We start from the raw sequence: 57671 nt of genomic DNA, 5'->3' as shown, positions 1-57671 counted from the left end.
GCTGCTCGCCGGCCGGATCGCCGCCCGCGTCCGCGACGCCCTCGGCGACGACGCCATCGGCCTCGCCGACGTCTTCCGCAACCGCACCCCCGCCGCCCTCGCCGCCCTCGTCCGCGACCGGGACACCGACCTCGACCGGCCCGTGCTCGTGCCCGTACCGCGCACCGACCGGATGCCGCTCTCCCCGGCCCAGAAGCGGCTGTGGTTCATGTACCGCCTCGAAGGCCCCAGCCCCACCTACAACATCCCGCTGCTGCTCACCCTCACCGGCCCCGTCGACCAGGACGCGCTGCGCCTCGCCCTCGCCGACCTCGCCGAGCGCCACGAGACGCTGCGCACGGTCTACCCGGCTCTCGACAACGAGCCCCACCAGCTGATCCTCACCCCCGAACAGGCCCGCCCCGAGCTGCGCGTCGCCCCGCTCGACGCCGACCTCACCGAGGCCGTGCGCCACTCCTTCGACCTGGCCACGGAACTCCCGCTGCGCGTCACGCTCTTCCCGGACGGCGGCGACCGGCACACCCTCCTGCTCCTGCTCCACCACATCGCCGGCGACGGCGCCTCCACCACGCCCCTCGCCCGCGACCTCGCCGCCGCCTACACCGCCCGCGCCGCCGGCCGGGCACCCGGCGCGGCCCCCCTGACCGTCCAGTACACCGACCACACGGCCTGGCAGGAGCGCCTCCTCGGCACCGCCGACGCGCCCACCCCGGCCGCCGTCCGCATGCTCGACCACTGGAAGGCGGCCCTCGCCGGCCTGCCCGACCAGCTCGAACTCCCCACCGACAGACCGCGCCCCGCCATCGCCTCCACCGCGGGCGACACCGTCCCCTTCGAGCTCGGCCCCGACGCCCACGCCGCCCTCGCGGCGCTCACCCGCGCGAGTGGCACGAGCGTCTTCATGGCCGTCCAGGCAGCCCTCGCCACCCTCCTCACCCGTTACGGCTGCGGCACCGACATCCCGCTGGGCACCCCCGTCGCGGGGCGTGACGACGACACCACCGCCGACCTCGTCGGCTTCTTCGTCAACACCCTCGTCCTGCGGACCGACACTTCCGGCGACCCCACCTTCCGCACCCTCCTGGAGCGCGTCCGCACCACGACCCTGGCCGCGTACGAGCACGCCGACGTGCCCTTCGACCGGCTCGTCGAGGAGCTCAACCCGCCCCGCTCGCTGGCCCGGCACCCCCTCTTCCAGGTGATGCTCGCCTGGCAGTCGATGCCCGACGCCGCGTTCGCCATGGGACCGGACCTCGCCGCGCGGATGACCGCCATGCCCACCGGCACCGCGAAGTTCGACCTCACCCTCAACGCCGGCGAGCGACCCGGCGGCGGCATATCCGGCTTCCTGGAGTTCCGCACCGACCTCTTCGACACCACCACCGCCGAACGCCTCTCCGCCCACCTCACCCGGCTGCTCACCGTCGTCGCGACCGACCCCGACACCCCCGTCGGCCGGCTCCCGCTCCTCGACGAGGCGGAGCTGCGCCGCTCCCTCGTCGAGTGGAACGCCGCCCCGGACGCGCCCACCGCCCCCGCGCGTCGGACCCTCGTCGAGCTGTACGAGGACGCCGCCCGCCGCCACCCCGGCCGCACCGCCGTCACCTGCGACGACGCGTCCCTCACCTACGCCGAACTGTCCGCCCGCGCCAACCGCCTGGCCCGGCTGCTCGCCGGGCGCGGCATCGGCCCCGGCGCCATCGTCGCCCTCGCCCTGCCGCGCTCGCTCGAACTCGTCACCGGCCTGCTGGCCGTCGCCAAGTGCGGCGCCGCCTACCTCCCCATGGACCCGGACTACCCGGCCGACCGGCTCGCCTACATGCTCGCCGACGCCGCCCCGGCCGCCGTCGTCACCGACACCGCGACCGCCACCCGGATCCCGGCGCACGACCTGCCGGTCGTCCTCGTCGACGGCACCGACGCCGACGCGTACGCGCCCACCGACCTCACCGACGCCGACCGCACCCGGGCCCAGCGCCCCGGCGACGTCGCCTACGTCATCTACACCTCGGGTTCCACCGGCCGCCCCAAGGGCGTTCCCGTCACCCACCACAACGTCACCCGGCTGTTCTCCGCCACCGACCACTGGTTCGGCTTCGACGAGAACGACGTGTGGACCCTCTTCCACTCCTACGCCTTCGACTTCTCGGTGTGGGAGATGTGGGGCGCGCTGCTGCACGGCGGCCGGCTCGTCGTCGTCCCCCACCTCGTCAGCCGCGACCCGGCCGCCTTCCTCGGCCTGCTGGACGACGAGGGCGTGACCGTCCTCAACCAGACGCCGTCCGCCTTCTACCAGCTCATGGCCGCCGACAAGGAGAACCCGGGCCGCGAACTCGCCCTGCGCTACGTCGTCTTCGGCGGCGAGGCCCTGGAGCTGGGTCGCCTCGACGACTGGTACCAGCGCCATGCCGATGACGCGCCGACGCTGGTCAACATGTACGGCATCACCGAGACCACGGTTCATGTCTCGTACATCGCCCTCGACCGGGCGGGCGCCGCCGCCGGCACCTCCAGCACCATCGGCGTCAACATCCCCGACCTGCGCGTCTACGTCCTCGACCGGTACCTCCAGCCCGTGCCGCCCGGCGTCACCGGCGAGATGTACGTCGCGGGCGAGGGCCTGGCCCGTGGCTACCTCGGCCGGCACGCCCTCACGGCGGAACGATTCGTCGCCGACCCCTTCGCCCATCTCTTCGGCGAGTCCGGCAGCCGGATGTACCGCTCCGGCGACCTCGCCCGCCGCCGCCCCGACGGCACCCTCGAGTACTTCGGGCGCGCCGACCACCAGGTGAAGATCCGCGGCTTCCGCATCGAGCTCGGCGAGATCGAGGCCGTCCTCGCCGACCACCCCGACGTCGCCGACGCGGCCGTCGTCGTCCGCGAGGACACCCCCGGCGACAAGCGCCTCGTCGCCTACGCCGTCCCCGCCGGCGACACCACCCCGGCCCTGCTGCGCGAGCACACCCGGGGCGAACTCCCCGGCCACATGGTCCCCTCGGCCGTCGTCCTGCTGGACCGGCTGCCGCTCACCGCCAACGGCAAGCTCGACCGCAAGGCCCTCCCCGCCCCCGACCTCGCCGCCGCCGTCACCGAGGGACGCGCCCCGCGCGGCCCCCGCGAGGAACAGCTCTGCGCGATCTTCGCCGACGTCCTGGGCCTGCCCCGGGTCGGCGTGGACGACAACTTCTTCGACCTGGGCGGCCATTCACTGCTCGCCGTGCGCCTCGCCGGACGGGTCAAGGAGGCCCTCGGCACGGACACCGGCATCGGCACCGTCTTCCAGGCCCCCACCCCGGCCGCGCTGGCCGCCGCCCTGGACGCCGAGGCCACCGACGCCCTGGACGTCCTGCTGCCCCTGCGCCCCGCGAAGGACGGGGACAAGGCGCCGCTCTATTGCGTCCACCCCGCCGGCGGACTGAGCTGGTGCTACGCCGGACTCATCCGCCACCTGCCCGCCGACGTGCCGATCTACGGCCTCCAGGCCCAGGGCGTCGGCCCGGCCACGGCCGCCCTGCCGCTGCCCGCCACCCTGGAGGAGCTCGCCGCCCACTACGTCGACCGGCTCCGCGAGGTCCGGCCCGACGGCCCGTACCGCCTGATGGGCTGGTCCACCGGCGGCATCATCGCCCAGGCCATGGCCACCCGGCTCCAGGACCTCGGCGCGGAGGTCGAGCTCCTCGCCATCCTCGACGCCTACCCCGCCGAGGGCTTCCGCGAGCTGCCCGTGCCCGACCAGGCCGAGGCCCTGGAGGCGCTGCTGACCATGGGCGGCCACGGCCCGGACAGCCTGGAGGGCAAGCCGCTGGAACTGGAGAACGTCATCGAGGTGCTGCGCCGCGAGGGCTCCCCGCTGGCCGGCCTCGACGACACCACCTTCGACGCCCTCAACCGCACCTACCTCAACACCAACCACCTGGTGCGCGCCTTCGACCACCGCGTCTTCAAGGGCGACGTGCTCTTCTTCCGGGCCACCGTCGACACCATCGACGACACCCTCACCCCCGACACCTGGACCCCCTATGCGACCGGGCGGATCGACAACACGAACGTCGCCTGCTCGCACAAGGACATGACCCTGCCCGAACCGATCGCGCACATCGCGAGCGTCATCGCCGACCGACTGCGGAAACTGGAGAACTGACCCCATGAGCGACGCACCCGCCAACCCCTTCGACGGCGACGGGGAGTTTCTCGTCCTCGTCAACGCCGAGGGGCAGCACAGCCTCTGGCCGGGCTTCGCCGCAGTGCCCGAGGGCTGGACGACCGTCCACGGGCCCTGCGCCCGGCAGTCGGCCACCGACTGGATCACCGAGCACTGGACCGACCTGACCCCGGTCTCCGCCCGGTGAGGGGGCTCCCTCCGCGCATCGCCGTCGTGGTCGTCTACACGGCGGCGATGTGCATGAACGGGCTCGACTCCACCATCGTCAACCCGGCGCTGCTCACCATCGCCCGGGACTTCGGCGAACCGGTGTCGGCCGCCAACACCGTCGAGGTGGCCTTCCTCGTCGCGCTCGCCGTCGCCCTGCCCGTCGCGGGCTGGCTCGGCGACCGCCTCGGCACCAAGAGGGTCTTCCTCGGCGCGCTGGCCGTCTTCACGGCGGCCTCCGCCGTCTGCGGCCTGGCCCAGGACCTCCCGACCCTGGTCCTGGCGCGCGTGGTCCAGGGCATCGCGGGCGGGCTGCTGACGCCCGTCGGCATGACCCTGCTCTTCCGGGCCTTCCCGCCGCACGAGCGGATGAAGCTGTCCAAGGTGCTCATCGTGCCGACCGCGCTGATGCCGGCGCTCGGCCCGCCGCTGGGCGGCTTCCTGACCGAGCACCTGTCCTGGCACTGGCTGTTCTTCGTGAACGTGCCGATCGGCGCGGCCGCCGTGATCGTCGGCGTGCTGGGACTGTCGGAGCACACGGAGGGCACCGAGGGCTTCGACCTGACGGGCTTCCTGCTGGCGACCCCCGCGCTGGGCCTGCTCACCTACGCGCTGGGCTTCGGCCCCACGCACGGCTGGACCACGCCCCCCGTCCTGGTCTCCGGCGTGCTCGGGCTCGTGCTGCTGGCAGCGGGGTGCGTCCATCTGCTGAGGGCGCGCACGCCCCTGCTGGAACTGCGGCTGCTCGCCGACAAGGTGTTCGCGTCCGCCACGGTCCTCGCACTGGTCACCTCGGCCGGGCTGATGGGCGTGCTCTTCGCGTTCCCGCTGCTCTACCAGGCGGCGCTGGGCGCCTCGGCCCTGGACGCCGGGCTGAGCGTCTTCCCGGAGGCGCTCGGGCTGATGCTGGCCTCCCAGGTGGCCGACCGGCTGATGCCCCGGCTCGGGCCCCGGTGGCTCGCCGTGCCCGCCCTGGTGCTGGCGACGGCGGTCTTCGGCGCGCTGGCCGTGCCGGGCGTGGCCGAGAACACGTGGGCCGTGCGGGCGCTGATGTTCTGCGTGGGCCTGGTGCTCGGGACGGCCGTGCTCACCGTGCAGATCGCCGGGTTCGCGGACGTACCGCCCCCGGCCATGGGCCAGGCCATGGGCCTGTTCACCATCGTGCGCACGCTCGGCGGCGCGCTCGGCATCGCGGCCGTCGCCGCGGTGATCTCCGCCTGGGGCGGCTCCGGTACGCACGACACGGACCCGGCCCCGTACCGGGCCGCGATCGCGGTCACCGCGGGCCTCGTCGCCCTCGGCACGCTGTGCGCGTTCCGGATGCCCAGGGAGGCGCCGGCGCCGCCGTCCTTCGACGACGAGCCGCAGGCGGCGGCTGCCTGACCCCGACACCGAGGAAAGCCCCCACACGCCAAGCGTGTGGGGGCTTTCTCGCGCTTCCTTCACCGTCCCAGCAGTCCCACGAGCCCGTCGGCGAGACCGCCGCGCCAGCAGGCGTAGTCGTGGCCGCCGTTGAACTCGCGGTAGGCCACGTCGTAGCCGCGTGCTTCGAGCACGTTGCGCAGGTGGCGGTTCTGCGGCAGGAGCATCCACTCCTGGAGGCCCACCTCCAGATGGAAGCGGACGGGCAGCTTCTCGTGCGTCGCGAACTGCCGGGTCAGCCACTCGCTGCCGCCGTCGAACTCGGTCCCGTCCGGCCACCAGAAGGAGCCCGACTGGGACAGCGCGTTCCCGAACCGCTCCGGCCTGTGGAATGCGGCGAACGCTGCCGTAAGGCCGCCCGCGCTCTGCCCCGCCACGACCGTACGGGCCGGGTCGCCCGTCAACCCGTACTCCCGCGCCGCCCAAGGCAGCAGCACGTCCGCCAGCCAGTCGACGAACTCCTCGCTACAGCTGAGATCGGCCATCCGCCGGTCGCGGCCCATGGTCTCCACCATCAGGGTCACGGTCGGCGGGATCCGGCCCTCGTGGTGGAGGTTGTCGAGCGTCGCCCCGAAGTCCAGCACCGGGCCCCACATCTCGCCGTCCAGCAGCACGGCGACGGAGTACGGGCCGTCGTCCGCCGTGTGCCCGGCGGGGAGGTGCACGCCGACGCGCCGCCCGTCGGTCTCGGCGTCGATTCGCTTGCCGCGCGGTATGGACTCCCGTGCGGCCGCCCAGTCCTGGGCCGGCGCGTCGGGGAGCGCCAGCACGGAGGACGGGTTGCGGCCGTCGCGGGCCGCGAGCGGGACCCCCGCGGCGAGCGGATCGGGCAGCGCCTCGTCCAGCACGCGCAGCCAGCTGCGGCGGTCGGTGCGCAGGGCGTCCTCGCGGGTGCCGCGGTGCACGGAGAACTGGTACGAGGCCCGGTGATCGGCCCGCAGCCGGTGGCTGATCGCCCACACGTCGGTGCCGGGCACCTTCGCCATGAGATGGGGGGCCAGGTCGTGGGCGTGGCGGTCCTTGTCCGTGACGGTGTGGAGCAGGGCGAGGACGTGGGAGGCGGGGCTGGTGGGGTCGTCGCGCCAGAGGAAGGTGACGAGGCGCCAGGCGTCGTGGCCTTCGGGGTCGGGTTCGACGAGGGGGGTGCCGTGCGTTGCGGCTTGCGCCCAGAAGGCGTCGACGGCGCCGGGTTCGTCGGCCAGCTCGCGCAGGGTGGGGCTCTGGAGTTCCATGTGACTCTTCCTTTCACCGTTTTCTGGGGCTCCGCCCCAGACCCCGCGCCTCAAACGCCGGCGGGGCTGGATTTACCGCCTGGACGGGCTGAATTCAGCCCGTCCGGCGTTTGAGGACCAGGGGTCCGGGGGCGGAGCCCCCGGAGTCCTACACCCGCGCCGCGGCCGACCGCCCCAGGAGCACCCACAACAGGAACGGTCCGCCAAGAACCGTCGTGACGATGCCGACGGGAATCTCGACCCCGTCGAAGAGCACGCGCCCCACCGTGTCGGCGACAACGATGAGCACGGCCCCCGTGAGCATCGACCCCACCACCGGCACCCGCAGCGGCCCCGCCAGCCGCCCAGCGATCACCGGCGAGGCGAGGGCCACAAAGCCGACCGGCCCGCAGATGCCCACCGCCAGCCCCGCCAGGGCCACCGCGAGCAGCAGGCAGAACATCCGCACCCGGGCCGGGGCGACGCCCAGGGACGACGCCGTGGAGTCGTCGAAGCGCAGCACGTTGAGCTGCCGGGCGACGACGAGGGCGAGCGGTACGAGGACGGCCAGGCCGATGAGGACGGGGGTGGCCACCGAGTAGCCGCGCCCGTTGAGGCTGCCGGAGGTCCAGACGTACAGCGAGCTCGCCGAGTTCAGCGAGCGGCGGGTGAGGACGACCTGGGTGACGGCGGAGGCGAGGGCGGACATGGCCAGGCCCACGACCAGGACGCGGTAGCCGCGCTGCCCGAGTCCGCCGGAGACGGTGGTGACGACGAGGACGGCCACCAGCGCTCCGAGGGGGCCGGCCCACCAGGCGCCGAAGGTGCCGGTGAGGGTCGTGGAGATGAGGACGGCCGCCGTCGCGCCGTCGTTGACGCCCAGGAGTTCGGGGGTGGCGAGGCGGTTGCGGGCGAGGGTCTGGGTGAGGCAGCCGGCCAGGCCCAGGGCGGCTCCGGCGGTGAGCCCGGCGACGATCCGGCCGAGCCGGAACTTCTGGACCAGGAGCACGTCGAAGCGGTCGCCCGAGCCGAGGACGGCATTGAACGTCCGGGTCAGGCCCATCTCGCTCTGGCCCGCGTACGCGGACAGGACGACGGCGGCGACGAGGAACGCCGCCAGGGCGAGCGCCGCGAGCGCGGCCCGGCGCGGCAGCAGCATGGACAGTGCGCCGCTCCGCAGGACGAGGCTTTCCCTCCGCTCCTCCTTCCGCTGTCGCAGGGCGAATCGCCGCTTGGGCGGCGCGGCCTCCTCCGTGGCGGGGTCGGTCATGCCCATCGTCCCCATGCGCCGGGAACGGACGATGCCGATGAGGACGGGGGCGCCGATGAGGGCGACGATGACGGACACGGGTGCCTCGAAGGGCCGGGAGACCACCCGGGCCAGGACGTCGGCGCCGGTGAGGACGCCCGCGCCGATGAGCCCGGCGAAGGCGATCTGGGCGGTGAGCCGGGGACCGGCGAGCGTGCGGGCGAGGAAGCCGGCCAGCAGGCCGAGGAAGGAGATGGGGCCGACGAGCGCCACGGCGGAGGCGGTGAGCAGGGTGACGGCGACCGCGACGACCACCCGGATGGTGGAGGGCCGGTGGCCCAGTCCCTTGGCGAGGTCGTCGCCGAGTGCCAGCGCGGACAGCGGGCGGGCGACGAGCAGGGCGATCACGAAGCCGACGGCGAGGACCGGCAGCAGTCCGGTGAGCTTGCCGAAGCCCTCGACCCCCGCGAGCGAGCCGAGGACCCAGAAGCGGAAACGGTCGTAGGTCTCGGCCGAGTTGACGACGATGACGCTGGTGAGCCCGCCGAAGGTGGCGCCCAGCGCGGAGCCGGCCAGGACCAGTCGCATCGGTGAACCGCCGCCGCGCCGCCCCGCGATGAGCAGGACCAGTGCGCTGGCGACGATGGCGCCGCCGAACGCCCACAGCAGATGGCCGAGGCCGCTCTGCACCCCGAGGAAGGCGATGCCGGCCACGACGCCGAGCGAGGCACCGGCGTTCACGCCGAGCAGGCCCGTCTCGGCGAGGGGGTTGCGGGTGACGGCCTGGAGCAGGCTGCCGGAGGTGCCGAGGGCGGCGCCCACGAGGAGCGCGGTGAGGGTGCGGGGGATCCGCAGATCGCCCACGACCAGGGACAGCCGCGAGTTGTCGCGCGCGCCGTGCCGGCCGAGGAGGTAGTCCAGGACGGCGCCCGGGCCGACCTCGCCCGCGCCGACGGACAGGGAGAGGGCGGCGAGCACGAGGACGGCGAACAACAGTCCGGCGGCTATGACCGGCAGCTTCCGACGGCCGTGGGACGGTCTGGGAACTGCCTGGTCAGCGGCGGGTTTCGCCTCGGTGTCCACGTGCGACAAAGTCATAAGGTAAGGCTAGCCTAATGCCCTCCGGTGCCCGGAAGCTCCGGGGTCGTACCGCTCGGACACCGGCATGCGATCGACGTGCGACCGGCATGCGAAGGGGTATGTACCGCCATAAAGTGGTCATGCTTTGCCGTCAGCCCCCTCCGAGGAGAGACGCATGCCCAGTCGTACGCTCAAGGACAAGGTCGTCGTCATCGGGGGAGCGTCGAAGAACCTCGGCGGTCTCATCGCCAGGGAGGTCGGCAAGGACGGAGCCAAGGTCGTCGTCCACTACAACAGCCCGTCCTCCAAGGAAGGGGCCCAGCAGACCGCCGACGCGGTCAGGGCCGCGGGCGGCGACGCGGTCGTGCACGAGGCCGACCTGTCCCAGGTCTCCGAGGTCGAGGGGCTGTTCGAGGTGGCCGTCGGCGCCTTCGACAGGGTCGACTGCGTGGTGAACACCGCCGGCATGGTCCTCAAGAAGCCGCTGACCGAGGTCACCGAGGCCGAGTACGACAAGATGTTCGCGGTGAACTCCAAGGCGGCGTTCTTCATGATGCAGGAGGCCGCGAAACGGGTCGAGGACGGCGGGAAGATCGTCACCATCGTGACCTCGCTGCTCGCCGCCTACACCGGCCTCTACTCCGTCTACGCGGGCAGCAAGGCCCCCGTCGAGCACTTCACCCGCGCCCTGTCCAAGGAACTGTTCGGCCGGAACGTCTCGGTCAACAACATCGCCCCCGGGCCCATGGACACCGGGTTCTTCTACCCCGCCGAGACCGACGACTCCATCGCGTACCACAAGTCCTCCGCGATGAACGGCGAGCTGACGAAGATCGAGGACATCGTGCCGTATGTGAAGTTCCTGCTCACCGACGGCTGGTGGCTCAACGGGCAGACCCTCTTCATCAACGGCGGCTACACCACCCGCTGACCCGCTGACCCATCCCGGAACGGCTACGGCCGTGACGGCTACGACCGCACCGGCCCGCTCCGGGCGAGCGGCCCCGGGCCCGTGGCGGCCGCCTCCGCCCCCTCCAGCGCGAACAGCCGTATCACCGGCGGGACGACATAGGACGGCTCCGCCGCCCGGCGCCCGTCGAGGGCCTCCAGCAGATGGCCGTCCAGCAGGTCGCCGAGGATCCGGTGGGTCCGCGCGGTCCCGCACCCGAGCAGCGCCGCCGCGCCCCGCAGGCCGAACCCCTGCGCCCGGGTCGTCGCCAGCCGGCGCAGGGCCCACCGCGTCTGCTCGTCCAGCACGCCGAACGCCGCCGCCACGGCGGCGCGCACCGTGAGGTCGCCCGAGCTCAGCTCCCGCAGCCGGGTGCGCGGATCGTGGAGGACCTCGTCGACGAGCGTCCGCATCGTCCAGTGCGGCCGCGCCAGCAGCCGGCAGCCCACCACGCGCAGGGCGAGCGGGATCCGGCCGCACAACTCGGCCACCAGCGCCGCCTCCGCGCGCTCGCGGCGCACCCGCTCCTCGCCGGCCATCCGCGCCAGGAAGGCCAGCGACTCCTCCGGGCCGAACGCCCCGACGTCGACGCGCCCCGCGCCCGGCAGTGCGGAGAGCCGGCGGCGGCACGTCGCGAGCACCGCCGACCCACCCACCCCCGGGCAGGCGCAGCGCACCTGCCCCTCCGAGACCGCGTCGTCGAGGACGATCAGCACCCGCCTGCGGGCCAGCACGGCGCGCAGCCGCGCGCCCGCCTCCTCTGCCGGGCCCGCCCCGGCCGCCGGGTCGCCCAGGGAGCGCAGGAGGTGGCGGACCACGTCGTCCGGGCCGAGGGCCGGGTGCCCGGCGGGGGACAGCTGGACGAAGAGCTGGCCGTCCGGGAACCGGGAGCGGAGCCGGTGCGCGGCGCGCACCGCCAGCGCCGTCTTGCCCGCCCCCGGATGCCCCGCGATCAGCGTCAGCCGCTGCCCGCACCGGACCCCCTCGGGCGCCAGCGCTCCCTCGGTCTCCAGCAGTTCGCGCTGACGGCCCGTGAAATCGGCGATGTCCGGCGGAAGTTCGCATACCGACGCGCAGGGGAGGCGTATGCCCAGGGTCCGTCCGCCGTCCACCGGCATGGCGTGCGCCGCCGTGTCGTCTCCGGGTCGCTCCTCCGGCGCGCCGTCGTGCTCCGGCGCGAGCCGCGCGGCCCTCGCCGCCTCGACGAGCCTCCGCACGGCCTCGTCCCCCTGGGCCAGTGCCCCCGCCAGGAGCTCCACGGACTTCCGCTGGGGGCGGCCCGTCCTGCCGCGCTCCAGATCGCCGATGGCGCGCACGCTCAGCGTGGAGGCCCCGGCCAGCTCCTGCTGGGTCATGCCCGCCGAGAGCCGGTAGCGGCGCAGCAGCGGGCCGAACGCGAGCCCCTGGGCACCGTCCGTCAACGTCATTCCCCCTCGGGCCCTTTCCCCGCCGGCGCACGGCCGGCCGCGACCGGCCTGTGGGCCTCCTCGTCACCGGCCCACCCCAGCGTAGGACGCTTGACTCAGCGGTCAAGATGCCCCCTTCGCTCGCCGACGTCCGCTATGGCCGGGCCGTCGGCGTACGACCCCCACCCGTCCCGCGCGGTCCGGCGGCGGTCCACCGGCAGTCGCCCGGCAGTCCGCCGGAGAAGCCCGGGGAAGGCATTGCGGGCGGTGCCGCCGCTGCCGCACGATGCCGCAGTCAGGGTCCGGTGGGCCCGAACCTCCCCCGGAAGGTGGTCGATGGCTGCGCACCGGCCCGTCGTCGAGCCCGGGCCCCGCTATGTGAAGGGCCACTGCGGCGGCGACGGCTTCCTGCTCCTCCTCGACCCCGGCAACCAGGTCGCGCTGTCCGAGGGCGCGGTCCGGGGGCTGTGCCATCCGCGCACGGGGCTCGGCGGGGACGGTCTGCTGCGCCTGACGGCCGCGGGGCCCGGCAAAGGGTCCGGCCGTACGCGCGGCGAGTGGTTCGTGGACTGCCGGGACGCCGACGGCTCGCATTCCATGGCCTGCGGCCCAGGCGCCGGGTTCGCCGCCCGCTATCTGACGGTGGCCGGGCTCGCCGGGCCCGGGGCGCTGTGGGTCGGCACCCGGCTGGGGGACCAGCGCGTCACCGTCGACGCCAAGGGCCGTACGACCGTGGAGATGCCCACCCCGCGCGTCCTCGGCACGGCGGGCGTGACGGCGGACGGGGAGTCCTTCCCCGGCATGCTCGTGTCGCTGGGCGCCCTCCACCTGGTCTGCGTCATCGACCACCCCGTGTCCTACCTGGACTTCACCAAGGAGCCGCAGCCGGACACCGCGGCATTCCCGAAGACCGTCGGCGTGCTCGTGCCGGCCGCCGACATGGTCTTCGTCAACGTGCTGCCGCGCGGCAGCCTGCGTGTGCGCGCCTACCGGCCCGGGGCCGGGGAGGTCCGCCCGGGCGGCGCCGCCGCGTGCGCGGCGGCCGCGGCCGTCCAGCACGCCGCGGGCCGCCGGGAGACCACGGTCGTCGAGAACGTCATGGGAGCGCTGACGGTGGCGCTCGACGCGTCGTCCGCCACGCTCCTCACCGGCCCGGCGGGCGTCGTGGCGGAGGGCGTCCTGGACGCCCGGTGGCTGGCGGCGTTGTGAGCCCCGGGACATCGATTGCGTCTGACGCAATGCTAGGTTGACAAGCTTGCACTGGAGTCACGGGCCGGTCCGGGGTGAGGATCGAGGCATGAACTCCCCTCAGCGAAACACCGCTTCCGGCATCTCCTTCGCCTTCCGTGACCAGCTGGCCGTCGTCAGCCAGACCGGACCCACCGTCACCTTCTTCGACGCCGTCACCCATGAGCGGCTGGATGTCGTCGAGGTGCCGGCCGAACCGCACGAGCTGTGCTTCGACCCGGACCACCGGGTGCTGTACTGCGCGACCTCCTACACCGGCGGCTACTACGGCATGCACGAGAGCCGGGCCCGGCAGGTCACCGTCATCGACGTCGACACCCACGCCGTCGTCGACGTCCTCGACACCACCCCGGACCACGCGCCCCACGGTCTGGCCCTCGACCGGGCGCGCGGGCTGCTCTACGTCAGCGTCGAGGCCAACGGCACCGAACCGGGCGGTGTCGTCGTCTACGACACGGCGACCCGGGAGCGGCGCGGCAGGATCCCGGTCATGGCCGGCGGCCCCCACTGGGTCGAGATCACCCCGGACGGCCGCCGGGGCTACACGACCAACAAGGAGGCGCCCTTCGTCTCCGTGCTCGACCTGGAGCGCGGCGAGTTCGCCGGGCGGATCGAGGTGCCCGGCAGCGAGGGCCTGGCCGTCTCGCCCGACGGCGCGTACGTCTATGTGGCCGCCCCCAAGGGCGACTTCAAGGCCGAGCCCGCCGCCCGACCGGGCGTCCGCGTGATCGAGACCGCCACGGGCGCGATCGTACGGACCCTGCCCACCGAAGGGGTCGTCTTCCCGGTGCACACGACGGCCACCGGAGCCGTGCTCGCCGGCGAGCTGCGGATGGCCCCGGGTGAGGGAGGCGCGCTCGGCGCGCAGGCCAACGGTGTGCTGACCGTCTTCGCGCCGGGGTCGCTGGAGGTCGTGGGGCAGGTGGAGACCGGGGTGTTCCCGCTGACCGTCACCTCTTCGCCGGACGGCAGGACGGGCTATGTCTCCGGTGTCCTGTCCAGCACGGTGACCGTGGTCGACCTGACGTCCCCGAAGGTGCTCACGACCCTTGAGGTGGGCCGTGCGGGCGAGGCCGGGGCCCATGGCCTGGCCTATATCACCGCCGCCCGGGGCTGACGCCCGGGCTCGGCGCGGCCGCCCGGGCCACCACCCGGGCGGCCCAACCGTCCCGGTCGCCGCGGTTGCGGGAGTGCCCGTCCGGCCCGAGGGTTGGTGTCAAGATCATCGAACCGGTGTCGATGCCGGGGTAGATGACGGGTCGTGCGTGCCGGCGGACCGTCATCCGTGAGGAGTCAGCATGTCCGGATACGGTCAGGTGTTCCGGCGTGGTCGTGGGCGCCACCGGCGGCGCCGGCGGGCTCCGCTGAAGACGGCCGCCGCGGTCTCCGCGCTGGTGACGTGCTCGGCCTTCGCGGTGCACGCCGTGGACGACGACCAGGAGGACTGCGTACCGCTGCCGGCGGGCGCCAAGAGCGGCCGCCGCGACCTGCCGGCCTGGTGCCACGGCCACCACGCGGCGGGCGCCCCGGCGGGCAAGGGCGGCCCCGGCGACACCGGTGACGGCGTGGCCCGCGACGGCGACAGCGGCCACCGGGACCGGCCCGCCGCCCCGCCCGCCCCCGAGGGCGTCTACGACCGCGAGCGCTGCGGCAACACCTCCGGGCGGATCCTGCTGACGCTGGACGACTGGCCCTACAACGACCCGGAGCGGTCGGTGCGCATCGGCGCCCAGCTGAAGGCGCAGGGCATCCGCGCGGCATTCTTCCTGATCGGCAAGTTCGCCGCGCAGTACCCGCAGATCACCCAGCAACTGCGGCAGCAGGGCCACTGGGTGGGCAACCACTCCTACACCCACCGCCATCTGCCCAGCCTGGACGACGACGAGCTGCACGACGAGATCCACAACGGCGTGGGCGGCAATCTGCTGCGGCCGCCGTACGGCGACGCGGGCGAGCGCGAGCGGGAGATGGCGGCCGAGCTCGGCTTCCGGATCTGCAACTGGACCATCGACACCCACGACTGGGAGAAGACCCAGGGGCACGCGCGGAGCGTGGACGACATCCGCGCGAGCATCCGCGACGCCACACCGGACGAGAAGCGCAACGGCGTCATCCTCGGCCACCTGTTCAGCAACTTCCCCGACGCCCTGCCCGACATCGTGAGCGATCTCCAGGCCCAGGGCTATCGGATCTGCCGCAACAACGGCCCGGTCACCGAGAAGGTCTCCTACCCCCTGGACTGCTGACGGGCGCCCGGGCTCAGTAGCGCACCGGCAGTGCGGCCAGACCGCGCAGGGCCAGGCTCGGCCGCCAGAGCAGCGTCTCCGGGCGCTCGGTGTCGAAGGCCAGGCGGGGGTGGCGCTCCAGGAGGCTCCGGAGGGCGACGGACGCCTCCAGCCGGGCGAGCGGGGCGCCCAGGCAGTGGTGGAGACCGTGGCCGAAGGCCATGTGGCCGCGCGCGTCACGGTGGATGTCGAAGCGGTCGGGGTCGGGGAAGCGGCTAGCGTCCCGGCCGGCCGAGGAGAGGATCACGATGACGGGCTCCCGGGCGGGGAGGGTGATGCCGCCGATCTCCACGGGCTCGGTGGTGAAGCGGTAGGAGGCCCGCTCCACGGGCGACCGGTGACGCAGCGTCTCCTCGATCGCACCCTCCAGCAGCGACCAGTCGGCCCGCAGCTCGGCGAGCTGCCCCGGATGGTTCAGCAGGCTGTAGACGGCGCTCGATATGAGGTTGACGGTGGTCTCGTGTCCCGCGACCAGCAGGACGAAGGCCATGCCCAGCAGTTCGGCGGGGGAGAGGCGGTCGCCGTCGTCGGCGGCCGCCGCCAAGGCGCTGAGCAGGTCGTCCTCGGGGGACCGGCGCTTGCGTCCGATGAGGCCGTGGAGGTACTCCGTCATGGCCTGCGCCGCGGCGGCCGCGGCCGCCATGTCCGTGAGCATGACCATCTCGTTGGACCAGGCGCGGAAGTCCGCGCGGTCGGCCACCGGGACGCCGAGCAGTTCGCAGATGACGGTCAGGGGCAGCGGCAGCGCGAAGGACTCGACGAGGTCGGCGCGGCCGGTGGCGGGCAGGGCGTCGAGCAGCCCGTCGGTGATCTCCTGGATCCGGGGCCGCAGGGCCTCGATGCGGTGGGCGGTGAACTCCCTGGCGACCAGTTTGCGCAGCCGGGTGTGGTCCGGCGGGTCGGTCTGGAGCATGTTCGTCCCGATCGGGACACCGCCGTCGCCCGTCCAGTCGGGGGAGTTGCGCAGATCGTTGCTCATCCGCGGATCGGCCAGGGCGGCCCGGGCCTCGTCGTACCCGACGATCAGCCAGGACTCCTTGCCGTCGGGGGTGCGCATCCGGTGGACCGGGCCCAGCTCGCGCAGCCGCGCGTAGAGGGCGTTGCGGTCGGCGGAGAGGTCCGCGCCGGGGTCGGAGTAATCCATGAGAACGGGTGTGGACATGGCTGGTCCCTTCTGCGTCCGGAGACGACCGGAAAGCAAGTGGGGTGTGTTCCCCGTTTACGGTCGCCGACTGTAGCAGTAACTGGGGAGTGCTCCCCGGGTAGGGGGAGGGGCGCCTTGCCGGGCGCCCCTCCCGCGCACGGTTCAGTGCCGGGCCCGCCGCGCGGTGCCGTCCGGGTCCCGGGAGCCGGGCACCGCCGGGCCGTCCCCGGCGAACTGCCCGCGCTGGAGCTCGTACAGATCACGGAAGACCCCCGCCGAGGACGGGCTCATCAGCTCCTCGAAGGTGCCGCTCTCCCGCAGCCGGCCGCGCTCCAGGACGTGGATGACGTCGGCGTGCCGGACCGAGGCCAGCCGGTGGGTGATCAGCAGCACCGTCTGCCCGCCGTCCGCGAGCCGCCGGATCTGCTCGAAGACCTGGATCTCCGCCCGGGCGTCCAGGGCCGAGGTGGGCTCGTCGACGATGAGGATCCGCCCCTCCCGGTAGCGGGCCCGGGCGATCCCCAGCCGCTGCCACTGCCCGCCGGAGAGCTGGTGCCCGCCCTCGTAGCCCCGCGCGAGCAGGGTGTCCCAGCCGCGCGGCAACTGCGCGACCACGTCGTCGGCACCCGCGTACCGGGCCGCCGTATCCAGCTGCTCCTGGGACACGGGGTGGTCGGTGCGCCCGATCGCGACGTTCATCCGGCAGGTGAACGGCCACCGGTGGAAGTCCTGGCTGACCATCGCGAAGCGCGCGAACACCCCGGCCCGGTCGAGGCCCGCCATGTCCTGGCCGTCCCAGAGGATCCGCCCCGAGTCCGGGCGGTAGAGCCCGGCCAGCAGCTTCACCAGGGTGCTCTTGCCCGATCCGTTCTCCCCGACCAGCGCCACGATCTTTCCCTGGGGGATCGTGAGGCTGACGTCCTCCAGCGCGGGCCGCCGCGGGGCGGTGCCCGGATAGCCGAACGAGACGTTTTCGAAGCGGATCTCCTTGGGGTTGTCCGGCACGGGCTCCCCGCCCTCCGGGATGGCCCGCTCGGCCGCCTCCCGGCACAGCCGCTCCAGGTCCTGCACATAACAGGCCTCCTCGTAGAGGCTGTTGACCTGGAGGATCAAGGAGGCCAGGCTCGCCGACCCGCTGCGCGTGGCCAGCACGGCGGTGCCCGCGACGGACAGCTGCATCACCCCGGTCATCAGCAGCCCGCCCAGCGCGGCATAGGTGACGAGGACGGCCGCCCCCGTCAGCGCCGAGGCGATCAGCCGGACGCGCGCGGCGTCACGTGCGAGCCGGGTCTGCTCGGCCTCCGAACTCTCCGACATATTGCGGAAGTGCCGCAGGAGGAACGGGCCGACGTCGTGCACCCGCACCTCCGGCGCGGGCTCCGTCTGGATCAGCAGCCCGCTCAGCAGCCGCCCCGCCCGTGCGTGCTGCACCCAGTGGTGGAACGAGGCGTAGCGGGCCCGGGCGATGCGCAGCGAGGCCCACGCGCGGGGCACGGTCGTCAGGGCCAGCAGCGGCAGGAGCACCGGGTGCAGTACGGTCAGCACCCCCGCGGCCGCGACGAACGCGACCAGCGCCCCGACGACCCCCGAGCAGTACCTGATCATGCGGCGGGCCGACGACGCCCCGTACTGCGCCGAGTCCAGCAGGCGGTGGAACTCCTCGTCCTCGATCGCCGCCAGCTCGACGTGGATCACCCGCTCCAGGTACATCTCCGTGGCGACGCGCTCGACCTTGGGTTCCAGCCGGCCCGTACCCGAGGTGGACGCCGCCGTCGCCAGCGCGCCCACCACGCCCGTGACCGCGACGACCAGCAGGGCGGGCAGGGCGGCGGTCAGCCGCTGCCCGGTCGGGCCGGCGGCCAGCACGGCGGCCAGGACGTGGTTGACCGCGATCAGGCCGACGGCCTGGCCGGCCCCCTGGCCGAGCTCCGCCACCGCCACCGTGCGCAGCGCGCCGGGGTCCGCCCGCCACGCCAGCCGGACCGCGGCGGCGACGAGGCGCGGCAGCCGCAGCGCCATCGCCCACAGGGACATCTCCAGTTGGGCGTTCTCGTGCTTGTTCCAGCCCTGGTCGTGCCGGAGCGGTCCGCCGAACAGCAACCGCTCGGACGGCGAGGCCTCTTGGGGACGGGGCTGGCGGGGCGGGCTATGACGCACAGAGCCTCCTCGTTGACGCAGGATCGGACGAGTGCTCGGAAAACGACGCCCGGGAGAGGGGCGTCACGGCCCCCCAAGGGCGCTTTCTCGTCCGGAAGTTCGAGGATGCGTCAATCCGCGGTAGGGATGCGGCGGTCCCGCCGGTGATTCACTCCGCCGTGGCGGGTCACCCGATCCGGGGGTTGCGCCGCCACGGCCGGACCGGCAGCGCCGGCCGTTCCAGGGCGCGGCCCAGCACCGGCAGTGCCAGTGCCAGCCAGCCCGTGGCCAGCAGCCAGCCGCCCACGAGGTCGGAGGCCCAGTGGACGCCCAGCACGACCCGGGTGAGCGCGACGCCCACCGCCCACAGCAGCGCGCAGCCCGCCGCCGCCCGGCCGGGCCCGCCCGGATACCGGCGCAGCAGCGCCCAGGCGAGCAGCCCGCCCGCCAGCGCGCTGGTCGTGGCGTGGCCCGAGGGGAAGGACGCGGCGTGGGCCGCGCTCAGCCAGCCGTCGGCCGGCGGCCGGGGCCGGTCCACGGCGACGCGCAGCCCGATCCGTACCAACTGGCCCGCGCCCAGCACCGCCTCCGCCGCCACGACACCCAGCGCCCGCGCGGACGTGACGCCCAGCGCCCGCGCGGACGCGAGCCAGCCCGCCGCGGCGGCCAGCAGGTACGGGACCGCGCCCGTACCCGTCGTGGTCAGGGCCTTCGCCGCCGGGCCCAGGCCCGCGCGATGCTCCAGGACCGCGTCCCGCACCGCCGTGTCCACCGCGAACGGCGCGCTGCCCACGGCCACCACCAGGGCCGTCAGGACGGCCAGCGCGGCCAGGGCCAGGGCTGCGACCACCGGCGCCGCCGGACGGCGGCTCACGCGGCCGTCACCAGCAGCGGCCGCAGCCGGCCCTTGCGGGCCCGCGCCACCCAGGGCGCCCCCCGGGTCGCCAGGACGGTCAGGGGCGCCGCGAGCGCCACCCCCGTCAGCGCGCCGGCGGCCACGTCGTGCGGGTAGTGGGCGCCGATCCACACCTGCGAGGCGCCCATGGCCGCCGCCGCCAGCGCCGCGACCGCCCCGAGCCGGCGCTCGACCAGCCACAGCGCGGCGGCCGTCGCGAAGGCGATCACCGCGTGGCCGCTGGGAAAGGACCAGTCCCCCGGGGCCGGGCACGACTCCAGGGTGAAACTCCGCGGTATCGAACGGCAGGGCCGGTCCTCCCGCACCGCAACCCTCACGACCATGTCCACTCCGTACACCATCGCCACCACCAGGGGAGTGGCCAGCGCCCGGGCCATCATCGGGGAGTCCGAGCGCCGGGCGAGCCACCAGGCGGTCAGCATCAGCGCGGCGAACAGCGCCAGCCCGAAGGCCGACCACGTGGAGACCGTATCGTTCAGCAGCCACGGCGCGTGCCGCGCGTCCCGGGTGATCTCCGTGTAGAGACCGCCGTCGATGCCGGAACCGTCGAAGCCGGGGGCGCCGGGCAGGAGCGCCGGGGATATTGCGGTCACGAGTGCGGACCCTCCCATGATCGAGGGCCGGCCGGGCGGCCGGCCCCGCGTGCGGTGCCGTATTCCTCGATTCCCGGATCACACCGGGCAGTTCGCTTCTCCGTACATCCGGACATACAAGAATCCCCCCGCCCCGGGGCCCGTACACCCGGAGCGGAGGGAATTCCGTGGAATCGCGAGATCGTCAGTGGCCTTCGTCGCCGTTGCCGGAGCCGTTGCCCGAGAGCACGGGGATCTCGTCGACGAGGTGCGACAGCGGGTCGTCGCCGTCGTTGATCGTGGAGTTGTCCGTGCACTGCTGCTGTTGCTGCGAGGTGAGGACCGGGATGTCCTGGACGTCGATGGGAACCGCCCCGAGGATGCCCTGGAGGTTGACCTTCCCGATGCCCAGGCAGAGCTTGTTGAGCGAGCCCTGGACCAGGCTCATCTGTGGGCTTTCCACGCCCCCGGTCGCGGTGTTGCCGTAGCCGGTCTTCGCACCGTTGGCGTTCGCGACGTCCTGGTCGTTGCCGATGGCCATCGCGGGGGTCGCGACGGCGCCGACGGCCGAGGCGGTCAAGGCCGCCGTGGCGAGAACCTTCTTGAGCACGTCAATGCCTTTCGATCGATCGATGTTTCCCTCCGGGAAGCGAACTGAGTAACTGCAAGTGAATGGGGAAGTTCCGGAGTTTCACTCATTCGCCCCAGCGAGTCATTTACCTTCCGGGGTATCCAACTCCTTTTGGGACGAGCCTTCCGGGGAAGTGGCGCCGGCCGCGTCACGGCTTCCGAAGTTCGCGCCGTTCCGGCTGGTAGCGTGCGCGACGCGGCGGGAACTCCGGCCGTCGGCCCGCTCGGACAGCGCCCCCACACGCCCGCGTCCGGGCGGGCTTGCCGGACGCCGGGGCGATTCCGCCGGCGCCGAGGCAGGAGGGTCCGTATGACCGTCGAATACGTCCGCTACCGCATCACCGAGCCCGACCGCCGCAGCGCCTTCGAGAAGGCGTACGCCGCGGCCGCCGAGCACCTCTACGCCGCACCCCAGTGCCTGGCGTACGAGCTGTCGCGCGGCGTGGAGGACCCGGAGCGCTACGTCCTGCGGATCGAGTGGACCTCGGTGAAGGACCACGAGGAGGGGTTCCGGCGCGGCGCGCACTTCCCGCCCTTCCTCGACGCGGTCCGGCCCTATACCGGGGACATCGAGGAGATGCGGCACTACGAGCGGACCCTGGTCGTCGACAAGCGCCGCGGCTGAACCGGCGCCCGCCCCACCCGGAGCGGCAGGTGCCGATTGTTAACGGCATGTGACGCGCGCCACCCCCGTACGGCGGCGTGATCACCCCCGGGGGCGTATACCCTTCGGGGTGTGAACCCGCTCGTCAAACGCCGCCACGTGGACTTCGTCCGTGTCACGAGCATGTCCTGTCGCCGGTCCGGCTGACCTTCACACCTTCGCGGCGCCCGCTTCCCGGGCGGCCGCCCCACGCGACTTCTCCGCGTTTCTCGTTTTCTTTGCTTTCTTCGCTTTTCCCTTATTCCTAGCCGCTCCCCGGTCCCGTCGCCGCCGCACACCCTGCGCCGGTCGCACGGGTCGTCCGGCCATCCCTGGACGCTCGCCGGGCCCTCACGCTGTGGACTTCTTATGAACAACGAGCTTCCGGTCATCGACCTCTCCGCCGCCTCCGCCGGACCCGAGGCGCGCGCCCGCCTCCACGAGGCCCTCCACGCCGCCGCCCGCGACGTCGGCTTCTTCCACCTGACCGGCCACGGCGTCACCGCCGAGGAGACCGCCGGCCTGATGCGCGCGATGCGCGCCTTCTTCGCCCTCCCCGAGGCCGACCGGCTCGCCATCAGCAACCTCAACTCCCCCCATTTCCGCGGCTACACCCGCACGGGCGACGAGCGCACCGGCGGCAGCCAGGACTGGCGCGACCAGCTGGACATAGGTGCCGAGCGCGCCGCCCGCGTCCTCGGCCCGGAGGACCCCGGCTACTGGTGGCTGGAGGGCCCCAACCAGTGGCCCGCCGGCCTGCCGGAGCTGCGCACCGCCGCCCTGGGCTGGGTCGAGCGGCTGAGCTCGGTCGCCGAGCGGCTGCTGCACGAGCTGCTGGCCGCCATCGGCGCCCCCGAGGACTTCTACGACGAGGCCTTCGCCGACCGCCCCCACCTCCACCTCAAGCTCGTCCGCTACCCCGGCAGCGCCCCCGACGGCGCGGGCCAGGGCGTGGGCGCCCACAAGGACTACGGCTTCCTGACCCTGCTCCTCCAGGACGAGGTCGGCGGCCTCCAGGTCGAGGGCCCCGACGGGGAGTTCATGGACGTGCCGCCGCTGCCGGGCGCCTTCGTGATCAACCTCGGCGAGCTGCTGGAGGTCGCCACCGACGGCTACCTCAAGGCCACCAACCACCGCGTGGTCAGCCCGCCCGGGAACCGGGAGCGCTTCTCCGTCCCGTTCTTCTACAACCCGCGGCTGGACGCCCGCATCGAGCCTGTGTCCTTCCCCCACGCGGACCGGGCGCCCGGCGTCACCCAGGACGCGGCCAACCCGCTCTTCGCCGAGTACGGCCGCAACGAGATCAAGGGCTGGCTGCGCGCCCACCCGGGCGTGGCCCGCAAGCACCACCCCGGCCTGCTGGAGGACGCCGGGACCCCCGTCGCCTGACCCCCGGAGGAACCCTCCCCCCCGGATCACTTCAAGGATTACCCTCTCCTTGATCAAGGATTGATCAAGTCGGGACGGGGAATCACCTCCGCAGTGGGCGCGGCGCGCCCCGGGGGAGCCACGGGGGGTAGGGGATGAGTACGGTGCTGGGCACCGGCGTCGGCTGGCGGCCGGAGATCGCCGGGGACATCGACCGGCTGCCGGGGGTCGACTGGGTGGAGGTCGTGGCGGAGAACGTCTGCCCCGGCCACCTCCCCGCCGCGCTCCGGCGGCTGCGCGCCCGGGGGACGACCGTCGTCCCGCACGGCGTCTCCCTGGGCCTGGGCGGCGCCGACCGGCCCGACCTGGCCCGGCTCGTCGCGCTCGCCGAGCTGGCCGAGGCCCTCGACGCCCCGCTGGTCAGCGAGCACATCGCCTTCGTCCGCGCCGGAGCCGCCCCGGGCGGGCCCGGCGCCGCCCCCCGGATCGAGGCCGGGCACCTGCTGCCCGTGCCCCGCACCCGCGACGCGCTGGACGTGCTCTGCGAGAACGTCCGCATCGCCCAGTCGGTGCTGCCCGTCCCGCTCGCGCTGGAGAACATCGCGGCCCTCCTCACCTGGCCCGGCGAGGAGCTCAGTGAGGGACGGTTCCTCGCCGAGCTGGTCGAGCGCACCGGCGTACGGCTCCTCGTCGACGTCGCCAACCTCCACACCAACCACGTCAACCGCGGCGAGGACCCCGCCACGGCCCTCGACGAACTCCCCCTCGACGCCCTCGCCTACGTGCATGTGGCGGGCGGCGTCGAACGCGACGGACTGTGGCACGACAGCCACGCCCACCCCGTCACCCGGCCCGTGCTGGACGTGCTCGCCGAGCTCTGCGACCGCGTCACCCCGCCCGGCGTCCTGCTGGAGCGCGACGACGACTTCCCCGAGGCCGGCGAACTGGCCGCCGAGCTCGACGCGATACGCGCCGTCGCCGCGGGGGCCCGCTGCCGTGGCTGACCCGACCACCGGCGGAGCGGCCCCCGGCGTGCGGGCCCCCGGCCGGGACACCGACGCCGCCCGGCAGCGGCTCGCCGAGGCCCAGTTCGCCCTGCTCTCCGTGCTCGTCGCGGACGCCCCGCCCCCGCCCGGCTTCGACCCGGAACGCCTGGACGTCCAGCGCCGCGCGCTGCTCGTCAAGCGCCTCGGCGTCGTCCGCAAGATCGCCCCGGACCTGGTGGAGATCCTCGCCGACGACTTCCGCGACCTCTTCCTCGGCTACGCCCGGGGCCGCCCCATGACGGACGGATACCGCCGGGACGCCCTGGACTTCACCCGCCACCTGCTGCGCACGGACGCCGTGACCGACCCGGACCGGGTCCGGCGGCTGACCGCGTGGTCGGCCGAACGGACCGGCCCCGCCGTACCGCCCCCGGGGCGCGTACGCCGCCGGGTGGCCGCCGTCCTGCGCCGTCTGCGCCCCGCGCGCTGACCGAAAGGCAACCACCTCATGATCTACGCCATTCTGGTGACGCTGTGCTGCGCGGCGCTGATCGTCGTGCCCTCCGTCACGCTGTCGCGCGTCCGGCGGCAGGCCCGCGGCCGGAACGTCCCGCCCCGGGCCGAGGACGTCCCGGACGTCCTGGGCGTGGCCCATCTGCTCGGCGGCGCCGAACGCGTCGCCGACACCGTCATCACCGCCATGCACGCCGACCAGCGCGTCACCGTGCGCGACGGCAAGGTGGGGGTGGTGGAGCCCACCGCGCGCAACGCCGTGGAACGCGCCCTGCTCGGGCGGTGCGGCGCCGACTGGAGCACGTCCCTGCGCACCATGCGCCGGGAGCTCCATCGCGATGTCACCGTCGACGCCATCAGCCGGTCCCTGGAGAAGCTGGACATGCTGCTGCCGCGGGGCTTCCAGTACCGCTGGCGGCGCGTGGCCCGCGCGCAGACGGCGGGGGTGGCCGTCGGGGCCGTCGCGGGTGTCGTCCTGCTCTTCCCGGCCGCCTTCCGGGTCATGGGCGTCGTCCTGCTGGTGCTCGCCCTGGCCGGGGCCCTGGTCCGGGTGGCGTGCGGCCCCCACGAGTCGTCCGATCCCCGAACCGACTTCGGGGAGCACCTCGCCCGAATGATCACCGCTGACACGTCCTGGAGCAGGACCTCCGCCGGGGCGCACCCCGGCGGGGCGGCGGGCGTCGTCGCCGTGCACGGCCGGCTCCGCGTGCCGGACAAGAAGCTCAGGGCCCAGCTGTCGGAGGCGGCCAGGGTACCGACGAGACGCCGCCGGGCCGCCTCCACGGGCCGCCGCGCCGGCAGGTTCTCGTCCACGTCATCGTCCTCCTCCTGGACGTCCACGACCGCCGCGACGTCCTCGTACTCCTGCGGAGGAACCGTCCTCGACACCGGCGGCGACAGCGGATCGAGCGATTCCGGCCACTCGGGGCACTCCGGGCACTCGGGCGGTCACAGCTGTTCGAGCGGCCACAGCTGCTCGTCCAGCAGCTGCTCCAGCTCCAGCTGCTCGTCCAGTAGCTGCTCCTGAGCGGCCCGCGTCGCGCCGGGCCCGCCCACTCCCGCCCGAGGACCCACATCAACGCTTTGACCTGCTTATTGATGTCTTGTCAATTGCCCGTCGACCACTCCAGGACTAGCGTCCGTCTCAATGAGTGGATACGGGGGGAACATGACAGGAATGGACGGTGGCGAACTTCGGTTCGCCGTGCTGGGCAGAATGCGCGCGTGGCGCGGCGATACGGCGCTGGAGCTCGGCTCCCCACAGCAACAGACATTTCTCGCCGAACTGTTGCTGCGCGAGGGACGGACGGCCTCGGCCGCCGAGATCGTGGATGCCTTGTGGGGTGAGGAAGTGCCGCCGCGCGCCGTGGGGACCGTCCGCACCTACGCCTCCCGGCTGCGCAGGCTGCTGGAGCCGGGGCGCGCCCCGGGCGCGGCGTCACGCGTCCTGGTGTCCGTCTCCGGCGGCTACGCCCTGCGGGTGCCCCGGGAGGCGCTGGACGCGGCCCGCTTCCAGGACCGGCTCGCCGCGGCCGCCCGCGCCCGGGCCACCGGGCTGCCCCACGAGGCCCGGGAGCTGCTGCGTTCCGCCCTGGCGCTGTGGAGCGACGAGCCGTTGCTCGGCCTCTCCGGGCCCTGCGTCCCCTCGCGCCGGGCGCACCTCTCCGACCAGCGGCTGATGGCCTTCGAGGCACGCCTCGAACTCGACCTGGAGCTCGGCGACCCGGACGCCGCCCTCCGCGAACTGGCGGACCTCGCCGCCCGGCATCCGTTGCACGAACGGCTCAGCGCGCTCCGCATCCTGGCCCTGCACCAGGGCGGCAGGCGCGCCGACGCGCTCGCCGTGTACGAGGAGACGCGCCGCGTCCTCGCCGAACGGATGGGCCTCGAACCAGGCCGGGAGCTCACCGAGGCCCGCCGGCGGCTACTGGTCGCCGATACCGACGCCGGTGACGACACCTGCCCCCACCACGCGCACGAGCCGGTCCGCCCCGCCCAGCTGCCCGGCGACCTCGCCGACTTCACCGGGCGGGCCGCCGCCGTCGAGGAGGTGTGCGCGGCGCTGGTCCCGGACGGGCCCCGGGGCGAGGTGACCGTGGTGGTCTCCGGCCCCGGCGGCGTGGGCAAGAGCGTCCTCGCCGTGCACGCCGCCCACCGGGTGCGCGAGCACTTCCCCGACGGCCAGCTCTACGCCGACCTGCGCGGCCCCGACGGGCGGCCAGCCCATCCCGCGACCGTGCTCGGCACCTTCCTGCGGGCGCTCGGCGTGGCCACGGCGGCCGTGCCCGACGGCGAGGCCGAACGCGCCGCACTGCTGCGCCGCCTGCTGGCCGACCGGCGGGTGCTGATGGTCCTGGACAACGCGGAGGACACCGGTCAGGCCCGCCCGTTCCTGCCCGCCGCGCCGGCCTGCGCCGTCCTCGTCACCAGCCGGGCCAAGCCCGCCGGGCTGCCCCACGCCCGGCTCACCGACCTCGGCGCGCTGACACCGGAGGAGGCCCGCGCCCTGCTGGCCCGCGTCGCGGGCGAGGACCGCGTGGCCGCCGAGCCACGGGCCGCCGCGGAGCTGGTCGAGGCCTGCGGGCTGTTGCCGGTCGCGGTCCGGATCGCGGCCGCCCGGCTCGCCGCCCGCCCGTCCTGGACGCTCGACGCCCTCCTGGAGCGGCTGGCCGACGACGCGCGGCGCCTCGCCGAGCTGAGGACCGCCGGGATGTCCGCCGAGGCGGCGCTCGCCCCGGCGTACGACCGGCTCGACGCCGGCCGGCGCCGGTCGCTGGCGCTGCTGGCCCTCGCCGAGGGGACCGGCTTCTCCTCGCACACGGCCGCGGCGCTCCTCGGCGTCCCGGAGGACGAGGCCGAGACGCTGTGCGAATCCCTCGTGGACGCCAGCCTCCTTCAGTCCCCGGCTCCCGGCCGCTACGGCTTCCACTGCCTGTTCCGGCTGCTCGTCCGGGAGCGCGCCGGGACGGCGCTGCCCCCGGCGGAGCGGGCGGCCGCCCTGCGGCGGCTCCTGGAGTCCGCCGTCGCCAGGGCCCGGGAGGTGACGGCACCCGGCGCTTCCGGCGACCGGTTCCTCGCCGAGGCCCCCGCCCTCCTCGCGGTGACGGAAGCCGCGGCGGACGCCGACACCGACACCGACGGTGTCGCCCTCGCCGTGGACCTGCTGCGCGCGCTGGAGGGCCTCCTCGTGTACGGGGTGCACGAGCGGGAGCTGGAGCGGGCGGCGCTGGAGGTGGCAGGGGCCGCGCTCGGGCTGGCCGACGGCCGGGGCGCCGGACGCGCGTACGCCGTCCTGGCCCGGGTCCACGCGAACGCGGACCGGTTCGAGGCGCTCGCCGAGGCCTGCCGCGAGGCGCTCGCCCTCAGCCGGGCGGCGGAGGACGCGCCGACCACGGCGGACTGCCTGGTGCTGCTGTCGCGCTACGCCCTGCGCAACGGCTGTCCGGGGGAGGCGTACGAGGCGCTGGCCGAGGCGCGGGCGGTCTACCGGGCCTGCGGCGACCGGTCCGGCGAGGCGGACGTGGCGGGGGCGCTGGCCGAGGCGCACCTCGCCCTCGGCCGGACGGACCACGCCCTCGCGGCGGCCGAGCTGTGCGTGGCCGTCCACCGCCGACGGGGCACCGGCCATCCGGTGGCGGCCGGGCTGTACCGCCTGGGCCGGGTGCTGGCGAGCGCCGGGCGGGCGGAGGAGGCCGCCGGGCGCTACGTCGAGGCCCTGGACCTCTTCCGGGGCCACGGCAACCGGCTGTGGGAGGGCCGTGCCCTGCTCCGGCTGGCGGAGGTCCTGCCGGACACCGGGCGCGACGCGGTGGCCGTCATCCACGCGGAACTGGCCGTGGCGGCGCTGGAGGAGGCGGGGGACGCCGACGGACGGTCCGCGGCACAGACGGCGCTCGACCGCGTCCTGGAGGGGTTCCGCGACGCGGGGCGCGCGGAGGCGCTGATCCCCTGAGCCACAAGGGGGCGTGGCCCCCGGGTGGGGGGGCGCGGGCGGGCGCCGCCCTCCGCGCCCCCGGGACCCCCGGGTGGCTGGAGTATCTCTTTCTTTCCCTTAAATGATACCCCTCCCCCTCCCCCGGGCCCCCCCCGGCGCGGGGGCCCCCCCCCCCGCACCCCCGGGTCCTCCAACGCCGGACCGGCTGTTTTCAGCCGGTCCGGCGTTCGAGGACACCGCGCGTCAGCGCGGAACGGGCTTCCTACTTCTTCAGCGCCTTGGTGATGTCGTCGATGACGACATCACTGGCGAGCGGGCCGCCACGCGTGGACCAGACCGAACCGTTCACGGTCACGGCGTGGTTCTTCTTCACCGCGTTCAGGTCCTTGTACGCGGGCTTCTCCTGGACGTCCTTGAGGGCCTTCTCGCCGTCCGAGGTCAGCGTGGAGAGGAACAGCCAGTCGCCGTCGATCTCGCTGATCTTCTCAAGGCTGAGCGCCGGGGTGTGGGCGTTGCCGTCCTTGTCCTGCGTCTTGGGGCGCTTGAGGCCCATGTCCAGGGCGACGCCGCTGGCGAACTGCTTCTTCTCCATCCAGCTGGGGCCGTCCGGGTTCCAGCGGACGATGGAGACCTCGGCGCCCTTGTTCTCGCCGAGCTCCTCGCCGGCCTTCTTGGCCTTGGCCTCGTAGTCGGCGATGACCTTGTTGGCCTTGTCCAGGCCGTTGACGGCGTTGGCGACGCCCCGGAAGGACAGCTTCCAGTCGTCGGCCGGGGCCATGGTGACCAGGGTGGCCGGGGTGATCTCGCGGAGCTGCTTGAGGACGTTCTGGTCCTGCATGTCACCAGCGAGGATCAGGTCGGGCTTGGCCGCGAGGACCTTGTCCATCACCGGCTGGAGCAGGTTGCCGACGACGTTGATGCCCTTGACCTTGTCCTCCAGGTAGGCCGGGGGCTTGTTCAGGCCCTGGCCGTTGGTGATGCCCACCGGCTTGATGCCGAGCGCCAGCACCGCGTCCAGGTCCTCCTGGGTGAGGGTCACGACACGCTTGGGGTGGGTGGGCACCTTGACGGCCGTGCCGGTCGCGTCCTTGATCATGCGCGTCTCGCCACCCGACGCCGCCGCCTCGTCCTTCGTCTTGTCCGAGCCCGAGTCCGAGTCGGAGCCACAGCCGGTGAGCAGCAGCGCGGCCGCACCCACAGCGGCGAGAGCCTGCGCCGCGCGGCGCGGGGCGGACTGGAGGAGGCGGTTGGGCGAGGTCATCAGATGCTCCGGACGTTGGAATACGAGAAGAAGGCGCCGTACGGGATCACTCCCGCCGGACAAGCTGGATATTAGGTTAGCCTTACCTTAAAGTCACCTCGCCGGGTGGGTCCCCTTCCGGGCAGCGGCCGGCACAGCGAAGCGGCCCGCCGGGACGGCGGGCCGCGGAATCCGTTCGCTGCCGGGAGGCCTCCGCTATTCCTGACGGAGGAACAGCAGCCTGGCGAGCACCCCCGCCCGGCGCGACTCCGACGGGATCCCGTCCTCCGCGCCCGGGGAAGCGTCCGAACGCTCCTCGACGACGACGGGGGCGGGCTCCGGCTCGGGAGCGGGACGGTGGGCGCGATAGGCCTCGGCGCGCACATAGGCGCCGAGAGCGCGCGCGGAATCGATGCGCATGGCGTCACTCCTGGGTCTGAACTGCCGGCCTGCCGGGACGAGCCCGGGTGTCAGCGACGCCCCGCCCGCTCGCGCGCAGGCGGCGAGGGCGGGGCGTGGCCGTGCTCAGCAGCGCAGAACGGAATGCTGCGCGTGACCCGCGGCGACGGTGTCGCCGGGCCGCGACGGAACTCCGCCGCCGGGGAGCCCCCCGGTCCCCCCGGCGGACGACGTGAAGGCCGGCGGGTAGACGAGCCTGCCCGCCGGCCGCCCGACCCTCCCCGGACGTGGCACACGCTGCTCGGGCGCGCAGGCGACGCACTCATCGGACGAGTCGTCGGACAGCGAGGCGGAGGCGAGGGTCTCCTCACGGACGGAGACGCGCTCCATCCCGGCGGACGCCGACCCGGTCAGCACCAGCAGCAGGGAGGCCAGCACGGCGACCGCAGCCCGCAGCACGGGCTGCGGTACCGCTGTGCGACCCCACATCGACATACACCAAGCGTAGATTCCAGGTCACCCCGGGTGCATTCCGTCGATCGGGTGAGATTGCGAAGTCGAGTGTGAAATTCCTGGACATCTCCGGCCCGACCATACGACTGAATGCCCGGACGCGACCTGGCCGAAATCCCTCCCTTCCCCTCACGTCATCTCAACTGCCGCTCAACTCACAGGACATCGCGGCAGTCCTGGGGAGTGTCCGCATTCGCGTACGAGAGGCACAGAAGATGACCGCACGGTCCATACGCAGAGCACTTACCGGGTTCGTGGTGGCCGCGACGGCCGCCGGCGCCCTCACCGCCACGGCCCCGGCGGCCTCCGCCGCGCCCGGCCCGGAGCGCGGCCACCGCGCGACCCAGGAGCTGATGGACGCCGAAGTCAAGGCGGGCGTACCCGGCGTCCTCGGACAGGCCCGGGAGAGACTTCAGGACAAGATCCTCACCTGGAACGGGTCCTCCGGCGTCGCCGACCTGAACAGCCACCGGCCCCGGCTCCCCGAGGACCGGTTCCGCGTCGGCAGCATCAGCAAGGTCTTCGCCTCGGTCGTCCTCCTCCAGCTGGAGGCCGAGGGCAGGCTGAGCCTCGACGACACCGTGGAGAGCAGGCTGCCGGGCGTCCTGCGCGGCCACGACGGCCACGACGGCCGCGACGTCACCATCCGTCAGCTGCTCAACCACAGCAGCGGGATCTACAACTACACCGAGGACCCCGGCTTCAAGGAGTACATCTCCACGGAGTTCATGGAGCGCCGCTTCGAGACGCGCACCCCGCGCGAACTCGTGGACGTGGCCCTGCGGCACGACCCCTACTTCGCGCCGGGCAAGGGCTTCCACTACTCCAACACCAACTACATCCTCGCCGGGATGATCGTCGAGAAGGTCACCGGGCGCTCCTACGCCACCGAGATCACCCAGCGCGTCATCCACCGCGCCGGTCTGCGCTCCACCACGTACCCCGGCACCTCCTCCGCGATGCCCAACCCGCACGGACGCGCCTACAGCAAGCTCTTCAAGGAGGAACCGGACGCGAAGACCTACGACGTCACCGAGCTCAACCCCTCCTGGGGCGGGGCGGCCGGCGCGATCATCTCCACCACCGGCGACCTCAACCGCCTCTACAGCGCGCTGCTGGGCGGCAAGCTCCTGCCCCAGAAGCAGCAGCGCGAACTGCTGACCACCGTCCCCATGGGCGAGGGCTCGCAGGGCCGCTACGGGCTCGGCATCCTCACGGCCACCCTGTCCTGCGGCGTGACCGTCTGGACCCACAGCGGCGGCATCCACGGCTCCACCTCCCTGGTCGTCTCCGACGAGAAGGGCACCCATACCGCCGCGTTCAACTACAACGGCGACTGGCGCGCCGACCTGCCCGGCCTGGTCCAGGCCGAGTACTGCGGCCCGGCCAAGCCCACCGGTGCCGCGCGCGACACCCTGAACAAGCTCACCTCGCTGCGCTGACGCGTGCTCCGGATCTCCGGCGCGGGCCGGGGCCGGTGAGGTGTAATACGAGCGGACCGTGCCCGGTTCCCCGGACACGGTCCGCCTTCTCGACTTTCTCGATCACCCGACAGGCTTTCTCGACAGGTTTCTCTCGACGGAAGGAGCGGCCGTGGAACGACCCGACCGGGAGCGGGAGGAGTCGGCGGCCCGGCAGGCGGCCGCGCAGCTCACCGCGCAGGGCGTCCACGGCGTCGCCCTCGCCTGGGTGGACAACGCGGGGATCTCCCGCGTCAAGACCGTCCCCACGAACCGGCTCGCGCACGCCGCCCGCTGGGGCGTGGGCATGTCGCCCTGCTTCGACGTCTTCCTCGTCGACGACTCCAGCGTCACCAGCCCGCACATCGGCGGCCCCGACGGGGACCTGCGGCTCTTCCCCGACCTGGACCGGCTGATCGTGCTGGCCGCCCGGCCCGGCTGGGCCTGGGCGCCCGCCGACCGCTACGAGCAGCACGGCGGCCCGTACGCCGCCTGCCAGCGGCTGTTCGCGCGCCGGGCGACCGAGGCGGCGGCCGCCCGGGGGCTGCGGCTGCGCATGGGGTTCGAGACCGAGTGGGTCGTGGCGCGGGCGGGCGCGGAGGGCCCCGGGCCGGCCTACGCCTGTTCCGGGCCGGCCTACGGGATGGCGCGGGTGACCGAGCTGTCCGGCTATCTCGGCGACATCCTCGACGCCCTGGCCGCCCAGCGCGTCGACGTCCTCCAGCTCCACCCCGAGTACTCGCCGGGACAGTTCGAGGTGTCGGTCGCCGCGGCGGACCCCGTGGGCGCCGCCGATCTCGCCATGCTCGTCCGGGAGACGATCCGGGCCGTGTCCCTGACCCATGGCCTCGACGCACTCTTCGGGCCCGTCGTCGAGCCGGACGGCGTGGGCAACGGCGCCCATCTCCACCTCAGCCTCTGGGAGGACGACCGCTCTCTCTGCTCGGGCGGGGACGGCCCGTACGGCATGACGCGGGAGTGCGAGGCGTTCCTCGCCGGGATCCTCGCGGAGCTCCCCGCGCTGCTGGCCCTGGGCGCGCCGTCGCCCGCGAGCTATCTGCGGCTCGCGCCCTCGCGGTGGGCGGGCGCGTTCCAGTGCTGGGGCCTGGAGAACCGGGAGGCCGCGCTGCGCTTCATCACCGGTTCCCCGGACGCCCCCGGGGCGGCCAACGCCGAGGTCAAGTGCTTCGACCCGGCGGCCAACCCCTATCTGGCCGTCGGCGCGGTCGTCACCGCCGGGCTGGCCGGCCTGGACACCGGGCTCACCCTGCCCCCGCCGGTGAACGGCGATCCGGCGGCCACGGGCGTCGCGCCGCGCCTGCCCGCGTCGCTGGGCGAGGCGGTGGAGCACTTCGAGCGCTCGGGGCTGCTGCGCGACGCACTCGGCGACGCGCTGTTCGAGGCCGTCGTGGCCGTCCGCAAGGGGGAGGTGAAGCTGTTCGACGGCGTCCCGCCGGAGGAGATCGCGGCGGCCACCCGGGGACGGTACTGAGATGTCCGCCCTGTGGCTGCCCCCGCTGGTGGACCAGCACTGCCACGGCGTGGCGCGCGGCGACCTCACGGACGCCGGCTTCGAGGCGTGGCTCACCGAGTCGGACGCGGCCGCCGCGCCCGGCACCAGTTTCTTCGACTCCCAGCTCGGCTTCGCCGTGCGCCGCTGGTGCCCCGCCCTGCTGGACCTGGAGCCGCACGCCCCGCCCCGGCGCTATCTCGACCGCCGCCGCGAGCTGGGCGCGGCCGAGGCCACCCGGCGGCTGCTGGGCGCGACCGGCATCGGCGCCTATGTGGTGGACACCGGGATACCGGGCGACCTGACGACGCCTCAGGAGCTGGCGGCGGCCGGCGGGGGCGTCCCGTGCCATGAGGTCGTCCGCCTGGAGTCGCTGGCGGAGGGGCTCGCCGACCGCGCCGACGGCACGGCCGCCTTCCTGGACACCCTGGACCGGTCGGTGACGGACGCGGCCCGTACGGTCGTGGGCTTCAAGTCGCTGGCCGCCTACCGGCACGGGCTGGACCTGCCTCCCGAGCGGCCCCGGCCGGCCGAGGTGCGCACGGCCGCGGACCGGTGGCTGGTCACCCGTGCCCCCGGCGACCGGCTGACCGACCCCGTGCTGCTGCGCCATCTGCTGTGGTCGGCCGCCGGCACCGGGCTGCCGCTCCAGATCCACACCGGCCTCGGCGATCCCGACCTGCGGCTGCACCGCAGCGACCCGCTGCTGCTCACCGACTTCATCCGGGCGGTGCGCCCCACCGGCTGCACCGTGGTCCTGCTGCACTGCTATCCGTACCACCGCGGCGCCGCCTATCTCGCGGCCGTCTTCCCGCACGTCTACGCCGACGTGGGGCTGACCCTCTCGCACATCGGCGCGCGGGCCGAGGCCGTGCTGGCGGAGATGCTGGAGCTGACGCCGTTCGGCAAGCTGCTCTTCTCGACCGACGCCTACGGGCTCGCGGAGCTCTATGTCGTGGGCGCGGAGCTCTTCCGGCGGGCGCTCGTCCGGCTGGTGACGGGGTGGGTGCGGGAGGGCGCCTGGCCGGCCGCGGACGCGGAACGGGTCGCGGCCCTGGTCTCGGCGGACAACGCCCGGCGCGTGTACGGCCTGAAGGCCCCCGGGGTGACGGAATCGGCCGGCTAGGCAGTGCCCCGAAGAGGCGCGGGGAACCGCGCGACCAGCCACGACGCACCCGCAGACGGCTCACCGGACTTCCAGCGGAGCGCCTAGGCGCGGAGGTCACCGGGAACGAGACGGACCACCCCGTATGTCTGTACGACACGCCCGGTCGCCGACGCGCCGCGGCGTATGTCCCGTCCGGTGTCCACCCGCCGGAGTCGTTCCGGCGCGTGGTCCTCCTGCGGTAGGCGGCCGTCGGTCCGCGGCCGCATCGGGTTCCCGCCATACGGAGAGGACAATTTCGCTACTCTGGGCGGTCGAGCCGCCGACGCGGGGAGGACCCATGACCACCGGACCGTGGAGCATCGAGCGCATCCGCGACGCTCTCGGCAGCCCCGACCTCTCCCGACGCTTCACCGCCGAGATCGGCCGGGCCCCGGCGCACGAGATGCTGACCGTCTTCGCGAAGTGGCAGGGCATCGCCGAGCGCACGCTCGCCGCCGTCGAGCGTGGCCGACAGGCGGCGGCCGCCGAGGCGGCGGGCGGCGAGGTCCCGGGCGAGTGGATCGACATCACCCAGAAGGTCCAGGAGGACGCCGCCCTCGTTCGCGCCCACGGGACCCCCTGCGGCTGAGAACCTGGAGCGGTGTACGCGCTCAAGTACGACGCCACGATAGCCGCCGTCTGGGACTCCCTCCCGCCGTCGGTGAGCGCACGGCTCAGCGACGTCCTCGCCTCGGCCTGCACGGACCCCTTCACGGTGACCGTCCCGTACGGCGAGGACGACGGGATCATGCGGATGCTCGTGCTGGACGAGGTCCTCGTCGTCATCTACCTGGGGCACCAGACGAAGACCCTGCACATCTATCAGATCGACTATCTCGGCTGACCCGGCCGCGCCAGGCCGGCCAGCACCCCGGCGGCCCGGTCGAGTTCGTCCTCGGTGTTGTAGTAGTGCGGGGAGAGCCGTACCAGCGGGTGGACGTCCCGTCCCTCGGTCCGCGCCTGGTCGGGCGAGGTCAGGCTCACATTGATCCCGTGCCGGGTCAGCGTGTCCTTGACCTCGTCCGAGGGCACGCCGTCCACCCGGGCGGTGACGATGGCGCACCGCTCGCGGCCCTGGTCGTACGTGGTGACGCCCGGCAGCGCGTCGAGCCGCTCCCGCAGCGCCGCGCCCAGGGCGAGGGTCCGTTCGCCGGTCACGGCCGGGCCGAGCTCCAGGGCCTGGCGGACCGCGCTGCCCAGGCCGAGGACGGCGGCGTAGTTCATCTCGAACGTCGTGAACCGCCGCGTCCCCTCCCGCCAGGTGAAGCCGCCCTTGTCGTCCCAGGCGGCCGCGGTGGACTCGTTGACGTGGGGTTCGAGGTGCTCCAGCGTCTCGGGGCGCACCCACAGGAATCCGGTGCCGCGCGGTCCGCGCAGGAATTTACGGCCGGTCGCGACGAGCATGTCGCAGCCGATCCTGCGGACGTCGACGGGGAACTGGCCGACCGACTGGGTGGCGTCCAGCAGGAACGGCACCCCGGCCCGGCGGGTGATCCGGCCGATGTCCGCGACCGGGTTGACCAGGCCGCCGCCGGTGGGGACGTGGGTGACGCCGACCAGCCGGACGCGCTCGTCGATGAGCTTCTCCAGGGCGGCGGTGTCCAGTTGCCCGTGCTCGTCGTCCGGGACCACGACGACCTCGGCGCCGGTGCGCCGGGCGATCTGGAGATAGGCCAGCATGTTGCTGCCGTACTCGGCGTGCCCGGTCAGGATCCGGTCGCCGGGCCGGAAGGAGAGCGCGTAGAACGCGGCATGCCAGGCGTGGGTCGCGTTGTCGAACAGCGCCACCTCCCCGGGGCGTCCGCCGATGAGTCCGGCGACGGCGGCGGGGACCGCCTCGATGGCGTCGAGCCGCTCGGTCGCGGCCTCGTAGCCGCCGATACGGGCCTCCAGTTCGAGGTGGGCGGTCACGGTCTCCAGGGTCCGGCGGGAGAGCAGGGCGGCGCCGGCGTTGTTCAGATGGGCCCGGTGGGCGCAGCCGGGGGTGCCGGCGCGCAGTGCGGTGATGTCCATGACGTGCGGTCCTCCTGAGGGAGAGGGTTCGTCCGGCCGGTCGGCTCAGGCCCCACTTTTCCTTGGGGGGTGGCACTGGTACCACCCCCGGAACGGATAGCAGCGGGATCGATCATGTACCTGGCGAACGCGAATATCGATGGTGTCACCGCAATCGCGCAGGAGGATCCGATGTCCGCAACCGCTACGTCCCGTCGTCGTAAGGCGTCCGCCGTCTCGGCCGCCGTGGTGGCGGCCCTCGCCGTCTCCGTCCTTCCGGCGGCCGCCGCCCAGGCCCACCCCCACCCGGCCGCCATGGCCGCGCCGTCCGTGCCGTCCCGCTACGCCGGCCAGAAGCTCGACTGGCGGCCGTGCCAGGGGGACCCGTCGCTGGAGTGCGCGACGATGGCCGTCCCGCGCGACTGGCACCACCCGGACGCCGGCCCGGACCTCACCATCGCGGTCTCGCGTCACAAGGCGGCCGACCCGGCCAAGCGGCGCGGGGTGCTGATGATGGCCGCGGGCGGCCCGGGCGGCCAGGGGCTGCTGAGGCCGGGGAACTTCGCCAAGGCATCGCCCTCGGTGGCCGCCTCGTACGACGTGGTGAGCTTCGACCAGCGCGGCGTCGGACGCAGCACCCACGCGGTGTGCCAGACCGACGCGGAGTTCCCGGCCCTCATGTCCGGCGACTCCCGGGACCGCTCCCCCGCCGCGGTCCAGGGCGTGCTGGAGCGCTCGCGCACGTTCGTGAACGACTGCCGGGAGCGCAGCGGCGGTCTGCTGCCCTACCTGACCACCGAGCAGACGGTCCGTGACATGGACCTCTACCGCACGCTGCTCGGGGCGCCGAAGATCTCGTACTACGGGGCCTCGTACGCCACGACGGTCGGCGCCTACTACGCCACCCTCTTCCCCCAGCGCGTCGAGCGCGCCGTCCTCGACAGCAACATCGGCTTCGACAGCACGATGGAGCGGTGGATGACGGGTCAGCCGAAGAGCTTCCAGCGCCGCTTCGAGCAGGACTTCCTGCCGTGGCTGGCCAAGTACGACAGCGTCTACCACTACGGGCGCACGGTCGCCGAGGCGAAGGCGAACTGGGAGCGCCGGCGCGCGGCCCTCCACGACCACCCGCTGGACCTCGGCTCGGCGGTCCTCGACCCCAACCTGTTCGACGCCGGCACCAGCTCGGCGATCTACAAGGCGACCCAGGGCTTCCCCGCGCTGGCGGGGGCGCTCGCGGCGCTCGACCACTGGGACACCGCGACGCAGCAGGAGAAGGGGCTCGTCGGGCAGCTCTTCGGCCACTACCCCGATCCGGGCTTCTTCGCCGAGTACTTCTCGGTGACCTGCAACGACACCGCGTGGGACCGTGACATCGACCACTGGATCGCGCGGAGCGGCAAGGACACCGTGAACCTGCCGCTGCTGGGCGCCCGCGAGCTCACGTTCGCCTCCGTGTGCGCGTACTGGCCGAAGTCGGGGGCGCCCGAGGTGAAGGTGACCGGCGCGGGGCTGCCGGCCACCCTGATGGTCAACTCCACGCACGACCCGGCCACGTACTACGAGGGCGCGCTCAAGGCCCACCGCGCGCTGCGCGGCTCGCGCCTGGTCACCGTCACCGGCGACGGCGACCACGGCCAGTACCAGAACGGCAACGCCTGCGTGGACGGCGCCGTCGACGCCTACCTCCTCGACGGCGTGGTGCCGAAGCGGGATCTGACGTGCCCGGCCAAGCCGCTCCCCGTCCCCGCCGGGGCGGCCGGATAGCGCCGTGCCGTATCCGGTGCGGGGGGCCTGTCGTTGAGTCGGCAGGGCGGCGGCAGGAAGGCCGGGAGATGCGCATCCAGATCATCACAGCGGGCACGATGGGCTCGGTCGCCCCCTACACCGGTCTCGGTCACCGGCTGTTCGCCGAGGGCCATGACGTGGAGATCGTCACCCACGCGAAGTTCGCGGACGTGGTGGCCTGCTGCGGGCTGCGGATGCGTGCGCTGGCGGCGGACCCGTTCGAGGAGCTGCTGGACGCGCACGCCCGGCTGCGGGGCGGCCTCCGGGCGCCGCTGGCGGGGGTGCGGTTCGTCCGGGCCACCGAGCGGGCCGCGGTCTCCCTCGTCGACGGGATCCTCGCCGGTGTCGACCTCAAGGCCGACCTGGTCCTGCTCTCGGCCATCACGGCGCCGCTGGGCCGGGTGGTGGCGGACTACCACGCCCTGCCGAGCATGGGCGTCTTCCTCCAGCCCGACACCCCCACCTCCGCGTTCTCCCCGTGCACGACGGCCTGGCGCCCCCCGGGGCACGCCAACCGGCTGCGCGGCCATGTGGCGAACGCGCTGCTGGACGCGGTCTACGCCACCGCCAACCGGGAGCTGCACACCCGGCTCGGGCTGGCCCACCGGGGCACCCACCGGCTGCGCGTGGCGCGGGAGCGCGCCGGATGGCCCATCTGGCACGGCTTCAGCCCCTCGGTGGTGCCCCGCCCGGCCGACTGGCGGCCCGGGCTGGGCGTGGCGGGCTACTGGTGGCCGCACGAGTGCGCGGACTGGCAGCCCCCGGCGCTGGTCACGGACTTCCTCGCGGCCGGCCCGCCGCCGGTGTTCGTGGGCTTCGGCAGCATGATGCCCGGCGACCCCGGGCGGCTGGCCGGGCTGACGGCCGAGGCGCTGCGCCGGGCGGGGCTGCGGGGGGTGGTGCAGTCCGGCTGGGCCGGGCTGTCCGTGCTGAACGACGACGTCATCACCGTCGGCCCGATCCCGCACGGCTGGCTGATGCCGCGCATGGCGGCCGTGGTGCACCACGCGGGCGCCGGGACGTCGGCGGCCGGGCTGCGCGCCGGGGTGCCGGCGGTGCCGGTGCCGGTCCTCACCGACCAGCCGTGGTGGGCCGAGCGGCTGACGCGGCTGGGCGTGAGCCCGGGCGTGCTGCCGTTCGCCCGGCTGACCGCCGACCGGCTGGCCGCCGCCCTGCGCCGGGCCACGGGCGAGCCCCGCTTCGCCCGGCGCGCCACCGAACTGGCGGCCAGGCTGGGGCTGGAGGACGGGGCGGGGGCCGTGGCCCGCGCGGTCGCGGAGCGCGGCCGGTGAGCGGCCGGCTCCCTCGGGGGGACAACGCGCGCCGACGGCCGCCGGGCCGGGCCGCCTTCGGACGAGGAGACCTGTGACACCGCACCCCCATCCCACCGGCCTCGCCCTCGGCGCGCCGGCCGCCGGGCACCCGTCCGGCAGCGCCATGCCGCCGTTGGACGCCTGGATGCACCGGGACCAGAGCAGCGGGACGATCTGCCTGACCTGGTGCCTCGTCGCCTGGTTCCAGGGCTCGCCGCCGTCCCTCGCGGACCTGCGTGACCGGGTCCGGCGGCGGTGGGGGCGCTACGAGCGGCTGCGCCTGACGCCCGGTACGCCGGGCGACGCGCCGGACGCGTGGCCGCGGTGGACGCCGGGGCCGGACTTCTCCCCCGAGCACCACGTCGTGGCGTCCCCCGCGCCGGACGGGCTGGAGGTCCGGGCCGCCCAGCTGCTCGCCCAGCCCCTCGGCCCGGCCCGGCCGCCGTGGCAGCTCCATCTGCTGCCGACGGACGAGGGGTTCGCCCTGCTGCTGCGCACTCACCACGCCCTGCTGGACGGGGTGTCCGCCATCACGCTGCTGCGCGCCCTGCTCGACGCGCCGACGGCCGTGCCCGGGCCCCGCGCCCGGCCCACAGCCGGCCGGGCGGACGCGGGCGCCCCGCCCCGCTTCGCGCTGACCCGCGCCTTGGCGGACGTACTGCCCCGGGCCCGGCCACTGCCGTTCCACGGGCCGGTGGACTCCCGGCGGGCGGTGGGCTGGAGCCGGGTGCCGATGGCCGAGGTGACCACGGCCCGGGACGCCCTTCCCTCGGGACGAGCGTCCGCCAACGCGGTCTTCCTCGCCGCGACGGCCGGCGCGCTGCGCGCGGCGGGCGCCACCGGGCGGCTGCCGTGGCTGCCGGGGGTGTGCGCCATGGTCCCCGTCGACGTACGGGACGGCGACGGCCCGGAGGTCCTCGGCAACCACTACGCCACGGTCCGCGTGCCGCTCCCGGCGCACGACGACCCCCGGCGGCGGCTGGCGGCCGTCGACCGCTTCACCCGGCGGGCGGAGTTCAAGCGCCGGGCACGGGCCCAGGCGCTCCTGGTGTCGTCGCGGCCCCGGAAGCACGGGCCGCTGGGCGACGCCCTCGGCCGTTACGCGAACTCGCCCCTGTACTCCTCGTTGCTGTGCAGCAGCGTGGCGACCCACGCGAGCGGTCTGGGCATCGGCCCGGCCCGGCTCGTCGGTATCGGCGGGCTGCCGCCGCTGGGACCGGAGCGCGCGCTGGCGGTGACCATGTTCCTCCACGACACGCAGGCGGTGGTGGCCGCGGTCACCGATCACGGCCACCAGCGGTTGGCGGAACGGCTGCCGTCCCTCATCCGGGCGGAGATCCACGCGATGCGGCCATGAAGGCGGGTCATGACCCGTACGGCCGACCGTCCGTTACAGCGCCCCGCACGGCATATGGGCAGTAACGTCCCCCCATTGGCCGTCGTTCCTCTGATGAAGGCCCCCCACGAACGGAGACCGGCCGTGCCGACGCGTACCGCCCTCTTGGAAGAGGTCATCCCGCTCACCCTCGACGGTTACGCGTACAGCGGCCGGGTCGTCCACCAGCCGGACGCCAGAATCGCGCCCATCGTCTTCGTGGGCGGGGCGTTCCAGTACCAGAACGCCTGGGGGCGGCTGGAGCAGGGATGTCTGGAGGCGGCCAGCGTCATCACGGTGGACCTCCCCGGCTGGGGCGGCGCGGACCGGCTGCCCGCCCGCTTCGGTTTCGACTTCCTCGCGGAGGCACTGGACCAGTTGCTGTCCAAGGTCGCGCCGTACCCCGTGAACGTCTTCGGGGCCTCCTACGGAAGCGCGGTCGCCTACCAGTGGGCCAGGGAGCACCCCGAGCGGGCAGGGCGGATCGCCCTGTTCGGCACGATGTCGCATCTGACGCCCGCCGCGCGCGCCCGGGTGCGGAGAACGCTCGAACTGGCGGACCAGGACCGGCACGAGGAGTTCGTGCAGTGCGTCCTGGAGGGCATGATGTGCACCTCGCCTCGGATCACCGTCTCCCGCCGGGCCACCGTCGCCCGCTGTCTCACCCGGGCCCTGCGGGACATGTCGGCGGACGACCTGACCAAGTACCGCGACAACTCCCTGCGTCTGCTGGCGAACGCGGCACTGCCCGCCGGCCCCCCGGTGCGGGTGCCGGTGCTGGTGGCGACGGGCGAGCACGATCCGCTGAGCACCCCGGTGCTGAGCCGGGCGGCGGCCGCGCGCTGCGCGGACGCCCGGTTCACCACGTTCAAGGAGGCCGACCACCTGCTGCACCTGGAGTGCCCGACGGCGGTGGTCGACCTGCTGACCCGCTTCTTCTCCGGTGACTCCCTGGACGGGCTGGACTACTGCCATCCGGTGGAGTATCTGCGGCACCGGCCGCGGGCCGTTCCGGCGCCGCGCCCGCCGAAGGAGCGCTGAGCCGGTCCGGCCCCCGAGAACGATCGCGGGCCGGACCTCCGACGCTCCCGGAATCAGTCCTCGTGAGCGCCCTTGGGCAGCTTGCGCAGCGTCATCCTCGTGTTGGCGTGGAACGCGTAGTCCAGCATTTTCGCGGCGTCCGGATAACGGCCCACGGCGTCGTTGAGAATGACGCCGACGACCGTGCGGCCCTTTTGCGTGGCGGCGAATACGAGGCAGGGCCCGGCCGCCTGGGTCGACCCGGTCTTCACACCGACGACGCCCCGGTAGGAACCGAGGAGTTTATTGGTGTTGTACCAGGTGTAGAGGCGATTCACATTCGTCGCCTTCTGCTGGGCGTTCAGCGACCGGACCACCGAACCGAGCGTCGCGTTGCGCAGCGCGTGCCCGGCGAGCAGGGCGAGGTCGTGCGGGGTGCCGTAGTTCTCGCCGGTGCCGGAGATCCCGTCGAACGAGTCGTAATGGGTGTTGCGCATTCCCAGTTCGCGGGCCTTGGCGTTCATGGCGGCGACGAAGGACCCGGTGCGCTCCTCCTCCGTGTCCCCGCTGCCGAAGGTGTCGGCGAGGGCGTAGGCGGCGTCGCAGCCGGAGGGCAGCATCAGCGCGTAGAGCAGCTGGCGTACGGTCAGTTTGTCGCCGGTGCGCAGGTCGGCGGTGCTGGCGCCGGTCCGGGCCACGTAGTCGCGGTAGGACTGCTTGACGGGGACCTCCCGGCTCAGCTCGCCGGCGTGCTCGTCGAGGACGACCACGGCTGTCATGATCTTGGTGGTGCTGGCCATCTGCCGCCGGGTGTCGGCCTCCTTGCTCCACAGCGGGCGGCCCGTGCCGCCGTCGAGCAGATAGGCGCCCTTGGCGCCGATTCCCGCCGGTCCGCCCGCCGCCTCGGCGGTGGCCGACGGGAGGGCGAGCGCCACGGCCGCGACCGACGCGGTCAGCGCCGCTCCCCAGCGGCGCGGCCGTGCGTCGCGTCCCCCATATCGCTGCATAGAGTCTCCAGATTTCCTCAACAGATCGGATCGGGGCGTGCGCATGGTCGCACCCGGCACCGCGCCGGAGGAAATCCATTCACTCTTCAGTGAATACAGTCGGATGATCACCCGAGAGTCGAACGTATTTATTTACGGAAAGAGGGGGAGGGCCCATGGCCCGCGCCATGGACACTCCCCCTCTTCAGGGCCTGGAAAACCCGCTCGGACAGAGCCGCTCAGATAGAGCAGACGCCCTTCGCGTGGTCGACCGTCGCGGTCGCCTGCGAGTACGTCCACTCGGGGTCGAGCAGCTGCGTCTCCAGCTGCTTCGCCGCCTCCGGGTTCTCGACGATGTAGCCGAAGTCCTGGAGCCAGGAGGGATAGAGGTTCTTCGAGCCGATGTAGAAGGCGGAGCTGTCCACGGACACCAGCTTGTGGTGGAGGGCGTAGGGGTGGCCCTCGGCCCACTTGGCGCTGTCCGAGCTGCGGAAGGTGGCCAGCTGGAGGTTGGCGCACATCGCGGCCTTCGCCTTCTGCTGATCACCCGTCACCAGAGCGAGGCGGCCGCGGAGCGTGTCGCTGATCTCGGCGAGGGACTTGATCTGCGAGTAGCCGCCGCTGCCGACCGCGCCGCGGTTGGCCGGGTCGCTGACGACGATGCGGACCTTCACGCCGGCCGCGAGCTTGGCGGCGAGCTGGTCGTAGAGCCGGATGTCGTAGCGGGCGATGGGCGGGCAGGTGGCGTTGAGGTCCTGCTGGGAGATGACGACGCTGCGCTCGGCGCTGGCCACCAGGGCGCGCAGGGCGCTCTCCTCGGGGTTGACCGTGTCGTAGTCACGGTCGGCGTTGGTCTTGTCCGGCAGGCCGACGACGCACTTGGTGTCGGGGGCGGTCGGCAGCTGGGGCCGGAACGCGGAGGACGGGTCGGAGTCCTTGATGCCGACACCCAGGCCGCCGACCGCGATCACGGGGACGTTCCCGGTGCGCGGGGCGGAGGCCGGGTTGGCGTCCTTCTCCATCGTGGGCATGCAGTCGCCGCCCGACGAGGTGAACCAGACGCTGGCGACGTTGCTCTTGTTCCGGCACGTCCACGTCCACAGCGTGTCCAGATAGCGGCCGGCGGAGGTGGCGGCGGGTCCGGTGAGGGCCATGTCCACGTCGGTCACCGGGTGTTCGGTGCCGACGTAGTCGCCCTGCCAGCTGTTGATGCCACCGGCGATGGCCGAAGCGCCGTCCACGACGAGCAGCTTGGAGTGGTTCCACGAGAAGCTGGTCTTGGAGGTGGTCATCGAGGCGACGTTCAGCGTGATGCTGTCGGCCGCCTTGCCGAGCCGGGCCTTGAGGTCGTCCCGGTACTTCGACGGCAGGACGTTGAGGTGGTAGACCGGCGCGGCCCCGACCAGCACCCGGACCTTCAGCTTGTTCCCGGAGGCGACGGCGGCCTTGAGGCCGGCGGCTATCGCGTCCTGGAACGCGCCGTCGGGGAAGGGCGCGAGGGTGGAGATGTCCACCGTGCGCTTCGCCTGGGAGATGTTCTCCGTCATCTTCGCCAGCAGCCGCTTGGTTCCGGGGCGGTCGGCGCACTTGTCGTCGCCCCAGCAGCCGGGGGTCTGGAGCAGCCAGCCCGCCGGGTCATCGGCGGAGGCGTCCAGCCTGTTGCCCTCGGTGCGCTGCCAGACGTCGCCCTCGAGGCCGGGCGAGACCTCGCGCAGTGCCTTCTCCACGGCGTCGAGGTGCGGGGTCGCGGAGGAGGCCGCGAAGGCGGGGGTCGCCGGCAGGGCGGCGAGGGCGACGGCCGAGACCGCCGCGCAGGAGGCAAGACGGTGTAAACGGCGGAGCCGGTGGCGAAGCATTGGTGCGCCCTTCAACAAGTAATGATTCCGTGAACGGAAGGTCAACGGATGATCAACGCGCAGAAACTATCAGCTCTTCGGACGCGTACATCTCACGTATGACATGCCCTTCGGCCACCAGCCCTCAGAGGTACGCCGGACCGGCTCGCGGATGGATTCGCCCGGGCGTCCCTTGGCCATAGCTTCGTGATCACTGGTGGGGCCGGGCGACCGTGCCCTCCCCGCCCGTGGCGTCACGAAGAAAGGCAGACATGTACGGGAAGGCATTCGCTCCCGAGTACCGGGGCGCGCTCGGCGAGCTTTCGGTCAACTCCTCCCTCGAGGAGGTGCTGACCAAGGCGATGGAGCAGCGACGGCGCGCCGAACTGGCCGGATCCGCGCTGGAATCGGCGCACGCGGGGCTGGCCGTCGCCGAGGCCAGCCGACGGCTGGGCCGGGTGGCCGAGGCCGAGGAGGCCTGGAAGGCGAGTTACCGGGCGGCGCGGGGGGCCGGCGACGAGGGCGCCATGGCGTGGGCGGTCTGGAGCGGCGGCACCCTGGCCCGGCAGCGCGGCGAACTCCGCCTCGCCCGGCGCCGGCTGGCCATGGCCGCCGGACTCGCCGAGCGCGGCGGGGACATCGTGGCCCGTGGCTACTCGCTCGCCGGACTGGCCGAGACCGGCCGTATCCAGGGCGACTACCGGGCCGTCGCCGAGCTGCACGAGAAGCTGCTGGCGGAGGCCCGGAAGCGGGGCGAGGCCCGGCACACGGTGTGGGCACTGGAGGGCATCGCGCAGATGCACCGCAACACCGGCGCGTACGGCAAGGCCCTGGAGATGTTCGAGGAGGCGGCCCTGATAGCGGAGGGCGCCGACGACGCGCGGGGGCACTCCTGGGCGTTGCGCGGCATCGCCGACGTGCTGTCCTTGCGGGGCGAGACGGACCGGGCCCTGGCGCTGCTGTCCCGGGCGGAGACCACCTGCCGGGAGATGAACCTGGTCGGCGCGCTGGCCTACAACCACAAGATGCGCGGCAACGTGCTCTTCCGGGCGGGGCGTCACGAGGAGGCGCGGGACGTCTACACCGGTGCCCTGGAGGAGTTCCGGGCCATGTCCGAGCCGCGGGGCGCGGCGCTGGCGACGCTCGGCCTGGTCAAGGCCCGGGCCCGGCTCGGGCACGATCCGGCGGAGACGGCGGCCGACCTCGAGGAGTTGCGCGGCACGCTGGGCGGGCTGGGGCTGCTGCACGCCCGGGACATGGTCGACAAGGCGTGCGCGGAGCTCGGGATCGTCCACGGCCGGGCCGGATCGGAGGGCTGACGTGACATCGGTCCACACGTCCCCGCCCCCGGTATCGCCGGCGGGGGTGCTCGGCCGCTGCCGGGAGCTCGTCGACCCGGCCCTGCGGAAGGCGGTGGGCACCCTCCACCCGTGGCCGCGCCGGATGGCCTCGTTCGCGCTCGGCTGGTGCGAGGCCGACGGCACCCCGAGCGCGGTCGGCGGCGGCAAGGGCGTCCGTCAGGCGCTCGCGGTGCTGGGCGCCGAGGCCATGGGCGCGGCCGGGGACGAGGGCGTCACGGCGGCGGTGGCGGTCGAGCTGGTGCACACCTTCTCGCTGATGCACGACGACGTCATGGACGGCGACGAACGGCGGCGCCACCGGGAGAGCGCCTGGCGGGCGTACGGCACCGGGCCCGCGGTGCTGGCCGGGGACGCCCTGTTCGCGCTCGCGGTCGAGACGCTCGCCCGGCACGGTGGCTCGTACACCGGGGCGGCGGTGGCGCGGCTGGCCGGGGCGCTGCGCGAGCTGGTGCGGGGGCAGGCCGACGACCTGCTGTTCGAGGCCCGGCCCTGGACGGGTCCGAGGGCCGTGCGCCCGGCGGAGTACGAGGCGATGGCGGCGGGCAAGACCGGCTCCCTGCTGGCCTGTGCCCTGACGCTGGGTCCGGTGCTGGCGGGCTCCCCTCCCCTGGTGGTGGAGGCGCTCGGGGAGGCGGGCCGGCAACTGGGCCCGGCCTTCCAGGCCGTGGACGACCTGCTGGGCATCTGGGGCGATCCGGGCACCACGGGCAAGCCGGTCCACAGCGATCTGACGCGGGGGAAGAAGACCCTTCCGGTGCTGGCCGCGCTGGCGTCGGACGGCCCCGCCGCCCGCGAGCTCGCCGCGCTCCTCGCCCCGGGCGTCCCGCTGGACGCCGACGAAGCCCGTCGCGCGGCGGGGCTGGTCGAGGAGGCCGGGGGCCGGGACGCCGCGCTCGCGGAGGCCCGGCGCCGGGTGGCGGCGGCCCGGGAATACCTGTACGGGGTGCCACTGGCACCCCGTACAGTGGACGAACTCGTCGCGCTCACCGGGTTCCTGGTGGACCGGCGGCTGTGACGGGGCGCGGGCCGCGTCCGCGGCCCGCGCTCAGGCGCTGCGCAGGACGACGACGCTGCTGGCGGCCTTGTCGTGGAGGCACTGGCGGTAGGGGCTGTCCCAGAGGCACCACAGGATGTTCAGCAGGCCCAGGAACGGCACGAAGGCCATCAGGTAGCTGCTGAACATGCGCCACAGCGCGCCGCCGTAGGAGAGGTTCTGACCGTCGGAGAGCCGGGCGACACGGATGCCGCAGATGCGCTTGCCGAAGGTGGAACCCGACTTCGAGAGCATCAGCGGCTCGTAGAGGAAGAACACCGCGATCATGCCGACGATCGTCACGAGGGCCGATAGGGGGGTCGCGCCGTCGGCGGCCGCCCTGATCCCGGCACTGATCATCGCCACGACGATCATGGGAATGATCATGAAGATGCCGTCGAGGATGCGCGCGCCGAGGCGCGCGCCCTGGCCGGCGAGGGCCTGCGGCGGCGGACCGCCCGCGCCCATCGGGGGCATCGGCGGCGGGTAGTAAGGAGATTGCGGCTGGCCGTAGCCGTAGGGGGGCTGCTGGCCGTACGGGTTCTGGCCGTACGGGTTCTGCCCGGCGGCCGGAGGCTGCTGGTAATGACTCACACAACTGATCCAATAGGAGAGCCCACCGATCACACAAATCGGTTTCGGGGGACCACGGAGATCGATGACAAACGGTTATCCGGAGAACGGGCGCGGATCGAACGAGCGCGGATCATCGAATCACCGGACATTGCCATGATTTTCGATTGCCACCCTTGGCCGCTGTGTCACGGCTGTTACACAACGGCGGGAAAACCGGCGGACGCGGATCATACGATCAGTCCCTTCTTTTCGCGGGTGTTCCCCGCGCTCCGTCGTTTCCGCACGCCCCCACACCGTCACACCCCCACACCGTCGCCGAGGGGAGATCCGTCGTGTCAGGTCGAATAGCGCGTCGCCGGCTCCTCCGGGTCGCCGGGTGCGGCCTGGTCGCCGGAGCGGGCGCGGCGGGCGCGCTCCAGTGGTCGGCGCCGGGGGCGCAACAGGGCGCGGAGCGGGGGCGGTTCACCGCCGCGCGTCCCGCGAGCGAAGCCCCGGCGGAGGCGTTCGTCCACATCATGGCGCACGCCGACGACTCGCTGTATTTCATGAACCCGGAGCTGGAACAATGCCTGCGTGGCGGGGCTCCGGTGGTGACGGTCTGCATGACCGGCGGCGAGTCCGACGGCCGCAACGCGCTGAGTACCGGCCCCGGCTACGCCGGACTGCCGGAGCGGCGGCCCGACTTCGCCCGTGCGAGGATCAACGGGCTCCGGGAGGCGACCGCTTACATGGTCACCGGCGACTGGCTCAGCCCCTGGCACGTCGAACCGCTGACGCTCCTGCCGGGCCTCCGGGTCGAGTCGCAGACGCTCGTCGCCGCGCCCCGGGTCCAGCTGATCTTCATGGAGCTGGTCGAGGCCCGGGCCCTGCGTGCGCCGCGCCGGGACAGCCTGCGGGGCCTGTGGCTGGGCGCGACGCGGGACCTCCCCACGCTCGTCCCCACCGCGAGCCCGGTCGGCCGCGTCTTCCGCTACACCCGGGAGCAGGTGATCGACTCGCTCGCCGCCGTGCTGGAGCGCCACCGGCCCACGGTCGTCCGGACCCTCGACCCCACCCCCACCCGCCTGCCACGCCAGCCGCACTACGCCGGCGTTCCGTCCGTGCTCCAGGGCATCGCCACCTACGACCACCAGGACCACACGGCCTCCGCCCACTTCGCGCAGGCGGCCCTGGCCCGGTACTGGGGGCGGGGGCCCGCCCGGCTCACGGCCGTGGACAGCTACCTCGGCTACGAGGCGGCCCTCCTGCCGAACAGCCTCGACGACGCCGCCACCGCCCACAAGACCACCGTCCTCGACATCTACGGCTGGGTCGGGGGCCGGGACTGCGGCGATCCGGCCGGGTGCGGCGACCGCAAGGTCGGCGCGCGCTCGAAGGACTCCCGCTGGACGAACAACCTCCGCCACCGAGCCCCCGGCACGCAGGCCTGGGTGCGACCGCTGCCGGACGGACGGCTCGCGGCCTTCGCGGTCCTCGGCGGACAGGCCCGCTGCTGGACGGAGACCGGGGCGGGCAGCGGCGTCTGGTCCGGGCCGGTGCCCCTCGGCGGCTCCCTGCTGGAGGGCCAAGTACAGGCGCTGCGGCACGCGGACGGCACGCTGGGGCTGTTCTCCGTGCGCACCGTGCTGCCCGCGCCCGGTGTCCCCCACCGGCGCGAGGTGGTGACGACGGCCCAGACCGGCACGGTGTCCGCCGGAGCCCCGGCCTTCGGCCCGTGGCTCTCCCTCGGCGCGCCGGAGAAGGACCCCTCGGGGTCGCTGGAGATGGGCTGTCCGGTGGCGGTGACCGGCCGGGACGGCAGGGTGTTCGTCTTCGTACGGAACCGGTCGGGCGGGGTGAGCTTCCGCTCCACCGACGGCGCCGGGGAGTGGGAGGCGTGGCGGTCACTGCCCCCGGGCCCCGGGCGGCCCGTGGTCGTCCAGGACGGCCTGGACGCCGCCGTCGACGACGCGGGCCGCGTCCACGTCGTCGCGGCCGGCCCCCGCACCGTCCACCACTGGCGGTCCCGGGATCCGGGCGGACCGCCGCGCGCGGCCGGGCCCACCCTGCTCCCGGCCGCGACCGGCCCGCTGAGCCTGGCCGCGCTCCCCGGCGGGGGCATGCGCCTGGCCCTGCGCGAACCGGTCACCTCCCGTGTGGTCGTGGCCGATCTGCGGCCGGGCGGCGCCGGCTGGCGCGTCACCGCCCAGTGCGCGCCCATCGGCGGTTACGGCCGGGTGGCGCTGGCGCGGGAGGGCACGGCCACCGTGCTCGCCGCCCGTGACGCCGCCGGACTGGCGCGGCTGTCCGCCGGCTCGGGCCGCCCGGGCCCCTGGCTCGCCGGGGGCGTCCCCCACCGGGGCACGGCCGCGCTCACCCGGGACTCCCGGGGGCGCACGGTCGCGGTCGTGCTGGGCATGGACGGACGGCTCGCCAGCGCCCGGATCAGGGGCACGGGAGGCGAGGCCGTCGCCGACTGGGTCACGCACGACGGCAGGGCCCTGGGCGATCTGCTGACGTCCTGAGCGGACCGCACCCCATGAGCGAACCGCGCCCCGTAAGGGGCGCGGGGCGGGGTCGACATGCGGCTACCGCCGCGTGGGCGCGACAAGCCCCCACCGGCCCGCGGGTAACCAATCCCGCCCCGGCGGAGCCGCCCGTCACTTCGCCTTGATGTCCTGCTGGATGACGCGCTCGACGTTGCGCTCGGCGAGCGCGGTGATGGTCACGAAGGGGTTGACGCCGATGGAGCCCGGGATCAGCGAACCGTCCGTGAGGTAGAGGTTCTTGGCGCCGGCGACACGGCCGTAGAGGTCGGTGGCCTTGCCCAGGACGGCGCCGCCGAGGGGGTGGTAGCAGAAGTCGTCGGCGAAGGCCTTGAGCCGGGTGCCGAAGAGGTCGTAGCGGTAGATCGTCCCGTTCGCCTTGTTGACGCGGTCGAAGAGCGACTTGGCGGCGGCGACGGCGGGGGCGTTCTGGTCGCGGGTCCACCGCAGGTCCGCCCGGTCGGCGGCGGCGTCGTAGACGAAGGTGCCGCGCTCGGGGTTCTTGGTGATCGCCAGGTAGAGGCTGACCCAGGTCTCCAGGCCGGCGGGCATCGGGGCGATCTCGGCGAAGACGGGGGCCGTGGGGTTGTTCCAGTCGTCGATGCCCAGGGCGGGGATGGACGACTGCTTGGCGCCGGTGGGGTTCCACATGTGGTTGGCACGGGCCGTCATGATGTTGCCGTTGGGGCCCCAGCCCTTGCCGATCTCGGAGCTGAGGCCGGGCAGGGCGCCGGTCTCCCGGGCGCGCAGCAGCAGTTCCGTGGAGCCGAGGCTGCCGGCCCCGAGGAACAGATAGGTGCAGGAGATCTCCTTGACCGCCAGCGTCTTCCCGTAGGCGTCCGTCTCCTCGACGGTCAGGACGTAGGAGCCGTCCTTCTGCGTCCGCACGGACTTGACCTTGTGAAGGGTCCGGATGGTGACCTTGCCGGTGCCGAGGGCGGTGGCCAGATAGGTCTTGTCCAGGCTCATCTTGCCGTGGTTGTTGCCGTAGATGACCTCGCCGGCGAGCGCGGACTTCGGCGCCTCGCCGGCGGCCTCGCGCCGCATGTGGTCCCAGTCGTAGACGTTGGGCACGAAGGTGGTGCCCAGGCCCGCCTTGCCGGCCTGGTCCCGGGAGACGCGCGCGAACTTGTACCACTCGGTGTCCTCGAACCACTTCGTGTCGATGTGGTTGACGCGCAGGGTGGAGTTGGCTCGCGGGAAGTACCGGTCGTACATCTCGGCGGCGTCGACCTGCGGCAGCACCTCCTCGAAGTAGGAGCGCTTGGGCGTCACGGCCATACCGCCGTTGACCAGCGAGCCGCCGCCGACGCCGCGGCCCACGTAGACGGACATCTGGTCGTAGTTGACCCGGTCCAGCACTCCGGCGTACGGGGTGATGTCACGGTTGACCACGTCGAGCCAGAGGAACGAGCCGAGCGGGGCCTCGGTGCGCTTCTTGAACCAGCTGGAGCGCTCGTCGGGCTTGAGCATGCCGGTGAACACCTTGCCGTCCGACCCCGGCTTGTCCCACTGCTGCCCCATCTCCAGCATCAGGGTCTCCACCCCGGCCTCACCGAGCCGCAGCGCCGCGACGGCGGCACCGTAACCGGTACCGATCACCACGGCCGGCACATGCGTCCCGCCGTCCCCGGCCGCCCGGCCGGCGGCCTGCGCCCGGGGCGCCGTGGAGATCGTCGTGGCCCCGCTGAGGGCGGCGGCGCTCAAGGCCGCCATGCCGAGCAGACGACGGCGCGACAGGTGCTGGTTGACTCCCACGTGGATCCTGACCTTTCGGAGGCTGGTGAAACCGCTGATGAATCCGGTACACAGCCACTCTGCCCAACGTTCCGCTCAGGAAAGACCTAGAAGAATGACCAGACTTCAAAAGGATACTTGCACTTCTTCATAGAAAACGTTCACAAGTATCACTCTCCTCCGAAGCCGATATGTGTGGGACATATGACTCCTGTACGCTCCCGGCCGTCACCGACTCATCGGAGCGCCCTGTGCAGTTACCACTGGATCACGCCACCGCCCTCCGCCCGGGCCACGCCGCCGACGCCTCCTGGCCCACGGCCCTCGACACCCCGCCCGCCGGGGCGCTCGACCTCTGGCTGCTGAGACTCCCCGGACCCTGGCTCGGCGCGGCCGCCCTCGACGAAGCGCCGCTCGACGGCCAGGAGCGCGCCCGGGCGGACGCGTTCGCCCATCCCTTCGACCGCGCGGGCTATGTGGCAGCACATCTGACGCTGCGTCGGATCCTCGGGGCGTATCTGGACGCCGCCCCCGGCGCGGTGGACCTCGTCCGCGAGGCGTGCCCCTGCTGCGGCGGGCCGCACGGCAGGCCGGCCGCGCCCGGCGCGCCCTTCTTCTCCCTGGCGCGGGGCGAGGGGCTGGTGCTGATCGGCGTCGCCTCCGCCCCCGTGGGCGTGGCCGCCGAACGGCCCCCGGGCGTCCACACGGTGGCCGAGGCCGCCCGCTCCCTCCACCCCGCCGAGCACCGCGAGGTCATGGCCGCGCCGGTGGTGCGCCGCCCCGCGGTCCACTCCCGGCTACGGGTCCGCAAGCACGCCTACCTCAAGGGGCTGGGCGCGGGCCTGGGCCGCTCCCCCGCCCTCGACTACGTGGGCAACGGCGGCCCGGACACGCCCCCGTGGCCCACCGGCTGGACGATCGTCGACGTACCGGCCGGCACCGCCTCGGCGGCCGCGGCGGTGCGCGGCCGGCTCACGGTCCGCTACGACGTCAGGCGGCTGGACCCCGAGGGCCTGGCCGCCTGAACGTCATCTCACGGTTTATTGCTTCTTGTTACTTCTTGACCGTCCACTCCGCGGACTCCTTGGCGAAGCCGGAGTCCGGGGTGAAGCTGATGGCCTTGACCTTGGCGCTCTCGGGCATCGAGACCACCACATAGCCGAGGGCCTTCTGGCCGCCGCTGAGCTTGACCGTGGCGGGCATGTTGGCACCGGCGGTGGTGGAGCCGATGGAGTGGGTGTAGGCCTGGCCCTGCTCGTCCGTGACCTTCACACCGTTGGCCGGGCTGTCGTCGTACACCTCGGTGCCGGTGTTGACGATCTCCAGCTGGGCGGCGACCCAGCGCTTGCCCGCCGAGGGCTTCATGAACTTGTTGTCGCTCTGGGCCGGGTCGGCGAAGTTCTTGAGCGTGACGGCGATCTGGGCGCCGTTCTTGGCCTTGATGGTGACGGTGTTGCCGACGACCTGGCTCCCGCCCTGACCGGCGGAACCCTTGTCCGCCCCGCCCTGGGCGGCGCCACCCTTGTCGGCGCCGCCCTGACCGGCGGAGCCCTTGTCGGCGCCGCCGCCCTTGCCCGGGTCGGCGGCGACGGCACCCTGGCTCGCGCTGTTGTCGGGCTTGGCGTCGACACCGTCACTGTTGCAGGCGGTGGCGGTGGCGGCGAGTGCGATCACGATCGCGGCGGTGGAGAGCTGACGACGCATGGTGTATCCCCCGTGGTGGTTCGGTTTTTGACGTGCACATTCTTACCCGCAGGTCAGAGTCGTTTTCGCCATCCAGGGGGCCTGTGGGCTTCCTGTGACATTCGGGTGATCAAACCGTGGCGGCGATACATGGCGACCGGGTACCAATCGGACCTACCGGATCGTCACCCCGGAGCGGACCCCGCCGAGCCGGCCCCGGACCATGCCGGCCAGCGCGTCGAACTCCTCGACACGGAGTCGTTTTGCCATGACGACGAAGACGCCGAGCAGCACGGAACCGCCGACGACCAGCGCCGCGACCGAGCCGAGGACGCCGTCCCCCAGGCCCTGGGCGATGGCGAACGCGGCCGCACCGCCGACGAGGGCCGCCGGCACGGCCGCGGCGCACAGCCGGGCGTACGTCCGGACGACGCGCGGCCCGTCGAGGTCGCCGCCGAGGCGATCGCGCAGCCGCTTCCACGCGATCCCGACGCCCACCGCGTAGGCGAGGCCGTAGGACGCCGCCATGCCGGCGGCCGCCCAGGCGGCCGGGAGCAGGAGGTAGCAGGCGACGGCCGCGACGCCGTTGACGCCGGCGACGACGAGCGTGTTGAAGAACGGCGTCCGGGTGTCCTCGTACGCGTAGAAGCCGCGGAGGACGACGTACTGCACGGAGTACGGGACGAGTCCGAGGCCGAACGCCATGAGGATGAAGCCCATGCCCCGGGCGGCTCCGGGGCCCACACCGGAGAAGAGCAGCGTGGACATCGGCAGGCCGAGCGCGAGGAAGGCGAACGACACGGGGACGATGGCGACCGCCGACGTCCGGAGCGCCCGGGAGATGTCGTCGCGCACCGCTCCCGGGTCGTCGCCCTGGGCCGCGCGGGAGAGACGGGGCAGCACGGCGGCCATGACCGAGACGGTGATGACGGCCTGGGGCATGCCCCAGATCAGCTGGGCATTGGTGTACGCGGTGAAGCCGGCACCCTCCTTGCCGGACGCCTCGCCGGCGGCGGTGGCCAGCTGGGTGACGACCGTGGCGCCCGCTTGATTGGCGAGAACGAACAGCACGGTCCACTTGGCGAGCCGGACCGTCCGGCCGAGCCCCTGCCCCTTCCAGTCGAAGCGGGGACGGAACCGGAAGCCGGTCTCCCGGAGGTACGGGACCATGGCCAGCGCCTGCACGACGAGACCGAGCAGCGTCCCGGCGCCGAGCAGCCGCACCCCTTCCGGCGGGATCGTGCCGACGCCCATACCGGACTCGCGGTACGCGCCGTAGACCCAGACGAACGCGCCGAACGTGGCGATGACCACGACGTTGTTGAGCACGGGCGTCCACATCATCGCCCCGAACCTGCCACGGGCGTTGAGGATCTGGCCCATGACGACGTGCAGGCCCATGAAGAAGATGGTGGGCAGGCAGTAGCGGGCGAAGACCACGGCGACGCTGTTGGCCGCCTGGTCCTGGGCGATGGCGTTCGACATCAGCCGGACCAGGAGCGGCGCTGCGAGGACGGCGACGGCGACGATGGCGCCGAGCGTCACCATGACGAGGGTGAGCAGACGGTTGGCGTACGCCTCGCCCCCGTCCTCGTCCTCCTTCATGGCGCGCACGAGTCGGGGCACGAAAACGGAGTTGAGCCCGCCGCCGACGGTGAGGATGTACATCATCGCGGGGAGGGTGGAGGCCACGGTGTAGGTGTCGCCGAGCACGGCGGTCCCCAGAGCCGCGGCGATCACAAGGCTGCGCACAAAGCCGGTCAGCCGGGAGACCAGCGTACCGACGGCCATCACGGCGCCGGCTCTCGCCAGTCCGGAAGCGCTGCCTTCGCCGGTGGGCGCGGGGGCCCGCCCCGCGGCCGGCGGGCTCTTCACGGCGGTGAGCCGCAATGTGTCGGCGTCGAGCTCCTTCGCGGACTCCCGAGGCCGACCGGCACGACTGTTCTGTAAGCCCGGCATCATCGCTCCCTTCCTCATGTGATCACGCCTGATCACATGAGGAAGATCACGCCGGGACGGCCGCCCGGGGTTCCGCCTACCGGATCGGCATCCCCGAGATGGCCCGTGCGATCACCAGGCGCTGGATCTCGCTCGTGCCCTCGAAGACGGAGTAGATCGCGGCGTCCCGGTGCATGCGTTCCACCGGATAGTCGCGGGTGTAGCCGTTGCCGCCGAGGATCTGCATGGCCTGGGCCGTGACCTGTTTGGCGGTCTCGCCAGCGAAGAGTTTGGACATCGAGCCCTCCGCCGCGGTGAAGGGACGGCCGGCCGTGGCCATCCAGGAGGCGCGCCACACCAGCAGGCGGGCCGCGTCGATACGGGTGCGCATGTCGGCGAGCTGGAAGGCGACGCCCTGGTTGTCGATGATCGGCCGGCCGAACTGCACCCGGGTCCGGGCGTAGTCGAGCGCCACCTCGTACGCGGCGCGGGCGATGCCGACGGCCTGGGCTCCGACGGCCGGGCGGGACGCCTCGAAGGTGGCCATCGCGGCGTTCCCGCCCCGCTCGGCGCCGTTCGCGCGTTCCCGGGCGCGGGCGAGGCGTTCGTCCAGCCGGTCCTTGCCGCCGAGGAGGCAGTGGCCGGGGACCCGGACGCCCTGGAGGACGACCTCGGCGGTGTGGGAGGCGCGGATGCCGTGCTTGCGGAACTTCTGGCCCTGGGCGAGGCCGGGGGTGCCGGGCGGGACGACGAAGGAGGCGTGGCCCCTGGCCCCGAGCTCCGGGTCGACCACGGCGACGACGACGTGGACGTCGGCGATGCCGCCGTTGGTGGCCCACGCCTTGACGCCGTCGATCACCCACTCGTCCTTGGCCTCGTCGTGGCGGGCGCGGGTGCGCATGGCCGAGACGTCCGAGCCCGCGTCGGGTTCGGAGGAGCAGAACGCGGCGATCTTCACATCGTTCGCGTCGCCGTACATCTGCGGCACCCAGGTGCCTATCTGCTCGTCGGTGCCGTTGGTGAAGACGCTGACCGCCGCGAGCCCCGTGCCGGTGATCGCCAGGCCCAGGCCCGCGTCGCCCCAGAAGAGCTCCTCCATGGCCACCGGGATGCCCAGGCCCGTGGGGTCGAAGAACTGGCGGGCGTAGAAGTCCAGCGAGTAGAGCCCGATCCTGGCGGCCTCCCGGACCACCGGCCAGGGGAATTCCTCGCGTTCGTCCCACTCCGCGGCCGCGGGTCGCATCACGTCGGCGGCGAAGCCGTGGATCCAGTCCCGGACGGTCTCCTGCTCTTCGCTCAGCTCCGGCTCAAACGCGGCCATGACCCCTCCCAACATGCGCTACCAGCGGTAACGGCAGTATGTTACCCACCGGTAAAGCCTGTCAACGGACCTCCTCCCGAATCCGCTGTGTGGATCGGGTGTTACTTTGCGCAGGCATTTCGATTCACTGGGGCGGGGAGGCACGTCTGATGGAGACCAGTCAGCGGGAAGAGCAGCACAAGGCGGCGGAGCAGCGGCGGAGGGAGCTGCTGGAGGCCGCGGACCGGGTGGTGCTGCGGGACGGTCCGGGGGCGTCGATGAACGCCATCGCGGCGGAGGCGGGGATCACCAAGCCCATCCTCTACCGGCACTTCGGCGACAAGGGGGGCCTGTACCGGGCGCTGGCCGTACGGCACACCGACGCCCTGCTCGCCGGGCTGCGGGCGGCGCTGGACGCGCCCACCAACCGGCGCGAGCGGGTGGAGACGACGCTGGACAGCTATCTGGCGGCCATAGAGGCGCGGCCCCAGGTCTACCGCTTCCTGATGCACCCGGCCGACGAGGGCCAGCCCTCCGACCAGGGCTTCGACGTCGGCCGACACTCGGCGCCGCTGCTGCGGCGCATGGGCGAGGAGCTGGCGCAGGTCATAGTCGAGCGGGTGGACCTCGGCCCGGACGGGGAGGAACTGGCCCGGGCGTGGGGCCACGGCATCGTCGGCATGATGCACGCCGCCGGCGACTGGTGGCTGCGGGAGCGTCCCTTCCCGCGCGAGCAGCTCGTCCGGTACCTCGCGGACCTGCTGTGGGGCCGCCTGGCCACGTCGGGCGACCGGGCGGACGGCCCGGGGTTCTGACGGGGCGGCGCTCCGGCCCGGCACGTCGGGTCTGTATGCCGGGTCTGTATGCCGGGTCTGTATG

The 57671-nt window shown here is 73.3% G+C and carries 43 protein-coding genes and 2 pseudogenes (1 of these 45 running past the window's edge); 26 read left to right on the top strand and 19 right to left on the bottom strand.

From position 1 onward, the window contains the following. The 3 genes in view from AB0E98_RS20560 to AB0E98_RS20550 are tightly spaced (at most 4 nt apart) and all read left to right on the top strand, a layout consistent with a single transcriptional unit that may run on beyond the window. Positions 1-4141: the 3' portion of an amino acid adenylation domain-containing protein gene (locus AB0E98_RS20560; RefSeq protein ID WP_361704486.1), read on the top strand. 3029 nt of this gene lie to the left of the window's left edge; only the last 4141 of its 7170 coding nucleotides appear in the window; its start codon lies off the left edge, out of view; its stop codon occupies positions 4139-4141. A gap of 4 nt (positions 4142-4145) precedes the next feature. Then, positions 4146-4349, top strand: a complete 204-nt coding sequence (locus AB0E98_RS20555; RefSeq protein ID WP_126917200.1) for an MbtH family protein — start codon at positions 4146-4148, stop codon at positions 4347-4349. Then, positions 4346-5752, top strand: coding sequence for a DHA2 family efflux MFS transporter permease subunit (locus tag AB0E98_RS20550; protein WP_361704483.1), 1407 nt, complete (start codon positions 4346-4348; stop codon positions 5750-5752). The genes AB0E98_RS20555 and AB0E98_RS20550 overlap by 4 nt, the downstream gene beginning before the upstream one ends. A gap of 59 nt (positions 5753-5811) precedes the next feature. Here AB0E98_RS20550 and fes read toward each other — a convergent pair whose 3' ends face one another. Next, complete coding sequence (fes, locus tag AB0E98_RS20545; RefSeq protein ID WP_361704481.1) at positions 5812-7023, bottom strand: enterochelin esterase; 1212 nt, start codon at positions 7021-7023, stop codon at positions 5812-5814. A gap of 148 nt (positions 7024-7171) precedes the next feature. Continuing rightward, complete coding sequence (gene fhuB / locus AB0E98_RS20540) at positions 7172-9349, bottom strand: Fe(3+)-hydroxamate ABC transporter permease FhuB (RefSeq protein ID WP_361704478.1); 2178 nt, start codon at positions 9347-9349, stop codon at positions 7172-7174. A gap of 157 nt (positions 9350-9506) precedes the next feature. On the opposite strand from fhuB, the gene AB0E98_RS20535 reads away from it, so the two are divergent. Beyond that, on the top strand, positions 9507-10262 hold the full coding sequence (locus AB0E98_RS20535) for an SDR family oxidoreductase (protein ID WP_361704475.1): 756 nt from the start codon (positions 9507-9509) through the stop codon (positions 10260-10262). A gap of 38 nt (positions 10263-10300) precedes the next feature. On the opposite strand, the gene AB0E98_RS20530 is transcribed toward AB0E98_RS20535, so the two are convergent. Continuing rightward, entirely contained in the window at positions 10301-11707 is a 1407-nt protein-coding gene (locus AB0E98_RS20530; protein ID WP_361704472.1) for an NB-ARC domain-containing protein, read from the bottom strand. 315 nt (positions 11708-12022) lie between these two features. Between AB0E98_RS20530 and AB0E98_RS20525 the strand changes: the two genes are divergently transcribed. From AB0E98_RS20525 to AB0E98_RS20515, 3 genes are all read left to right on the top strand, one after another. After that, a complete protein-coding gene (locus tag AB0E98_RS20525; protein WP_361704470.1) occupies positions 12023-12895 on the top strand; it encodes a hypothetical protein in 873 nt (290 codons plus the stop codon). Between the two features lie 88 nt (positions 12896-12983). Further along, the gene (locus AB0E98_RS20520) at positions 12984-14051 is read left to right on the top strand and encodes a YncE family protein (protein ID WP_361704468.1); all 1068 of its coding nucleotides are present in this window, start codon (positions 12984-12986) and stop codon (positions 14049-14051) included. A 181-nt stretch (positions 14052-14232) separates the two neighbouring features. Then, positions 14233-15180 carry a polysaccharide deacetylase family protein gene (locus AB0E98_RS20515; RefSeq protein WP_361704465.1) on the top strand — a complete coding sequence of 316 codons (948 nt, stop codon included), beginning with the start codon at positions 14233-14235 and terminating at the stop codon, positions 15178-15180. 13 nt (positions 15181-15193) lie between these two features. On the opposite strand, the gene AB0E98_RS20510 is transcribed toward AB0E98_RS20515, so the two are convergent. The 5 genes from AB0E98_RS20510 to AB0E98_RS20490 form a co-directional block, all read right to left on the bottom strand. After that, complete coding sequence (locus tag AB0E98_RS20510) at positions 15194-16381, bottom strand: cytochrome P450 (RefSeq protein WP_361704462.1); 1188 nt, start codon at positions 16379-16381, stop codon at positions 15194-15196. Positions 16382-16525: 144 nt separating this feature from the next. Beyond that, positions 16526-18520, bottom strand: coding sequence for an ABC transporter ATP-binding protein (locus AB0E98_RS20505; protein WP_361704459.1), 1995 nt, complete (start codon positions 18518-18520; stop codon positions 16526-16528). Between the two features lie 166 nt (positions 18521-18686). Beyond that, positions 18687-19373, bottom strand: a complete 687-nt coding sequence (locus tag AB0E98_RS20500; protein WP_361704457.1) for a phosphatase PAP2 family protein — start codon at positions 19371-19373, stop codon at positions 18687-18689. After that, positions 19370-20008: a phosphatase PAP2 family protein gene (locus AB0E98_RS20495; protein WP_361704450.1), complete on the bottom strand. Its 639-nt coding sequence runs from the start codon at positions 20006-20008 to the stop codon at positions 19370-19372. The genes AB0E98_RS20500 and AB0E98_RS20495 overlap by 4 nt, the downstream gene beginning before the upstream one ends. A 184-nt stretch (positions 20009-20192) precedes the next feature. Next, positions 20193-20597: a rodlin gene (locus tag AB0E98_RS20490; protein ID WP_361704447.1), complete on the bottom strand. Its 405-nt coding sequence runs from the start codon at positions 20595-20597 to the stop codon at positions 20193-20195. A 330-nt stretch (positions 20598-20927) separates the two neighbouring features. On the opposite strand from AB0E98_RS20490, the gene AB0E98_RS20485 reads away from it, so the two are divergent. The 5 genes and pseudogenes from AB0E98_RS20485 to AB0E98_RS20465 all read left to right on the top strand — a co-directional run bounded on the left by AB0E98_RS20485 (position 20928) and on the right by AB0E98_RS20465 (position 28079). Then, positions 20928-21242: an antibiotic biosynthesis monooxygenase gene (locus AB0E98_RS20485; RefSeq protein ID WP_361704444.1), complete on the top strand. Its 315-nt coding sequence runs from the start codon at positions 20928-20930 to the stop codon at positions 21240-21242. Positions 21243-21629: 387 nt separating this feature from the next. Next, on the top strand, positions 21630-22649 hold the full coding sequence (locus AB0E98_RS20480) for a 2-oxoglutarate and iron-dependent oxygenase domain-containing protein (RefSeq protein ID WP_361704441.1): 1020 nt from the start codon (positions 21630-21632) through the stop codon (positions 22647-22649). A gap of 134 nt (positions 22650-22783) precedes the next feature. Beyond that, a pseudogene (locus tag AB0E98_RS20475) lies at positions 22784-24104 on the top strand (DUF692 domain-containing protein). Between the two features lie 18 nt (positions 24105-24122). Next, positions 24123-25154, top strand: coding sequence for a TIGR04222 domain-containing membrane protein (locus AB0E98_RS20470; RefSeq protein WP_361704438.1), 1032 nt, complete (start codon positions 24123-24125; stop codon positions 25152-25154). 141 nt (positions 25155-25295) lie between these two features. Continuing rightward, positions 25296-28079 carry an AfsR/SARP family transcriptional regulator gene (locus AB0E98_RS20465; protein WP_361704435.1) on the top strand — a complete coding sequence of 928 codons (2784 nt, stop codon included), beginning with the start codon at positions 25296-25298 and terminating at the stop codon, positions 28077-28079. Between the two features lie 244 nt (positions 28080-28323). Here AB0E98_RS20465 and AB0E98_RS20460 read toward each other — a convergent pair whose 3' ends face one another. The 3 genes from AB0E98_RS20460 to AB0E98_RS20450 form a co-directional block, all read right to left on the bottom strand. After that, positions 28324-29322, bottom strand: coding sequence for an iron-siderophore ABC transporter substrate-binding protein (locus AB0E98_RS20460; protein ID WP_361704432.1), 999 nt, complete (start codon positions 29320-29322; stop codon positions 28324-28326). A 195-nt stretch (positions 29323-29517) separates the two neighbouring features. Next, on the bottom strand, positions 29518-29721 hold the full coding sequence (locus tag AB0E98_RS20455; RefSeq protein WP_361704429.1) for a hypothetical protein: 204 nt from the start codon (positions 29719-29721) through the stop codon (positions 29518-29520). A 105-nt stretch (positions 29722-29826) separates the two neighbouring features. Then, entirely contained in the window at positions 29827-30195 is a 369-nt protein-coding gene (locus AB0E98_RS20450; protein WP_361704426.1) for a hypothetical protein, read from the bottom strand. A 233-nt stretch (positions 30196-30428) separates the two neighbouring features. Here AB0E98_RS20450 and AB0E98_RS20445 point away from each other — a divergent pair, with 233 nt between their 5' ends. The 5 genes from AB0E98_RS20445 (at position 30429) to AB0E98_RS20425 (ending at position 35174) form a co-directional block, all read left to right on the top strand. Further along, complete coding sequence (locus tag AB0E98_RS20445; RefSeq protein WP_361704423.1) at positions 30429-31655, top strand: serine hydrolase domain-containing protein; 1227 nt, start codon at positions 30429-30431, stop codon at positions 31653-31655. Between the two features lie 151 nt (positions 31656-31806). Then, positions 31807-33165 (top strand): glutamine synthetase family protein, encoded by a 1359-nt coding sequence (locus AB0E98_RS20440; RefSeq protein ID WP_361704420.1) that lies wholly within the window; start codon positions 31807-31809, stop codon positions 33163-33165. A gap of 1 nt (position 33166) precedes the next feature. Further along, on the top strand, positions 33167-34309 hold the full coding sequence (locus AB0E98_RS20435; protein WP_361704418.1) for an amidohydrolase family protein: 1143 nt from the start codon (positions 33167-33169) through the stop codon (positions 34307-34309). Between the two features lie 319 nt (positions 34310-34628). Next, entirely contained in the window at positions 34629-34919 is a 291-nt protein-coding gene (locus tag AB0E98_RS20430) for a hypothetical protein (RefSeq protein ID WP_361704416.1), read from the top strand. 12 nt (positions 34920-34931) lie between these two features. Further along, positions 34932-35174: a hypothetical protein gene (locus AB0E98_RS20425; protein ID WP_126917194.1), complete on the top strand. Its 243-nt coding sequence runs from the start codon at positions 34932-34934 to the stop codon at positions 35172-35174. Here AB0E98_RS20425 and AB0E98_RS20420 read toward each other — a convergent pair. Then, positions 35162-36343, bottom strand: a complete 1182-nt coding sequence (locus tag AB0E98_RS20420) for an aminotransferase class V-fold PLP-dependent enzyme (RefSeq protein ID WP_361704414.1) — start codon at positions 36341-36343, stop codon at positions 35162-35164. The two genes, AB0E98_RS20425 and AB0E98_RS20420, sit on opposite strands and share 13 nt — an antisense overlap. A gap of 171 nt (positions 36344-36514) precedes the next feature. On the opposite strand from AB0E98_RS20420, the gene AB0E98_RS20415 reads away from it, so the two are divergent. From AB0E98_RS20415 to AB0E98_RS20400, 4 genes are all read left to right on the top strand, one after another. Further along, positions 36515-38089: an alpha/beta hydrolase gene (locus AB0E98_RS20415; RefSeq protein ID WP_361704412.1), complete on the top strand. Its 1575-nt coding sequence runs from the start codon at positions 36515-36517 to the stop codon at positions 38087-38089. A 68-nt stretch (positions 38090-38157) separates the two neighbouring features. Beyond that, a complete protein-coding gene (locus AB0E98_RS20410) occupies positions 38158-39402 on the top strand; it encodes a glycosyltransferase (protein ID WP_361704409.1) in 1245 nt (414 codons plus the stop codon). 73 nt (positions 39403-39475) lie between these two features. Then, entirely contained in the window at positions 39476-40780 is a 1305-nt protein-coding gene (locus AB0E98_RS20405) for a wax ester/triacylglycerol synthase domain-containing protein (protein WP_361704406.1), read from the top strand. 123 nt (positions 40781-40903) lie between these two features. Next, positions 40904-41839, top strand: a complete 936-nt coding sequence (locus AB0E98_RS20400) for an alpha/beta hydrolase (protein ID WP_361704404.1) — start codon at positions 40904-40906, stop codon at positions 41837-41839. A 53-nt stretch (positions 41840-41892) separates the two neighbouring features. Here AB0E98_RS20400 and AB0E98_RS20395 read toward each other — a convergent pair whose 3' ends face one another. After that, positions 41893-42825, bottom strand: a complete 933-nt coding sequence (locus AB0E98_RS20395) for a serine hydrolase (protein WP_361704401.1) — start codon at positions 42823-42825, stop codon at positions 41893-41895. A gap of 218 nt (positions 42826-43043) precedes the next feature. After that, on the bottom strand, positions 43044-44660 hold the full coding sequence (locus AB0E98_RS20390; protein ID WP_361704398.1) for a phospholipase D-like domain-containing protein: 1617 nt from the start codon (positions 44658-44660) through the stop codon (positions 43044-43046). A 251-nt stretch (positions 44661-44911) separates the two neighbouring features. Between AB0E98_RS20390 and AB0E98_RS20385 the strand changes: the two genes are divergently transcribed. Further along, entirely contained in the window at positions 44912-45958 is a 1047-nt protein-coding gene (locus AB0E98_RS20385) for a tetratricopeptide repeat protein (RefSeq protein ID WP_361704396.1), read from the top strand. 1 nt (position 45959) lies between these two features. After that, a complete protein-coding gene (locus AB0E98_RS20380) occupies positions 45960-47015 on the top strand; it encodes a polyprenyl synthetase family protein (RefSeq protein ID WP_361704393.1) in 1056 nt (351 codons plus the stop codon). A gap of 30 nt (positions 47016-47045) precedes the next feature. Here AB0E98_RS20380 and AB0E98_RS20375 read toward each other — a convergent pair whose 3' ends face one another. Next, the gene (locus AB0E98_RS20375; RefSeq protein WP_361704391.1) at positions 47046-47627 is read right to left on the bottom strand and encodes an RDD family protein; all 582 of its coding nucleotides are present in this window, start codon (positions 47625-47627) and stop codon (positions 47046-47048) included. Positions 47628-47941: 314 nt separating this feature from the next. On the opposite strand from AB0E98_RS20375, the gene AB0E98_RS20370 reads away from it, so the two are divergent. Next, positions 47942-50113, top strand: coding sequence for a PIG-L family deacetylase (locus AB0E98_RS20370; protein ID WP_361704388.1), 2172 nt, complete (start codon positions 47942-47944; stop codon positions 50111-50113). Positions 50114-50248: 135 nt separating this feature from the next. Here the strand turns inward: AB0E98_RS20370 and AB0E98_RS20365 are convergent, their stop codons facing one another. Continuing rightward, positions 50249-51850 (bottom strand): GMC oxidoreductase, encoded by a 1602-nt coding sequence (locus AB0E98_RS20365; RefSeq protein WP_361704528.1) that lies wholly within the window; start codon positions 51848-51850, stop codon positions 50249-50251. A 272-nt stretch (positions 51851-52122) separates the two neighbouring features. Between AB0E98_RS20365 and AB0E98_RS20360 the strand changes: the two genes are divergently transcribed. After that, the gene (locus tag AB0E98_RS20360) at positions 52123-52896 is read left to right on the top strand and encodes a 4-phosphopantetheinyl transferase (RefSeq protein WP_361704387.1); all 774 of its coding nucleotides are present in this window, start codon (positions 52123-52125) and stop codon (positions 52894-52896) included. Between the two features lie 28 nt (positions 52897-52924). On the opposite strand, the gene AB0E98_RS20355 is transcribed toward AB0E98_RS20360, so the two are convergent. The 3 genes and pseudogenes from AB0E98_RS20355 to AB0E98_RS20345 all read right to left on the bottom strand — a co-directional run bounded on the left by AB0E98_RS20355 (position 52925) and on the right by AB0E98_RS20345 (position 56813). Further along, complete coding sequence (locus AB0E98_RS20355; RefSeq protein ID WP_361704384.1) at positions 52925-53575, bottom strand: DUF4352 domain-containing protein; 651 nt, start codon at positions 53573-53575, stop codon at positions 52925-52927. Between the two features lie 153 nt (positions 53576-53728). Further along, a pseudogene (gene murJ / locus AB0E98_RS20350) lies at positions 53729-55402 on the bottom strand (murein biosynthesis integral membrane protein MurJ); the annotation flags it as partial. Between the two features lie 187 nt (positions 55403-55589). Beyond that, positions 55590-56813, bottom strand: coding sequence for an acyl-CoA dehydrogenase family protein (locus tag AB0E98_RS20345; protein WP_361704381.1), 1224 nt, complete (start codon positions 56811-56813; stop codon positions 55590-55592). A 149-nt stretch (positions 56814-56962) separates the two neighbouring features. Here AB0E98_RS20345 and AB0E98_RS20340 point away from each other — a divergent pair, with 149 nt between their 5' ends. Further along, complete coding sequence (locus AB0E98_RS20340) at positions 56963-57607, top strand: TetR family transcriptional regulator (protein ID WP_361704379.1); 645 nt, start codon at positions 56963-56965, stop codon at positions 57605-57607. Positions 57608-57671: the final 64 nt, after the last annotated feature.

This window comes from Streptomyces sp. NPDC037389, assembly GCF_040636475.1.
Lineage (GTDB): Bacteria > Actinomycetota > Actinomycetes > Streptomycetales > Streptomycetaceae > Streptomyces > Streptomyces hesseae.
This window is presented reverse-complemented; position numbering and strand designations above follow the sequence as displayed.

Excerpts from the sequence above, each read along its gene's own strand:
- AB0E98_RS20555 (WP_126917200.1), top strand. The coding sequence starts at position 4,146 with ATGAGCGACGCACCCGCCAACCCCTTCGACGGCGACGGGGAGTTTCTC.
- AB0E98_RS20485 (WP_361704444.1), top strand. The coding sequence starts at position 20,928 with ATGACCGTCGAATACGTCCGCTACCGCATCACCGAGCCCGACCGCCGC.
- AB0E98_RS20415 (WP_361704412.1), top strand. The coding sequence starts at position 36,515 with ATGTCCGCAACCGCTACGTCCCGTCGTCGTAAGGCGTCCGCCGTCTCG.
- AB0E98_RS20435 (WP_361704418.1), top strand. The coding sequence starts at position 33,167 with ATGTCCGCCCTGTGGCTGCCCCCGCTGGTGGACCAGCACTGCCACGGC.
- AB0E98_RS20530 (WP_361704472.1), bottom strand. The coding sequence starts at position 11,707 with ATGACGTTGACGGACGGTGCCCAGGGGCTCGCGTTCGGCCCGCTGCTG.
- AB0E98_RS20340 (WP_361704379.1), top strand. The coding sequence starts at position 56,963 with ATGGAGACCAGTCAGCGGGAAGAGCAGCACAAGGCGGCGGAGCAGCGG.
- AB0E98_RS20465 (WP_361704435.1), top strand. The coding sequence starts at position 25,296 with ATGACAGGAATGGACGGTGGCGAACTTCGGTTCGCCGTGCTGGGCAGA.
- AB0E98_RS20410 (WP_361704409.1), top strand. The coding sequence starts at position 38,158 with ATGCGCATCCAGATCATCACAGCGGGCACGATGGGCTCGGTCGCCCCC.
- fhuB (WP_361704478.1), bottom strand. The coding sequence starts at position 9,349 with ATGACTTTGTCGCACGTGGACACCGAGGCGAAACCCGCCGCTGACCAG.
- AB0E98_RS20385 (WP_361704396.1), top strand. The coding sequence starts at position 44,912 with ATGTACGGGAAGGCATTCGCTCCCGAGTACCGGGGCGCGCTCGGCGAG.
- AB0E98_RS20535 (WP_361704475.1), top strand. The coding sequence starts at position 9,507 with ATGCCCAGTCGTACGCTCAAGGACAAGGTCGTCGTCATCGGGGGAGCG.
- AB0E98_RS20355 (WP_361704384.1), bottom strand. The coding sequence starts at position 53,575 with ATGCGTCGTCAGCTCTCCACCGCCGCGATCGTGATCGCACTCGCCGCC.
- AB0E98_RS20455 (WP_361704429.1), bottom strand. The coding sequence starts at position 29,721 with ATGCGCATCGATTCCGCGCGCGCTCTCGGCGCCTATGTGCGCGCCGAG.
- AB0E98_RS20390 (WP_361704398.1), bottom strand. The coding sequence starts at position 44,660 with ATGCTTCGCCACCGGCTCCGCCGTTTACACCGTCTTGCCTCCTGCGCG.
- AB0E98_RS20520 (WP_361704468.1), top strand. The coding sequence starts at position 12,984 with ATGAACTCCCCTCAGCGAAACACCGCTTCCGGCATCTCCTTCGCCTTC.
- AB0E98_RS20510 (WP_361704462.1), bottom strand. The coding sequence starts at position 16,381 with ATGTCCACACCCGTTCTCATGGATTACTCCGACCCCGGCGCGGACCTC.
- AB0E98_RS20515 (WP_361704465.1), top strand. The coding sequence starts at position 14,233 with ATGTCCGGATACGGTCAGGTGTTCCGGCGTGGTCGTGGGCGCCACCGG.
- AB0E98_RS20470 (WP_361704438.1), top strand. The coding sequence starts at position 24,123 with ATGATCTACGCCATTCTGGTGACGCTGTGCTGCGCGGCGCTGATCGTC.
- AB0E98_RS20445 (WP_361704423.1), top strand. The coding sequence starts at position 30,429 with ATGACCGCACGGTCCATACGCAGAGCACTTACCGGGTTCGTGGTGGCC.
- AB0E98_RS20525 (WP_361704470.1), top strand. The coding sequence starts at position 12,023 with ATGGCTGCGCACCGGCCCGTCGTCGAGCCCGGGCCCCGCTATGTGAAG.
- AB0E98_RS20395 (WP_361704401.1), bottom strand. The coding sequence starts at position 42,825 with ATGCAGCGATATGGGGGACGCGACGCACGGCCGCGCCGCTGGGGAGCG.
- AB0E98_RS20460 (WP_361704432.1), bottom strand. The coding sequence starts at position 29,322 with ATGACCTCGCCCAACCGCCTCCTCCAGTCCGCCCCGCGCCGCGCGGCG.
- AB0E98_RS20450 (WP_361704426.1), bottom strand. The coding sequence starts at position 30,195 with ATGTCGATGTGGGGTCGCACAGCGGTACCGCAGCCCGTGCTGCGGGCT.
- AB0E98_RS20480 (WP_361704441.1), top strand. The coding sequence starts at position 21,630 with ATGAACAACGAGCTTCCGGTCATCGACCTCTCCGCCGCCTCCGCCGGA.
- AB0E98_RS20420 (WP_361704414.1), bottom strand. The coding sequence starts at position 36,343 with ATGGACATCACCGCACTGCGCGCCGGCACCCCCGGCTGCGCCCACCGG.
- fes (WP_361704481.1), bottom strand. The coding sequence starts at position 7,023 with ATGGAACTCCAGAGCCCCACCCTGCGCGAGCTGGCCGACGAACCCGGC.
- AB0E98_RS20365 (WP_361704528.1), bottom strand. The coding sequence starts at position 51,850 with ATGGCGGCCTTGAGCGCCGCCGCCCTCAGCGGGGCCACGACGATCTCC.
- AB0E98_RS20345 (WP_361704381.1), bottom strand. The coding sequence starts at position 56,813 with ATGGCCGCGTTTGAGCCGGAGCTGAGCGAAGAGCAGGAGACCGTCCGG.
- AB0E98_RS20430 (WP_361704416.1), top strand. The coding sequence starts at position 34,629 with ATGACCACCGGACCGTGGAGCATCGAGCGCATCCGCGACGCTCTCGGC.